Origin of the sequence: Streptomyces sp. NPDC048612 (assembly GCF_043199295.1) — a bacterium.
Taxonomy (GTDB): Bacteria; Actinomycetota; Actinomycetes; order Streptomycetales; family Streptomycetaceae; genus Streptomyces.
Map to the genome: position 1 here is coordinate 1 of NZ_JBICVV010000004.1, position 56887 is coordinate 56887.

49 protein-coding genes and 2 pseudogenes (1 of these 51 cut by a window edge) are annotated in these 56887 nt (G+C 70.7%); 10 read left to right on the top strand and 41 right to left on the bottom strand.

What is annotated here, in order from left to right; genetic code table 11:
- Positions 1-248 precede the first annotated feature (248 nt).
- Entirely contained in the window at positions 249-1880 is a 1632-nt protein-coding gene (locus tag ACGFN2_RS08685; RefSeq protein WP_393358602.1) for an amidohydrolase family protein, read from the top strand.
- Positions 1881-1882: 2 nt separating this feature from the next.
- Here the strand turns inward: ACGFN2_RS08685 and ACGFN2_RS08690 are convergent, their stop codons facing one another.
- Positions 1883-3850, bottom strand: coding sequence for a P-loop NTPase fold protein (locus ACGFN2_RS08690; RefSeq protein ID WP_393358604.1), 1968 nt, complete (start codon positions 3848-3850; stop codon positions 1883-1885).
- Positions 3851-4015: 165 nt separating this feature from the next.
- Between ACGFN2_RS08690 and ACGFN2_RS08695 the strand changes: the two genes are divergently transcribed.
- Positions 4016-5227: a pyridoxal phosphate-dependent aminotransferase gene (locus ACGFN2_RS08695; RefSeq protein ID WP_362609580.1), complete on the top strand. Its 1212-nt coding sequence runs from the start codon at positions 4016-4018 to the stop codon at positions 5225-5227.
- A gap of 85 nt (positions 5228-5312) precedes the next feature.
- Positions 5313-5762, top strand: a complete 450-nt coding sequence (locus ACGFN2_RS08700; RefSeq protein WP_362609583.1) for a hypothetical protein — start codon at positions 5313-5315, stop codon at positions 5760-5762.
- A 137-nt stretch (positions 5763-5899) separates the two neighbouring features.
- On the opposite strand, the gene ACGFN2_RS08705 is transcribed toward ACGFN2_RS08700, so the two are convergent.
- Positions 5900-7720 carry a phosphoenolpyruvate carboxykinase (GTP) gene (locus ACGFN2_RS08705; protein ID WP_362609585.1) on the bottom strand — a complete coding sequence of 607 codons (1821 nt, stop codon included), beginning with the start codon at positions 7718-7720 and terminating at the stop codon, positions 5900-5902.
- A 240-nt stretch (positions 7721-7960) separates the two neighbouring features.
- Here ACGFN2_RS08705 and ACGFN2_RS08710 point away from each other — a divergent pair, with 240 nt between their 5' ends.
- Positions 7961-8677, top strand: a complete 717-nt coding sequence (locus ACGFN2_RS08710) for a hemolysin III family protein (RefSeq protein ID WP_362609587.1) — start codon at positions 7961-7963, stop codon at positions 8675-8677.
- 421 nt (positions 8678-9098) lie between these two features.
- Positions 9099-9734 (top strand): TetR/AcrR family transcriptional regulator, encoded by a 636-nt coding sequence (locus ACGFN2_RS08715; RefSeq protein WP_393358607.1) that lies wholly within the window; start codon positions 9099-9101, stop codon positions 9732-9734.
- Between the two features lie 137 nt (positions 9735-9871).
- Here ACGFN2_RS08715 and ACGFN2_RS08720 read toward each other — a convergent pair.
- The 13 genes and pseudogenes from ACGFN2_RS08720 to ACGFN2_RS08780 all read right to left on the bottom strand — a co-directional run.
- A pseudogene (locus ACGFN2_RS08720) lies at positions 9872-10054 on the bottom strand (NADP-dependent oxidoreductase); the annotation flags it as partial.
- A 149-nt stretch (positions 10055-10203) separates the two neighbouring features.
- Positions 10204-12237 (bottom strand): thioredoxin domain-containing protein, encoded by a 2034-nt coding sequence (locus ACGFN2_RS08725; protein ID WP_393358609.1) that lies wholly within the window; start codon positions 12235-12237, stop codon positions 10204-10206.
- A 213-nt stretch (positions 12238-12450) separates the two neighbouring features.
- On the bottom strand, positions 12451-13701 hold the full coding sequence (locus ACGFN2_RS08730) for an activator-dependent family glycosyltransferase (protein WP_393358611.1): 1251 nt from the start codon (positions 13699-13701) through the stop codon (positions 12451-12453).
- Between the two features lie 117 nt (positions 13702-13818).
- On the bottom strand, positions 13819-14778 hold the full coding sequence (locus ACGFN2_RS08735; protein WP_393358614.1) for an NAD-dependent epimerase/dehydratase family protein: 960 nt from the start codon (positions 14776-14778) through the stop codon (positions 13819-13821).
- A gap of 548 nt (positions 14779-15326) precedes the next feature.
- The gene (locus ACGFN2_RS08740) at positions 15327-16088 is read right to left on the bottom strand and encodes an NAD-dependent epimerase/dehydratase family protein (RefSeq protein WP_393358616.1); all 762 of its coding nucleotides are present in this window, start codon (positions 16086-16088) and stop codon (positions 15327-15329) included.
- Positions 16089-16266: 178 nt separating this feature from the next.
- Positions 16267-17253 (bottom strand): dTDP-glucose 4,6-dehydratase, encoded by a 987-nt coding sequence (gene rfbB / locus ACGFN2_RS08745; protein WP_393358618.1) that lies wholly within the window; start codon positions 17251-17253, stop codon positions 16267-16269.
- Between the two features lie 71 nt (positions 17254-17324).
- On the bottom strand, positions 17325-18101 hold the full coding sequence (locus ACGFN2_RS08750) for a class I SAM-dependent methyltransferase (RefSeq protein ID WP_393358620.1): 777 nt from the start codon (positions 18099-18101) through the stop codon (positions 17325-17327).
- A 94-nt stretch (positions 18102-18195) separates the two neighbouring features.
- Complete coding sequence (locus ACGFN2_RS08755; RefSeq protein ID WP_393359020.1) at positions 18196-18819, bottom strand: dTDP-4-dehydrorhamnose 3,5-epimerase family protein; 624 nt, start codon at positions 18817-18819, stop codon at positions 18196-18198.
- A gap of 81 nt (positions 18820-18900) precedes the next feature.
- Positions 18901-19014 (bottom strand): annotated as a pseudogene (locus ACGFN2_RS08760) (transposase family protein); the annotation flags it as partial.
- 92 nt (positions 19015-19106) lie between these two features.
- A complete protein-coding gene (locus ACGFN2_RS08765) occupies positions 19107-20255 on the bottom strand; it encodes a nucleotide disphospho-sugar-binding domain-containing protein (RefSeq protein WP_393358622.1) in 1149 nt (382 codons plus the stop codon).
- A 12-nt stretch (positions 20256-20267) separates the two neighbouring features.
- A complete protein-coding gene (locus tag ACGFN2_RS08770) occupies positions 20268-21413 on the bottom strand; it encodes a nucleotide disphospho-sugar-binding domain-containing protein (RefSeq protein ID WP_393358624.1) in 1146 nt (381 codons plus the stop codon).
- A gap of 181 nt (positions 21414-21594) precedes the next feature.
- Positions 21595-22773 (bottom strand): nucleotide disphospho-sugar-binding domain-containing protein, encoded by a 1179-nt coding sequence (locus ACGFN2_RS08775; RefSeq protein ID WP_393358626.1) that lies wholly within the window; start codon positions 22771-22773, stop codon positions 21595-21597.
- Positions 22774-22787: 14 nt separating this feature from the next.
- Complete coding sequence (locus ACGFN2_RS08780; protein ID WP_393358628.1) at positions 22788-23861, bottom strand: glycosyltransferase; 1074 nt, start codon at positions 23859-23861, stop codon at positions 22788-22790.
- Between the two features lie 183 nt (positions 23862-24044).
- Between ACGFN2_RS08780 and ACGFN2_RS08785 the strand changes: the two genes are divergently transcribed.
- Positions 24045-24185, top strand: coding sequence for a hypothetical protein (locus tag ACGFN2_RS08785; RefSeq protein ID WP_393358630.1), 141 nt, complete (start codon positions 24045-24047; stop codon positions 24183-24185).
- A 353-nt stretch (positions 24186-24538) separates the two neighbouring features.
- On the opposite strand, the gene ACGFN2_RS08790 is transcribed toward ACGFN2_RS08785, so the two are convergent.
- The 4 genes from ACGFN2_RS08790 to ACGFN2_RS08805 form a co-directional block, all read right to left on the bottom strand.
- Positions 24539-25534, bottom strand: a complete 996-nt coding sequence (locus tag ACGFN2_RS08790; protein ID WP_393358632.1) for an NAD-dependent epimerase/dehydratase family protein — start codon at positions 25532-25534, stop codon at positions 24539-24541.
- 59 nt (positions 25535-25593) lie between these two features.
- Complete coding sequence (gene rfbA, locus ACGFN2_RS08795; RefSeq protein ID WP_393358634.1) at positions 25594-26505, bottom strand: glucose-1-phosphate thymidylyltransferase RfbA; 912 nt, start codon at positions 26503-26505, stop codon at positions 25594-25596.
- Between the two features lie 236 nt (positions 26506-26741).
- On the bottom strand, positions 26742-27890 hold the full coding sequence (locus tag ACGFN2_RS08800) for a glycosyltransferase (protein ID WP_393358636.1): 1149 nt from the start codon (positions 27888-27890) through the stop codon (positions 26742-26744).
- Between the two features lie 148 nt (positions 27891-28038).
- Positions 28039-29220 carry a cytochrome P450 gene (locus ACGFN2_RS08805; protein ID WP_393358638.1) on the bottom strand — a complete coding sequence of 394 codons (1182 nt, stop codon included), beginning with the start codon at positions 29218-29220 and terminating at the stop codon, positions 28039-28041.
- Positions 29221-29468: 248 nt separating this feature from the next.
- On the opposite strand from ACGFN2_RS08805, the gene ACGFN2_RS08810 reads away from it, so the two are divergent.
- A complete protein-coding gene (locus tag ACGFN2_RS08810) occupies positions 29469-30050 on the top strand; it encodes a TetR/AcrR family transcriptional regulator (RefSeq protein WP_393358640.1) in 582 nt (193 codons plus the stop codon).
- Between the two features lie 47 nt (positions 30051-30097).
- On the opposite strand, the gene ACGFN2_RS08815 is transcribed toward ACGFN2_RS08810, so the two are convergent.
- The 17 genes from ACGFN2_RS08815 to ACGFN2_RS08895 form a co-directional block, all read right to left on the bottom strand.
- On the bottom strand, positions 30098-30901 hold the full coding sequence (locus ACGFN2_RS08815) for an SAM-dependent methyltransferase (RefSeq protein ID WP_393358642.1): 804 nt from the start codon (positions 30899-30901) through the stop codon (positions 30098-30100).
- Entirely contained in the window at positions 30898-31929 is a 1032-nt protein-coding gene (locus ACGFN2_RS08820; RefSeq protein ID WP_393358645.1) for a Gfo/Idh/MocA family protein, read from the bottom strand. The genes ACGFN2_RS08815 and ACGFN2_RS08820 overlap by 4 nt, the downstream gene beginning before the upstream one ends.
- Positions 31899-33305 carry an NDP-hexose 2,3-dehydratase family protein gene (locus tag ACGFN2_RS08825; RefSeq protein ID WP_393358647.1) on the bottom strand — a complete coding sequence of 469 codons (1407 nt, stop codon included), beginning with the start codon at positions 33303-33305 and terminating at the stop codon, positions 31899-31901. The genes ACGFN2_RS08820 and ACGFN2_RS08825 overlap by 31 nt, the downstream gene beginning before the upstream one ends.
- A gap of 44 nt (positions 33306-33349) precedes the next feature.
- On the bottom strand, positions 33350-34324 hold the full coding sequence (rfbB, locus tag ACGFN2_RS08830; protein ID WP_393358649.1) for a dTDP-glucose 4,6-dehydratase: 975 nt from the start codon (positions 34322-34324) through the stop codon (positions 33350-33352).
- Positions 34325-34484: 160 nt separating this feature from the next.
- On the bottom strand, positions 34485-35537 hold the full coding sequence (locus ACGFN2_RS08835; RefSeq protein WP_393358651.1) for an aldo/keto reductase: 1053 nt from the start codon (positions 35535-35537) through the stop codon (positions 34485-34487).
- A gap of 52 nt (positions 35538-35589) precedes the next feature.
- Complete coding sequence (locus ACGFN2_RS08840) at positions 35590-36177, bottom strand: NADPH-dependent FMN reductase (RefSeq protein ID WP_393358653.1); 588 nt, start codon at positions 36175-36177, stop codon at positions 35590-35592.
- Positions 36178-36240: 63 nt separating this feature from the next.
- Complete coding sequence (locus tag ACGFN2_RS08845; protein ID WP_393358655.1) at positions 36241-37413, bottom strand: acyltransferase family protein; 1173 nt, start codon at positions 37411-37413, stop codon at positions 36241-36243.
- Positions 37414-37447: 34 nt separating this feature from the next.
- Positions 37448-38740 (bottom strand): MFS transporter, encoded by a 1293-nt coding sequence (locus ACGFN2_RS08850; RefSeq protein ID WP_393358657.1) that lies wholly within the window; start codon positions 38738-38740, stop codon positions 37448-37450.
- 82 nt (positions 38741-38822) lie between these two features.
- Entirely contained in the window at positions 38823-39584 is a 762-nt protein-coding gene (locus ACGFN2_RS08855) for an SDR family oxidoreductase (RefSeq protein ID WP_393358659.1), read from the bottom strand.
- 76 nt (positions 39585-39660) lie between these two features.
- Positions 39661-41190 (bottom strand): FAD-dependent monooxygenase, encoded by a 1530-nt coding sequence (locus ACGFN2_RS08860; RefSeq protein ID WP_393358661.1) that lies wholly within the window; start codon positions 41188-41190, stop codon positions 39661-39663.
- Positions 41187-42137, bottom strand: a complete 951-nt coding sequence (locus ACGFN2_RS08865) for an aromatase/cyclase (RefSeq protein WP_393358663.1) — start codon at positions 42135-42137, stop codon at positions 41187-41189. The genes ACGFN2_RS08860 and ACGFN2_RS08865 overlap by 4 nt, the downstream gene beginning before the upstream one ends.
- A gap of 71 nt (positions 42138-42208) precedes the next feature.
- Positions 42209-42994, bottom strand: coding sequence for a 3-oxoacyl-ACP reductase (locus tag ACGFN2_RS08870; RefSeq protein WP_221906379.1), 786 nt, complete (start codon positions 42992-42994; stop codon positions 42209-42211).
- 87 nt (positions 42995-43081) lie between these two features.
- Positions 43082-43345: an acyl carrier protein gene (locus tag ACGFN2_RS08875; protein WP_393358665.1), complete on the bottom strand. Its 264-nt coding sequence runs from the start codon at positions 43343-43345 to the stop codon at positions 43082-43084.
- A 33-nt stretch (positions 43346-43378) separates the two neighbouring features.
- Complete coding sequence (locus ACGFN2_RS08880; protein WP_393358667.1) at positions 43379-44602, bottom strand: ketosynthase chain-length factor; 1224 nt, start codon at positions 44600-44602, stop codon at positions 43379-43381.
- Positions 44599-45870: a beta-ketoacyl-[acyl-carrier-protein] synthase family protein gene (locus ACGFN2_RS08885; RefSeq protein WP_393358669.1), complete on the bottom strand. Its 1272-nt coding sequence runs from the start codon at positions 45868-45870 to the stop codon at positions 44599-44601. Before ACGFN2_RS08885 ends, ACGFN2_RS08880 begins: the two co-directional genes overlap by 4 nt.
- Positions 45867-46196 (bottom strand): TcmI family type II polyketide cyclase, encoded by a 330-nt coding sequence (locus tag ACGFN2_RS08890; protein ID WP_393358671.1) that lies wholly within the window; start codon positions 46194-46196, stop codon positions 45867-45869. Before ACGFN2_RS08890 ends, ACGFN2_RS08885 begins: the two co-directional genes overlap by 4 nt.
- Positions 46197-46198: 2 nt before the next feature.
- Positions 46199-47689, bottom strand: coding sequence for an FAD-dependent monooxygenase (locus ACGFN2_RS08895; RefSeq protein WP_393358673.1), 1491 nt, complete (start codon positions 47687-47689; stop codon positions 46199-46201).
- A gap of 549 nt (positions 47690-48238) precedes the next feature.
- On the opposite strand from ACGFN2_RS08895, the gene ACGFN2_RS08900 reads away from it, so the two are divergent.
- Entirely contained in the window at positions 48239-49144 is a 906-nt protein-coding gene (locus ACGFN2_RS08900; protein ID WP_393358675.1) for a hypothetical protein, read from the top strand.
- 137 nt (positions 49145-49281) lie between these two features.
- Here ACGFN2_RS08900 and ACGFN2_RS08905 read toward each other — a convergent pair whose 3' ends face one another.
- The 4 genes from ACGFN2_RS08905 to ACGFN2_RS08920 all read right to left on the bottom strand — a co-directional run bounded on the left by ACGFN2_RS08905 (position 49282) and on the right by ACGFN2_RS08920 (position 54403).
- Positions 49282-49968, bottom strand: a complete 687-nt coding sequence (locus tag ACGFN2_RS08905; protein ID WP_393359022.1) for a response regulator transcription factor — start codon at positions 49966-49968, stop codon at positions 49282-49284.
- 602 nt (positions 49969-50570) lie between these two features.
- Positions 50571-51299: a TetR family transcriptional regulator gene (locus ACGFN2_RS08910; protein ID WP_393358677.1), complete on the bottom strand. Its 729-nt coding sequence runs from the start codon at positions 51297-51299 to the stop codon at positions 50571-50573.
- Positions 51300-51504: 205 nt separating this feature from the next.
- A complete protein-coding gene (locus ACGFN2_RS08915; protein ID WP_393359024.1) occupies positions 51505-53061 on the bottom strand; it encodes an MDR family MFS transporter in 1557 nt (518 codons plus the stop codon).
- A gap of 478 nt (positions 53062-53539) precedes the next feature.
- On the bottom strand, positions 53540-54403 hold the full coding sequence (locus tag ACGFN2_RS08920) for an SDR family oxidoreductase (RefSeq protein ID WP_393358679.1): 864 nt from the start codon (positions 54401-54403) through the stop codon (positions 53540-53542).
- A gap of 430 nt (positions 54404-54833) precedes the next feature.
- Between ACGFN2_RS08920 and ACGFN2_RS08925 the strand changes: the two genes are divergently transcribed.
- On the top strand, positions 54834-55253 hold the full coding sequence (locus ACGFN2_RS08925) for an SgcJ/EcaC family oxidoreductase (RefSeq protein ID WP_393358681.1): 420 nt from the start codon (positions 54834-54836) through the stop codon (positions 55251-55253).
- Between the two features lie 14 nt (positions 55254-55267).
- On the opposite strand, the gene ACGFN2_RS08930 is transcribed toward ACGFN2_RS08925, so the two are convergent.
- Positions 55268-56446, bottom strand: coding sequence for an MFS transporter (locus ACGFN2_RS08930; protein ID WP_393358683.1), 1179 nt, complete (start codon positions 56444-56446; stop codon positions 55268-55270).
- A gap of 162 nt (positions 56447-56608) precedes the next feature.
- Here ACGFN2_RS08930 and ACGFN2_RS08935 point away from each other — a divergent pair, with 162 nt between their 5' ends.
- Positions 56609-56887: the 5' portion of a helix-turn-helix domain-containing protein gene (locus ACGFN2_RS08935; protein ID WP_393358685.1), read on the top strand. It continues 597 nt past the right edge of the window; the window shows 279 of its 876 coding nt (coding positions 1-279); the start codon lies at positions 56609-56611; the stop codon falls past the right edge of the window.

Here is a 56887-nt window from a genome sequence, read left to right on the forward strand (position 1 = left end):
CGACAACGCGGCGAGCGTGCGTGCCTGGGGGCACCTCCCAGCGGTAGCTGGGGGAGCGTCGCGGGGCAGGCGGGAGTTTGACGACAGGCCCTAGGACCTGCCTGCGGGGCCGTTCCCGGTCCCGTCGGCTTCCCGGGGACCGGAGTTCCGCTCCCGTCCCCGGACGCCGGCGGTGCGCGCCGACCCCCGCGGTGCGCGCCGCCGGCCCCCGTCCCCTGGGCACCGAGGCACGGAAAGAGGCAGGCCCCATGGACACCGTGTTCCGCGACGTGCGCGTCATCGACGGGTCCGGCGGGCCGTCCTACCGCGCCGATGTCGCCCTGTCCGGCGGCCGGATCGCCGAGATCCACCGTGCGTCGGACGGCGGCCGGCGGCCGGGCGCCGCCCACGTGGTGGAGGGCCAGGGCCTCGCCCTCTCCCCCGGCTTCATCGACATGCACGCGCACAGCGATCTGGCGCTGCTGCGGGACCCCGCGCACGAGGCGAAGGCCGCCCAGGGCGTCACCCTCGAAGTCCTCGGCCAGGACGGCCTGTCGTACGCACCGGTCGACGACCGCACCCTCGCCGAGGTCCGCGCCCAGATCACCGGCTGGAACGGCGGGTGCCCCGGCGACACCTCCGTCGACTTCACCTGGCGCACCGTCGGCGGCTACCTCGACCGCCTCGACCACGGCTTCGACGGCCACGGCATTGCCGTCAACGCCGCCTACCTCGTCCCGCAGGGCACCGTACGGATGCTCGCCATGGGCTGGGACGACCGCGCGGCCACCGACGGCGAGCTGGCGCGGATGCGGCAGCTGGTCGCCGAGGGCCTGGAGCAGGGCGCGGTCGGGCTGTCCTCCGGGCTGACCTACACCCCCGGCATGTACGCCTCCGACGCCGAGCTGACCGAACTCTGCCGGGTGGTGGCCCGCTACGACGGCTACTACTGCCCGCACCACCGCTCCTACGGCGCCGGCGCCCTCCAGGCGTACGAGGAGATGGTGGCCCTCACCCGCGAGGCGGGCTGTGCGCTGCATCTGGCGCACGCCACCATGAACTTCGGCGTCAACGAGGGCCGCGCCCCCGAGCTGCTCGCGCTCCTGGACCGCGCACTGGACGCCGGTGCGGACCTCACCCTGGACACCTATCCGTACACCCCCGGCTGTACGACCCTGGTCGCCATGCTGCCGAGCTGGGCGAGCGAGGGCGGCCCGGAGGCGATCCTGACCCGCCTGCGCGACGAGGCGACGGCCGCGCGCATCCGGCACGACATGGAGGTGGCGGGCGCCGACGGCTGTCACGGGGTGCCCATCGCGTGGGACACCATCGAGATCTCCGGCGTCGCGGACCCGGCGCTGGCGGACCAGGTCGGCAAGACCGTCGCCCGCAGTGCCGCGGAGCGCGGGGAGGAGCCGTGGCGGACCGCCCGCCGGCTGCTGATCGAGGACCGCCTAGGCTCGACGATCCTGCAGCACGTCGGCCACGAGGACAACGTCCGCCGGATCATGCGCCACCGGGTGCACACCGGTGGCAGCGACGGCATCCTCCAGGGCGCCAAGCCGCATCCGCGCGCGTACGGCACCTTCCCCCAGTACCTCGGCAGGTACGTCCGTGAGCTGGGGGTGCTGTCGCTGGAGGAGTGCGTCGCGCATCTGACGGGCCGTCCGGCCGCCCGGCTGCGGCTCCCCGACCGCGGCCTGGTGCGCGAGGGCCACCGCGCCGACCTGGTCCTCTTCGACCCGGAGACGGTCGCCGCCGGGTCCACCTTCGACGCCCCGCGCACCCTGCCCACCGGCATTCCGCACGTCCTGATCGACGGCCGGTTCGTGATGGCGGACGGCAGGCGCACGGACGTCCTGGCGGGGCGCGCGGTGCGGCGGACACCCGGCCGGGGCTGAGGTCAGGCGGGCGGCGGCAGCTCCCCCTCGGCCGCGCGCAGCACCAGCCGCTCGATCTCCGGCCCGCTGCTCGTCAGATGGGCCCCCAACTCCCGGGCCAGCGCGGTCCGTTCCGGGGTGACCCGGCCCGCGTAGAAGACGACCGGACCGGTGTAGCGGCCCTCGCTCCGCAGCCGCCCGATGTGCTCCAGACCCTCCCGCGGATTGGCGCCCCGGGCGATGTCGGAGACGAGCACGGTCGGCGACTCGACGGCAAGGGCGGCGTCCGCGGCCTCCGAGTCCTCGGCGATCCGCACCACGGCGCCCGCCGCCCGGAAGGCGCTGACCAGCGTCTCGTTGTTCCGCGGATGGTCGTCCACCCACAGGATGCGCACCCCGCGCAGCACCGCGTCGTCCGCCCGGGCGTTCACGGTCCGACCCGGCGGCGCCGCGCCGTACGGGGACGCCGTGCCGTACGCGGGCGCCGTCCCGTATGCGGGCGCCGTCCCGTATGCGGGCGCCGCAACGTACGCAGGCGCCGCACCGTACGCGACCGCCGCGCTGTACGCGGACTCGGGCTCCACGGGGGCCGGGAGTTCGGCTCCCTCGCGCAGCCGGCGCAGCAGCTCCTCGGAGCGGGGCAGCGCCACCAGGCCGTCGATCAGCGAGGTGAACTCCTGGTCGGTCACCATCTCCGGGAAGCCGCTGGGGAGTTGGCGCTCCAGCCGGCCCAGCGTCTCGGCTCCGGCGGCCCCGGCCTGTTCCGGCAGGTCGTGTTCGAGGAGGAAGCGGTTCACCCGCGCCAGCTCGGCCTCGGGGAGCGGCTCCGGCGACCGCAGCAGCCGGCGCACCTGCTGGTACGTACGGAACTCCGCGATCACATCGCCCGCGCCGGGCCCCGGAACCCCGGCCACCATCCGGTAGAAGTCGGGGTAGAAGTACTGCAGCAGCAGGGTCCTGACCACCGCCTCCGGCGGGAAGTCCTCCCACATCGGATTGAGCGTCGCCTCCAGCACGAAGCCGTTCACCAGGCGCTTGATGCGGCGCGGATTGCGGGCCGAGCGCTCCGCGAGCAGGGTGGTCAGCCGCTCGTCCAGGAGCTGGTCGATCCCGACGGCGCGGGCACACCGGTCGATGTACTCCCGGACGCCCTGCTGGTCGGCGACCGGAATGCGATAGCTGGTCTGGAAGATTTTTTCCATGAACGCCGAGGCGGCGGGCGACAGATCGCGCAACAGCCCGTTGGGCGCCAGCGCCGAACGGTCGCAGCCGATGACGAACGCCAGCCCCGGCACGTCCAGATAGACCTTCACCGCCTCGCAGACGGCGAGCACCGTCTCCTCGGAGCAGCGGTCGAGGTCGTCGATGAAGACGACCAGGAGGCGGCGCGGCCGGAACTCGGCGGTCTCGGACCACTCCTCCACCAGAGCGCCGATCGCCTCCCGCATCTCGTTGCGGGCCTGGGAGTTGACGGACAGGCCGCGCCACAGCTCGTCGACCAGGCCGGCCACCCCGAGCGGCCCGGCGGCGACCGTCGTCACGGCCCGTACGGCCCGCAGCAGCGCCCGCCGCTCGGAGATCCGCTGGAGCGCCCGCCGCAGCACCCGCCGGTCGAAGCGCATCAGGACGGACTTGATCAGACCTTCCAGCGCGTCGGCGCCGGTCGAGGTCCAGGCGTTGTACCAGACGGTGTGCACCTCGGGGGCGTCCGCCAGCTCCGCGTCGACCAGCCGCATCAGGCTGCTCTTTCCCATGCCCCAGCCCGCGTCGACGGCGAGCGTGAAGGGGGTGGCGCCGCGGGAGGCGACCAGGAGCCCGGCGAGCCGGCCGGCGGCCCGGCCGGCGCCGAGCAGATCCGCGCCGGGCTCGGCCACCGGCTCGTCGTTGAGCAGCGCGAAGGGTCCGTGCAGCGGGGTCGCGGCCGGCGCCGGCACGGACGAGGAGGGGGTCGACGGCGGGGCGGCCGGTGGTAACGGAACCGAGATGGGCATGCTCCGGAGCGTAGCGGCGCGGGCCCGCGGCCCGCGGGCCGTCGCGCAATCCGCACCCCGGCACCCCGCCCGGTCACCGGGCGTGAGGAGGTCCACACCCGTCTCCCGGTCAACGTGGGGAAAAACACCGGGCGGCCGTCGATACGCGCCCGTAAGGTGGCGGACATGCAGGTGATCCAGTCAACGAAGCTCGCCAACGTCTGCTACGAGATCCGTGGCCCGGTTCTTGAGGAGGCGATGCGGCTGGAGGCTGCCGGTCACCGCATCCTCAAGCTCAACACCGGCAATCCGGCGGCGTTCGGCTTCGAGTGCCCGCCCGAGATCCTGGAGGACATCCTCCGCACGGTCGGCACGGCACACGGCTACGGGGACGCCAAGGGCCTGCTCTCCGCCCGCCGCGCGGTGATGCAGCACTACCAGACGCAGGGCATCGACCTCTCCGTCGACGACATCTACCTGGGCAACGGCGTCTCCGAGCTGATCCAGATGTCGATGCAGGCGCTGCTGGACGACGGCGACGAGGTGCTGGTCCCGGCCCCGGACTATCCGCTGTGGACGGCGTCGGTCTCGCTCTCCGGCGGCACCGCCGTGCACTACCGCTGCGACGAGCAGGCGGACTGGATGCCGGACCTCGCCGACATCGAGCGCAAGGTCACCGACCGCACCAAGGCCATCGTCGTCATCAACCCCAACAACCCCACGGGTGCCGTCTACGACGACGAGCTGTTGCGCGGGATCGCGGAGATCGCCCGGCGGCACAACCTGATCGTCTGCGCCGACGAGATCTACGACAAGATCCTCTACGACGGCGTCACCCACACCCCGTTCGCCTCGCTCGCCCCTGACCTGCTGACCCTGACCTTCAACGGGCTGTCGAAGTCGTACCGGGTGGCGGGCTACCGCAGCGGCTGGATGGCGGTCTGCGGCCCGAAGGCGCACGCCTCCTCGTACATCGAGGGGCTGACGATCCTCGCCAACATGCGGCTGTGCGCCAACATGCCGGCCCAGCACGCGGTCGCCACCGCCCTCGGCGGCCGGCAGTCGATCAACGATCTGGTACTGCCCGGCGGCCGGCTGCTGGAGCAGCGCGACACCGCGTACGAGCTGCTCACCCAGATCCCCGGCGTCAGCTGCGTCAAGCCGAAGGGCGCGCTGTACGCCTTCCCGCGGCTGGACCCCAAGGTCTACAAGGTCAAGGATGACCGGCAGATGGTGCTCGACCTGCTGCGCGAGGAGAAGATCATGATCGTGCACGGCACCGGCTTCAACTGGCCGGAGCCCGACCACTTCCGCCTGGTCACGCTGCCCAGCAAGGACGACCTGGCGGACGCCGTCACCCGGATCGGCTCCTTCCTGGACGGCTACGGGCAGTACTGACCCGGAGCGCACCTCTGTAAGAGCCACAACTTTAGACCGTGTCTAAGCTAGGATGGTCTCCTGAACGTTTTCAGGAGGCCGTCCCATGTACGAACCGATCCGCACCAAGTCGGTCCACACCATGGCCGCCGCCCCGGAGGTCCCGCACCGCTCGCGCGAGCAGGAGCTGGACATCCGGCTCGCCAGTCAGCTGACGGCGCTGCTCACCGTCACCGATGAGCTGCATGCGCTGGCGACGCGGACGGACGGCGGCGCACCGCAGGACACCGGGCTGGACGGCGCCGCGCTGGCCGCCGCGGCCGAGCGCATCGCCGAGCAGGTCACGCGGCTGAGCGGCGGCCACCATCCGCTGCGCGCCGAGCCCACCGGCGGCGGCACCCCGCCCCGGGCCGAGGCCCTCCGGCAGCGCGCCCACACCCTCGCCGGGAACGCCCTGGCGGTCGCCACCACCCGCGGCGACACGGCGGCGATGGAGCTGGCCACCGAGCGGATGGCGGCGCACGCCGACCCGCTCCGGGATCTCGCCACGGCCTGAGCCCGGGCGCCGGGACCGGCCAGGCCCGCCTCACCCGACCGGCCCAGCCGGTCCGCACCACATCAGCTCACCCACAGCTACGAGCCGGGGCCCCGCACGTCCTGTGCGGGGCCCCGGCTCGTGTGCGATGCGGGTGATCAGCCGAGCCGCTGCACCAGTGCGCGGTACTCGTCCCACAGCTCCTTCGGCGTGTGGTCACCGAAGGTGTTGAGGTGCTCGGGGATCAGCGCCGCCTCCTCGCGCCACACGTCCTTGTCGACGGTGAGCAGGAAGTCGAGGTCGGCGTCGTCGAGGCCGAGGCCCTCGGTGTCCAGCGCCTCCTTCGTGGGCAGCACACCGATCGGGGTCTCGACACCGTCGGCCTTGCCGTCCAGCCGCTCGACGATCCACTTGAGCACCCGGCCGTTCTCGCCGAAGCCCGGCCACACGAAGCGGCCCTTGTCGTCCTTGCGGAACCAGTTGACGTAGTAGATCTTCGGCAGCTTGGCCTGGTCCTTGTCCGCGCCGACCTTGACCCAATGCCCCATGTAGTCGCCCATGTTGTAGCCGCAGAACGGCAGCATGGCGAACGGGTCCCGGCGCAGCTCGCCGACCTTGCCCTCGGCCGCGGCGGTCTTCTCGCTGGCGACGTTGGCGCCGAGGAAGACACCGTGCTGCCAGGTCAGCGACTCGGTCACCAGCGGCACGGCGCTGGCGCGACGGCCACCGAAGAGGATCGCCGAGATCGGGACGCCCTTGGGGTCCTCCCACTCGGGCGCGATGATCGGGCACTGGCCGGCCGGGACGGTGAAGCGGGCATTGGGGTGGGCGGCCGGGGTCCCGGACTCCGGGGTCCAGTCGTTGCCCTTCCAGTCGGTCAGATGGGCGGGCTTCTCCTCGGTCATGCCCTCCCACCAGACGTCGCCGTCGTCGGTGAGCGCGACGTTGGTGAAGACGGAGTTGCCCCACATCGTCTTCATGGCGTTGGCGTTGGTGTGCTCGCCGGTGCCGGGCGCGACACCGAAGAAACCGGCCTCGGGGTTGATGGCGTAGAGGCGGCCGTCCTCACCGAAGCGCATCCAGGCGATGTCGTCGCCGATGGTCTCGACGGTCCAGCCGGAGATCGTCGGCTCCAGCATCGCGAGGTTGGTCTTGCCACAGGCGCTCGGGAAGGCGGCGGCGACGTACTTGGACTCGCCCTGCGGCGGGGTGAGTTTGAGGATCAGCATGTGCTCGGCGAGCCAGCCCTCGTCGCGCGCCATGACGGAGGCGATCCGCAGCGCGTAACACTTCTTGCCGAGCAGGGCGTTGCCGCCGTAGCCGGAGCCGAAGGACCAGATCTCCCGGTCCTCGGGGAAGTGCGAGATGTACTTGGTGGAGCTGCACGGCCACGGCACATCGGCCTCGCCCTCGGCCAGCGGTGCGCCGAGGGTGTGCACCGCCTTGACGAAGAAGCCGTCGTCGCCGAGCTCGTCGAGCACCGGCTGCCCCATGCGCGTCATCGTGCGCATCGAGACCGCGACATAGGCGGAGTCGGTGATCTCCACGCCGATCGCGGACAGCGGCGAGCCGAGCGGGCCCATGCAGAACGGGACGACGTACATCGTCCGGCCGCGCATCGAACCGCGGAAGATTCCCTGGTCACCGGCGAAGATCTCCCGCATCTCGGCGGGGTCCTTCCAGTGGTTCGTGGGGCCGGCGTCCTCCTCCTTCTGGGAGCAGATGAAGGTGCGGTCCTCGACCCGCGCCACGTCCGAGGGGTCGGAGGCCGCGTAGTACGAGTTGGGGCGCTTGATCGGGTCGAGCTTCTTGAACGTGCCCTTGTCGACGAGCTCCTCACACAGACGCTCGTACTCCGCCTCCGAGCCGTCACACCAGACGACCCGGTCGGGCTGGGTGATCGCTGCGATCTCGTCGACCCAGGAAATGAGGCCCTGGTGACGGGTGAGGACGGGGGGAGCCGCGTTGTCGCGCGCCACGATCGCTCCTAGATGAGGGTGTGGACAGATTTATGCCCGGTTTTGCCGGGAAAATCCGCTTCTTTAGATGTCTGCCCCTTGGGGGCTGCGACCCGGATGCTTCGTGACCGCTCATCCGGTGCCGACCGCACTCATTTGATCATCCGACCGTTCCGGGGTTCTGTCCAGAGGGCGCCTTCGTGACCGTCACCACTTCGCCACGAATCCGTAACTTACGGTCGCGTAGGTAGCATTACCGCCATGACTTCCGCGCCCGACGCCGCCGAGAGCCCGCACTCCTCCGCGCCGCCCGCGATCGCGGCGGTCGCCGCCGCGGCCGCACCCCTGAAGCCCAGACTCCGCGGCTGGCTGCACGCCGGGATGTTCCCCGCCGCCCTGCTCTCCGGCGTCCTGCTCACCGCCCTCGCCGACAGCCCCCGCGGCCGCCTGGCCTGCGCCATCTACACCCTGACCGCCTGCCTGCTCTTCGGCGTCAGCGCCCTTTACCACCGCGGCAATTGGGGCCCGCGCGCGGACGGCATCCTGCGCCGGCTCGACCACGCCAACATCTTCCTGATCATCGCCGGCACCTATACGCCGCTGACGATGCTGCTGATGCCCGGCTCCCGCGGCGAGGCCCTGCTCTGGGCGGTCTGGGCGGCCGCACTGGCCGGAATTCTCTTCCGGGTCTTCTGGGTCGGCGCCCCCCGCTGGCTCTACACCCCCTGCTACATCGCCATGGGCTGGGCCGCCGTCTTCTTCCTGCCCGACTTCCTGCGCACCGGCGGCGTCGCCGTCCTCGTCCTGGTCATCGTCGGCGGCCTGCTCTACAGCGCCGGCGGCGTGATCTACGGGCTCAAGCGCCCCAACCCCTCACCCCGCTGGTTCGGCTTCCACGAGGTCTTCCACTCCTTCACCCTGGCCGCCTTCGTCGTCCACTACGTCGGCATCTCCCTGGTGGCGTACACCCACGCCTGAGCCCCGCCTTCGACGGACCGAGCCCCCCCCCCCCGTGGCTTCGTGGCCGCAGCCTTCCTGGCTGCGGCCACGAGGCTTTGCCGAACATTTCACTGAGGCCATCACCGGCACGCCTCCACCCCTCACTCGTAGCCCGCCGCTCGCCACTCGCCGCTTGCAGCCCGTCGCTCACGGTAACAATTCCCGTAACTCAGCGTAATAACCATGGGCGGGCTGCCGGATTCGCGGCGAGAGGATTTCGGCGATCGCCTTCCTTCGAGGGTGCTGCTTCTGTCGCTTCCTGTCGCGTCCTGTCACGTCCTGTCATGTGAGGCGAACCCGGCTTCGCCGGGAGGCCGGGCGTCGCCCTGTTCAGCCGCCGTACGGGGCGCGGTACGGCTCCCGCACAAGCCGTGGCCTCGGGGACTTCTGATGCCCGACAATGCTGCGCATGGTCTCCGCACGTACCTCCGCCAGCACGCCGCCCGGGACGCCGAAGATCGGGCTGCGGGAGCGGAAGAAGATCCAGACCCGCCAGGCGATCCGGCGGGCCGCCTACCGGCTCTTCGAGGAACAGGGGTACGACGCGACCCCCATCGATCAGATCGCCGAGGCCGCCGACGTCTCCCCGAGCACGGTCTTCCGCTACTTCCCGACCAAGGAGGACATCGTGCTCACGGACGAGTACGACACCGTCTTGGAGGCCGGACTGCGGGCCCGTCCCACGGACGAGCCGATGGTGGAGTCGATGCGGCGGGTGACGGTCGAGGCGCTGCGCGAGATCACCGGGGCGGACCGCAGGGAACTCGTCCAGCGCATCCGGCTGATCCGTGAAGTGCCCGCCATCCGGGGCCGTACGGCGGAGAACACCGCCCGGGACGCCACGCTGATCAGCGCGGTACTGGCGGAGCGCACCGGCCGTCCGGCCGGCGATCTGGAACTGAGGGTGATCAGCGCGGCGATCCTGGCCGCGCTCCAGGAGGCCATGCTGAGCTGGGTCGAAGGCGGCCAGACCGCCGAGCTGGAGGCGCTGATCCATCAGACGATGGACGTACTGGCGCGGGGGCTCAGGCTCTGAGGGGGGTCTTTCGGGTGGGCCCCCGTTACTTTCCCAGGTGGTTTTTTCCCCGCCGCCCACCCCCCTTCGGGGGGTGGGCGGGTGTAGAGAGCAGGTCCCGCGGCAAAGCGGCCCCTCCCGCCCGCCCCCCCCCCGCCTCACAACTCCACGAGTACGGCGCCCAGATGACGGCTCTCGGTCAGCTCGCGCAGCGCCCGGGGCGCCTGTTCGATGCATTGCAGCCGGGTGTGCGGGAAGGTGAGGGTGCCGTCGCGCAGCCCTTCGCCGAACCGCCGGTTCCACTCGGGGATCACGTCCAGGTGGTCGTACGCGGACTTCCCGGTGTGAGCAGTGTGTGCGGTGTGTCATGGCCCGCGGCTAAACACGTGCCGCGCACGCCAAGGCAGCCCTTTGGCCGGTTCATGAACGGGACGGGCAGCGGTGGCCCCTGGGGCGGTCGGCGCGCCGGACGTCCCAGGGGCCCGCTGTCTCATCCCCGGAGTCGCTCCGCCAGCTCCTCCGGGTCGGTCGTCGGACGCTCGCAGGTGAAGCGGCGGCAGACGTAGGCAGCCGGCCGGCCGTCGACCAGGGGGCGGTCCTGGAGGAGCGGTACCTCGTCGGCCCCGGGGGCGCCCAGTGCGACAACCGCCCCGGGGGCGGTGCCGAGCAGCGCGGCGCGGTGCAGGGCGACGGTGGCCGGATCGCCCTGCGGGCCGACGACCGCGACCTCGCGCGGCCCGTCCAGCGCGGCCTCGGCGACGGCCAGGCCCCACCCGATGAAGCGCGGGGCCCGGCCGGCGAGCGCCGTGACGATGGCCAGGGCCCGCTCCGCCGCGTCCCGGTGGAGGGCGCTGCCGGTGAGTGCCGCATACGAGAGCAGGGCGCCGGCCGCCGCGGTCCACCCGGAGGGCGTCGCATTGTCGGTGGGGTCCTGGGGGCGGCGGATCAGCGCCTCGGCGTCGGCCGCGGTGTCGTAGAGCGCGCCGTCCTCGGAGGTGAACTGGAGCAGGACGGTGTCCAGGAAGAACCCCGCGAACTCCACCCAGACCCCCTCCCCGGTGGCCGAGGCCAGGCTGAGGAAGCCCTCCGCGACGTCGGCGTAGTCCTCCAGGACGCCGGAGTTGGCGCCGGGGGTGCCGTCGCGGGAGGTGCGGTGCAGCCGGGCCTGCCAGTCCATGTGGACGCGGACCAGCAGGTCGGCGGCGTCGGTGGCGGCCTGGATCAGATCCGGCCGGTCGAAGTAGGCACCGGTTTCGGCGAGCGCGGCGATGGCCAGCCCGTTCCAGGAGGCGACGACCTTGTCGTCACGGCCGGGGCGCGGCCGCCGGTCCCGCGCCGCGAGCAGCCGCCGCTTGACGGAGGCCATCCGTTCGGCGTCAACCGGGCCTTCGGTGTCCGGGAGTTGGAGGACCGAGGCGCCCTCCTCGAAGGTGCCCTCCTCGGTGACGCCGAAGGAGGCGGCGGCGAATTCGGCGTCCTCGTCGCCCAGTACGGCGCGCAGCTGCCCGGGCGTCCAGACGTAGTAGGCGCCCTCGACGTGCTTCCCGGTGCCGTCGTCGCTGTCCGCGTCCAGCGCGGAGGCGAAGCCGCCCTGGTCGGTACGGAGTTCGCGGACCATGAAGTCGGCGGTCTCCACGGCGATCCGGCGGGCCTGCTCCGAGCCGGTGGACCGCCACAGATGGGCGTAGGTCCGGCACAGCAGGGCGTTGTCGTAGAGCATCTTCTCGAAGTGCGGCACGGTCCAGGTGGCGTCCACCGCATAGCGCGCGAAACCACCGCCGAGCTGGTCGTAGATGCCACCGCGCGCCATCGCCGCGCAGGTCGCCTCCGCCATTTCCAGGGCTCCGGCGGAGCCGGTGCGCGCGTGGTGGCGGAGCAGGAACTCCACCACCATGGACGGCGGAAACTTGGGCGCGCCACCGAATCCACCATGCACCGCGTCGAATTCGCGGGTGAGGCCCATCAGAGCACCGTGCAGCTCCTCGGGACGCGGCGGCTGCCGGTCCGCGGGCAGCGACCCGGCCAGAGACCGTCCGGCGAGGTCGGCGACGATCCGTCCGGCGACCTCCCCGACCTCGTCCCGGCGGTCGGCCCAGGCGGTACGCACCCCTTCGAGGATCTGCCCGAAGGACGGCATACCGTGACGGGGCTCGGGCGGGAAGTACGTACCGAAGTAGAACGGCTCGGCGTCCGGGGTGAGAAAGACGGTCATCGGCCAGCCACCCTGCCCGGTGGCGGCCTGCACGGCCTCCATGTAGACGGCGTCGACGTCCGGACGCTCCTCCCGGTCGACCTTGACGGCCACGAAGTGCTCGTTGAGCAGCGCGGCGGTGTCGGGGTCCTCGAAACTCTCGTGGGCCATCACGTGACACCAGTGACACGAGCTGTAGCCGACACTGAGCAGTACCGGCACGCCTCGCCGGCGGGCCTCCTCGAACGCGTCGGTGGACCACGGCCACCAATCGACCGGGTTGTCGGCGTGCTGGAGCAGGTAGGGCGACTGCTCGTTGGCCAGTCGGTTCATATCGGCATCGTCGCACAAATCAAGCGCGCTGATCAGCAGGGAGACGCCCGACCGATGCGGTTGGCCCGAGGCCCCGGTACCGTGCCGGCCGGCGCGGTGGCCGCAGCACCGCCCCCTCTCGGCGGGCGCCTGCCCCCTGCGCGATCAGGCCCGGAAACGGAAAAAGACCCCCTGCTCATCGAGCAGGGGGTCCGTTTGACCGGCTCGCCGCCCTCAGCGGCGGTGGCGGGCGGTCAGTTCCTCCAGTACCGGGACGAGGTCGGCAGGAGAGGGCGTCTCCTCCCACTCCCTGTGCAGCACGGCGGCACCGTCCTGGAAGGACTGATCCTCGAGCAGCCGGGTGAGCCCCTTCTGCAGGGCGTCCGCAGTGAACCGGTTGCTGTCGATCACCAGTCCGGCGCCGCTGTCGGCGACGTGCTGGGCGATGGTGGTCTCGCCCCAGAACAGCATCGGCGTGATCAACTGCGGCACCCGGTGCGCCACCGAGGCCGCGAAAGTGCCGCCGCCACCGTGGTAGATGACCGCCGAGCAGGTCGGCAGCAGGTAGCTGAGCGGTATGTACTCCACCAGGCGAACGTTGTCCGGCACCGCGGCGATGGAGTTCCGCTGCGCGGCGCCCACCGTGGCCACCAGCTCCACGTCCAGCTCGGCCACTGCCTCGACGACCTCGGCGAACGACACACCGCTCTGCCGGAAGAGCTGGCGGCCGCGCCCGCCGACACCGAGGGTGAGGCAGACTCGCGGGCGCTCGGGCCGCTCGTTGACCCAACTGGGCACGGAGGCTGTCCCGTTGAAGGGAATCCGGCGCATCGAGATGAACGGCAGGTCGACCGGCAGCTGCATCCCTCTCGGCATGGGGTCGATGGTCCACTGCCCGAGCAGCAACTCCTCCTCGTACTCAAGACCGTAGGGCGTCAGCATGCCCTCCATCAGGGCGTGTACCGGGTCCTCCGGCGGCTGCGCCCCCCGCGCCGCCAGGTGCTCCCGAGACCGCGCGCGCAGCCAGCCGATGTTGTCGCGCCCCCACAGCATGCGGGCCTGGGCCGCGCCGCTGACCCGCGCGGCCACCGCGGCCGGAACGCAGAACTGGTCCCACACCACCAGGTCTGGCTTCCAACTGCGGGTGAAGTCAACCAAGTCGGGCAGGACCTGGCGGTAGAGCGACAGGACCTTGCACATCCCCTCCCACTGCTCCTCCCAGCCGGAGGTATCCGCGGTGTCCAGGAACAGGGCGTCGTCAAGGCTGTCGGTCAGGTCGGGATTCGTGTTGAACTCGACCACTGAGGCGAGCTTGTCGCGGGAGCCGAGAGGCACGGCCGCGAGGCCCGCGCTGGTGACGAGGTCCACGGCGTCGGGATGAATGGCCACCCGTACCTCGTGGCCGGCGTTCTGCAGGGCCCAGGCCAGCGGAACGATCGGGTGCACATGTGCGGTGGCGGGAAAGACGGCGAACAGAACACGCATGGGTGCTTCTCCGTTGGGAGTGTCGTGCAGGGAAGGCCGCAGGCCGCCTCACCCGGCAACGGGGCGGACGAACCGGCGGTGGAGGGGCGGAACGCAGTGGCTCGAGGCCGGACGGACTCACGCGGCCCCGAGGAGCGCGGTGAGTGAGGCGTCCAGGTCACGGCGCGGTTCCCAGCCCAACAGCCGCCGCGCCAGGGAGATGTCCAGCATCTGGCAGTCCACGTCACTGCGGGAGGTGTCCGTCCGGGCCCGCTCGACCAGCCGGACCGGCAGTTCGCTGAGTTGGATCAGCCGCTCTGCCACCAGGCGCGCGCTGACCGCCGCGCCGCTGCCGATGTTGATAACGCGCCCCGACACGTCGGCCCGTGGCGCGCGCGCCACGGCAAGGATGGCGTCGGCCACGTCGCGTACGTCGACGAAGTCACGCTCCGCGTCCAGTGGGCCGAGGACCAGCTCGCTGTCGGCGGCGTCGCCGTCCCGGGCAAACCGCTTCAGGTGCGCCGCGATGTCGCCGAGGAGACTGCCGGCCGGCAAACCCGGGCCGATGATGTTGGCGATCCGCAGCACGACGACGTTCAGCTCGGAGGTGCCGGCCGCATCCAGTACGCGGCGTGCCGCCTCCAGTTTCGAGCGGCCGTAGGCGTTGACCGGAGCTGGTGTCCGCTCCTCGGTGATACCGGCGTCCCTGCTTCCGGAGCCGTACTCGTGGACGCTGCCGAGCTGGATCAGCAGGGGCCGGTGCGGCAGCTTCCGCACCGCCGCCACCAGGGCGGTCACCAGCTCCGTATTGGCTCCCCACATCTGTTGCCCTGTCATCTTCCAATAGCCGCCGGCGGCATTGACGATCACATCCGCCCCGGTGTCGGCGAGCATCGCGACAAGGTCCGCGGGTCCGTCCGCGAGCAGGTCGAAGGCGATGGAGCGCTCGCCCTCCGGATCGTCGCCGCCGGCGCTGCCGGGCAGGGTCCGGGAGACGCTGACGACCCGGGCGCCCGACGACCGGAAGGCTGCGCGCAGGTTCCGGCCCACGAAACCGCTGCCTCCCAGTACCCCCACGCAAAGCTGCTCATGTGTCATGTCGAGATCTCCACACGCAGGTGATCGCCCCCGATGACGCGGTGCTCCGGCGTGTGCCGGCCGCTGGGGCAGGCACACGCCGGCTGTCCCGCTTCCCGAACGCGGCGACAGGGAGGGCATACGGGCAGGACGCTTCTGCTCCGACCACCTGCGCGGTGAACGCGTCGGCCACGGCGACTGGATCGACTGGATCGCCCCTTGTCCGTGCCGCCCGGCGTCACACTGCTGACGGTGCCCCGCAGGGCGCCCAGGCACCGGGAGAAGTCCGGCACGAGCTGCTCCAGGACGACCTTGACCACCACGCCCGCAGGGTTGACCAGGACGTCCGGGGCGGTGGCCCGCCCGGTTCCCCGGCTCGGCCCCGTGCCCCATGCTGCCTTTGAGAGCTTGCCCATGATGTCTCCCCTGTCGGTGGTGAACGGTGTCGCCGGCCGGCTCGCGGCCCTGGCGGCGTCGCAGTTGGCGATCGCGGCGCAACTCCACTCCGGCCTGCTCCGTCATCGCGCGGGCAGCAGGCGGCGCCGTCCGAGGGATCGGTGGGAGCGCGATCAGGCCGCCGTGGAGGGATCAGCCGTGGCGATGAAGGCGTCGAGCACCCGCCGGTAGTAGCCGGGGCCGAAGCCCATGGCCGCCGTCTCCGGGACGAGGGCGCGTAACTTCTCGGTGGAGATGACGTGATGGGCGCCCGCCTCCTCGTATCGGCGGCGGACCGACAGACCCAGTCGGGTCTCAAGGTGGTCGACGATCCGCTCCACCGGTACGGCCGTACCGGAGGCCACGTTGACGGTCTCGCCGCAGAGCCCCTGAGCGAGCAGCCGGTCGATGACGGTGACCACGTCGCGGACGTCGATCAGGTCACGGGCGGCGGCGCGCTGGATGCGCACCGTCCCCTTGCGCATCTGCTGGATGAGGGCGGGGATCAGCTGGTGCGGGGGCTGTCCGGTGCCGACGAGATGCCCCAGACGCAGGATCAGATGGTCGGCACCGGAATCCTGCAACTGGCGTTCCAGCGCGAGCTTGTGTGCACCGTACGGAGTGCAGGGGGTGATCGGGCTGTCCTCCCGGCCGGGCCCGTCCACCGCGCCGTACATGCCGGTGGCCGCGGTGGAGAAGAAGAGCAGCCGTCGCCCGGTGGCACGGCACCGGTCTGCGGCCTGTGTCAGCAGTGCGGCCTCCCGGGCGAAGTCGGCGTCCGAAGTACCGCTGGCCCAGGAGACGCCCGCCGCCATGGCGACCGTGCCCTGGTGGCGATGCGCGAGAGGGCTCAGGTTCCGGGCGAGGAATCCGTTGCCCAAGATCTCCATGGTCATCCGCGGGCCTCCACGCATTCCTTCATCGACGAAGATGACGTAGTCGAGCATTCGATCGACCCGGGCCTGGGTGCACGCTGCCCCGGGAGCTGCACTCGGTGACGGTGCCGCTGTCGGCGAGGGTGCCCACGCCCGGTGCGGCCCGGCGCCGCCGGCCGGAGCCGGGGAAGGAGGGGCCTCACGGCTGCGAACCGCCCGCCCGCGTGGTGCCCTTCCACCAGGCGGGGTTGTCCCGGTACCAGGCCACGGTGTCGGCGAGCCCCTGCTCGAAGGTGATCTGCGGGGCGTAGCCGAGCTCCTCGCAGATCTTCGTCTCGTCGAGGGAGTAGCGCAGGTCGTGCCCCTTGCGGTCGGCGACCCGGCGGACCCTGGACCGGTCCGAGCCGGTCAGTGCGAGCAGGCGTTCGGTGATGGCCCGGTTGGTCTGCTCGTTGCCGCCGCCGATGTTGTAGATCTCACCGGCCCGGCCCTTGTTCAGCACGAGGTCGATCGCACGGCAGTGGTCGTCCACATGGAGCCACTCGCGGATGTTGCCGCCGTCGCCGTAGAGCGGCACCTGCTTGCCTTCGAGCAGACGGGTGACGAACAGCGGGATGAGTTTCTCGGGGTGCTGGTACGGACCGTAGTTGTTGGAACAGCGGGTGATCGAGACATTCAGCCCGTGGGTGCGCCAGTACGACCGCGCCAGCAGGTCCGATGCCGCCTTGGAGGCGGAGTACGGGGAGTTGGGCTCGAGCCGCCAGTCCTCCGTCCAGGACCCCTCGTCTATGGACCCGTAGACCTCGTCGGTGGAGACGTGGACGACGCGCCGCACACCACTGGCGAGGACCGCGTCGAGCAGCCGCTGAGTGCCGGTCACGTTGGTGTGGACAAACTCCTCCGCCGCTTCCAGGGAGCGGTCCACGTGCGACTCCGCGGCGAAGTGGACCACCGCGTCGTGACCGGGCAGCAGTCGGCGCAGCAGATCGCTGTCGCAGATGTCGCCGCGGACGAAGGTCAGGCGCGGGTGCGTCTCGGGGAGGTTCGCGCGGTTCCCGGCGTAGGTGAGCTTGTCCAGGACAGTGACATGCGCACCCTCCCACTCCGGGTAGCCTCCGCCGAGCAGCGTGCGCACATAGTGCGAGCCGATGAAACCGGCGCCGCCGGTGACCAGGATTTCCTTCATGCCGCTACCTCGATTCGCAGGTGGTCACCGGCGACAGGCCGGTGGTGGGGGTGTGGGTGAGCGGCGGCGGATCAGTTCTCCCCCCACTCCAGATAGATGATCGGGGATTCACGGTGGGGCAGCTGGCGCAGTTTCGCGTTGCCGAGCTCCATGAATTCGGCCAGCGCCTTGGTCTCGCCGGGCCATTTGGGGTGGGCAAGTTCATCGAATGCCAGAATGCTTCCCTTGACCATGTGCGGCCGGATGGCGTGCAGGATCTCCAGCGTGGGCTCATACAGATCAACATCGATGTAAGCCAGGGCGATGACAGTCTCCGGATTCTCTTCCAGATACTGGGGAAGCGTGCTGCGGACATCTCCCTGCACCACGAAGCTGCGCTGGGTGTGGCCATAGGGTTCGCCCAGTTCGTGCGCGGCGAGCACTGCACGAAGGTGATCCACTTCGCCCTCGGGAACAGCGAACCGGCCGGTCACCGCGCTGGGCGTCGCACGGTCGATGTCAGCGATATCGGGAAATCCCGTAAAGGTGTCGAAGCCGACCACGCGACGGAGCGAGTTATAGGGCTCGTAGATGCTGCGAAGGGCGGTGAAGGAAGCGAGATGACGCCCGTGGAGAACGCCGAACTCCATGATCACCCCTGGCACATCGGTGACCATCCGGTACAGCGCGTCCATGGCCAGCAGGTCGGCGAGTTGATGGCGACGCAGGTACACCGGAAGGTTGTCGATCAGGTACTCGGGCGGGATCGGCGTCTCGGCCAGGAGCTTGGTGAGGCGCAGGCGTGATTCCCGTTCCTGCTCCGACTCGTGCGGCACGACCTTGGGGTCCTTGTAATCACTGTTCATCATGCTCTTCCTCTCTCGTTCTTCGCTCGGTTTCTGATGGCCGGGGAGCCGCGAATCTGTGCGGGCTTGCGGGCCACGACATGGTGGTGAGAGGGCGTCAGCCTGTTGTCAGGCCGTTCGCGGTGCCCAGTTGGGCCTCCAGTTCCAGGCAGAGCTCGTAGTCGGGGAGCAGCCCCCGCTCCGCGGCCTGGGCGAGGGTGGGAGCGGCGGTGTCCCGCTCGGAGAGGATCGGGTCGATGTCTTCGGGGATCGGCAGGCCGAGCGCCGGATCGAGCGGCGAGAGGGCCAGCTCCCGCTCCGCGACGTACGGGGCCGAGGTCAGGTACGACATGACGGTGTGGTCGGTGAGCGCCACGAAGGCGTGGCCGACGCCGATCGGCAGGTACACGGCACGGAAGCCGGACTGGTCCAGGAGGACGGCTTCCCACTTGCCGAACGTGGGCGAGCCGCGCCGGATGTCCACGGTGAAGTCCAGGCTCCGCCCGCTCGCGCAGTAGACGTACTTGGCGGCGCCCGGAGGTGCGACGGTGTAGTGAATACCCCGGACGACGCCTCGTCGGGACAGGCTGTGGTTGCCCTGGGCGACCGCGAACAGCGGTCCCCCTCTGGCGGTTTCGAAGACCGACTGCTGAAAAGGAGCGACGAACACGCCGCGTTCGTCGGAGAACGTCCGCGAGGTGAATTCCAGCGCGCCCTGCACAGCGAGCTTTCGCGCTTCCATGTATCCCTCCGAACAGGAGCTAAATGGGCAAGGAACATCTTTCGTGCAGCACACGGCGGAGCCGGGGCATCGGTGGAAAAAGAAGCGGTAGGCCGTCGTGGTTCCGACGCCGAACCCTGCCGCGAGTCGGGCATACGTGTGGCCCACCCGCAGGTGGGCGAGCGTGCGCAGGGCCTGGCGGCCGGCGCTTGGCCGAAACCCATCTACCAGGAGCTTCACCACGTTGGCAGCCCAACAGCCGTACGGGAAGTACAGGTTGGAAAGGGCTCAATGTGTCGAAGGAACGTTCAGCGGTGCGCCAGATCCACCAGCGCGCCCACCATCCGGTTCGGCGACGGCATGGCCGTGATCTCGTCGCGGAGCGCCTGGGCGCGGGTGACATAGGAGGTGTCCGAGACGGCCTCGTGGCATGCCGCACCGACGGCGTCGGGCGCGTCCTCTCCGGTCTTCAGCGTCACGGCCGCGCCGTAGCCGGCCAGGCGCTCGGAGGCGTCTGCGAGCATCTCCGCGCCTGGGACGATGACTTGGGGCGTCCCGGAGTACATGCCCGTCAGGCTGGTCACACCGCCCCCGTGGTGCACGAGCAGATCACACGTCGGGGCCACAACGTCCAGGGGGAACCACCCCGCGCGCACCTCGCCGCAGGCCTCGCGCAGTTCGGCGGCAAGGCCGTCGGGAGCGGCGATCAGGACTTCGGCGTCGAGCGGGGCCAGCTCCGCCACCGTACGCGTCAGGAACTCGAAGAGCTTGTGGTGGCCGTCGCGGGTCACCTGGCTGCCGGCGGTGAGGCAGATGCGGCGGCGGTCACCACGGGTATACATCCACGGTTCGAGCTGCCGTTGACGATTCGCGGGGACATACCGCATCGGCGATGCCGGGCGGGCGGCGGCGGGCCGCAGACTGGGCGGGCACACGTCGATGAACAGGTCGGGCTCGGGGAGGTGCGCCAGTCCCAGCTCGCTCAGCTCGGGTTGGAGTTCCTCGTCGGCGCCGGGGTGCACATGCGTCGCGTCGATCGCGTCCCACGCCAGCCGCACCCACGGGACCCCGAGATGCCGCGCCAGCAGCGGTGCCGCGTACGTCATGGTCCCGCCGACGACGACATCGGGGCGCCACGCCGCCGTGAACTCCTTGAGGACGCCCAGGCTCGCGGCGGCCATCCGGCCGAACCAGCGGCCGGTGAACACGCCCTGCTCGGCCACCCCGGCGTCGAGTGGCGGAGGCACCGGCCGCCCCTGCCGGTCCTGGGAGATGAAGTGCCGGATCGGCAGGTCGGTCGTCGAGACCGCCGGGATCGCCGCCGCCTCGGTGGCGGACATCAGGTCACTGTTGGCCGCCATGAAGATCTCGTGGCCCGCGCCGCGCAGGGCCGTGGCGAGCGGGGCCAGCGAGAACACGGTCGCCTGGCCGCCGCCGGTGACGAAGAGAACCCTCATCGACATGTCTCCCTAACGTGAGCGGGTTGCCAGGTCCTCCAGTACGCCGACCACTTCGCTCGGGGACGGCATGGCGTCGATCTCCCGGCCGAGCGCCTGGGACCTGTCCTTGTAAGCCGAGTCCTCCATGAGCGTCTGGAGGGCCTTCGCGACGCTGTCGGGGGTGACCTCGTCGGGCAGCAGGTTGATCGCGGCACCGTAGTCGGCGACGAGTTGCGCGGCGCGGCGGACCTTCTTCTCCTGAGGCAGGAGCAGTTGCGGCACTCCCGAGATCATCGCGGTCTGTCCGGTGAGGCCGCCGGCGTGGTGCACGATGAGGTCGCAGGTCGGCATCAGCACGTCCAACGGAATCCAACCCGCCCGGATGCCGTCGCACTGGTTGCGCAGTTCGGCGGCGACCTCCTCCGGCGCGGGGATGACGATCTCGGCGTCCAGGACGGCGAGGCTGTCCACCACGCTCCGGATGAGCTCGAAGTTGTTGTCCCGGGCGGCCATGCTTCCGCCCGTCACACACACCCTGCGCCGCTCGCCGTGGGTGTACATCCACGGTTCGAGGGGATTCTGGGAGTTGATGGGGACCCACCGGACCTGTTGGGCGGGGGCGGCACCGGCCCACCGGACTCCGGGCGGGCAGTTGTCGATCAGCAGATCGGGCTGCGGGACGCCATCCAGGCCCAACTGCCGAAGTTCCGGCCGAAGTTCCCCCTCACTGCCCACGTGGATGCCCACGGTGTCCAGCGCGGCCCAGGTGTGCCGCACCCACGGCACCGACAGTTCGTGGGCCAGGAGCGCCGCCGCGTAGGCGTGCGGGCCTCCGATCACGATGTCCGGGCGCCAGCCGGCCGCCACCTCCCGCAGCTGCACCAGGCTTTCCGCCGCCACACGCCCGAACCAGCGGCCCGTGTACTGGATGAACTCGGGGTGGTCCACGTCGTCCGGGACGATCTCCCGCTCGCCGGAGCGCCGCGTGGCCTTGATGTCGGCAATCGGAGTGGTGGTGGCGGCGATGGCGGGCAGGCCGAGCCCGGTCACCACCGATGTCCGCTCCTTCAGTGTCGACATGAAAACCTGGTGCCCCTCATCGCGTGCCGCGGTCGCGAGCGGGGCGAGAGCGAACGCGTTGGACGGGGTGGGGCCCGCGACGAACAGCATCTTCATGGGCGAACCGTTCTCTTCTCGTCTTGTCGGGGGGGCTGCTTCCCGAAGGGGAAGTGGTGGTCAGGCGAGTAGGTGCCCAGCCAAGTGCGCGAGGGCCAGGGGCTTGCGCCTGCCGGCGAGTTCGCACCGCCGGCAAGGCGAGATTCCTTCGTGAACCACGAGCGGCGTGCTGACGATCAATTCAGCTGTGGGCGCGGGAAAGAGCGAGCTGCTCCAGATCGGAGGCGTTCTGCGCGGGGGACGGCATGCCCTCCATTTCCGTACGCAGGGAGCCGGCCGCCTCGGCGTACCGGGGGTCTGTGAGCAGCTGTGTCAGCGCCTCGCGGAGAAGCCCCGCATCGTCTTGGGCGGTCACGGTGTCGAAGCTGATTCCCGCGCCGGTGGCCGCCAAGCGGTCGCCGTGCGCGAAACAATCGGCCATCTGCGGAAGTACGAGCTGCGGCAGCCCGAAGAGGGTGGCGGTCATGGTGGTGGCCGCACCGCCATGGGTGATGATGGCATCGCAGGAGCCGAGGAGCAGATGGAGCGGGACAGGGTCGACCATCCGCACATTGGCCGGCACCGGACCGATGCGCTCCCGGTACTCCGCGCCGACGGTGGCGATCAGTTCGACGTCCTGCATCTCCGCGAACGAGCCCAGCAGCGCCCGCACGAAGGGCACCCCGTTGTAGACCAGGGTTCTTCTGCCGAGAGAGACGGCGACCCGCTTGGAGCGCGTGTCTCGCCGGTCCCACTCCGCACGCAGCCAAGAAGGCAGCATCTCGCTGCCGTTGAACGGCACATATCGCACCGGGGTCTCGGGCTTCAGTTCCGGGAGCTGCAGTGCGCCGGGGCAGGAATCAAGGACTACCGTGGGCTCAGGGAGAGTTTCGAGGCCCAGCGACTGGCAGGTCCCGCGCAGTTCTTCCCTGGCCGCGGGGAGCCGGGGCGTGCCGATCGGATCGACACCCCAACGATGGTGAACGACCGGGACCCTCAGCAAGGCTCCCAGAATGAGTGCGCTGTACTCCAGCGGATCGGAAATGATCAGTTCCGGACGGAAGGAGCGGGCAAAACCCAGGTAGTCCTCCACCATGGATTTCGCATGCTCGATCCACACACCTCCGAAGCCGCCCTTCATACCGCGCGGCCGGGATTCCAGTGGGCGTCTCCCTGGTGCCAGGTCACTGAGCACCATCTGTTCGGTGTCGAACGGTTCGCCGAGACTCACGAAGTTCAGCCCTGCCGTACGGGCGGGTTCCGCGCTGTCGGGTCTCCCCAGGACGAGCACCTCGTGGCCCGCGGTACGGAGAGCCCAGGCGACCGGCACCAAAGTCGCCAGGTGGCTTGGGTCGGGAGTCGTCATCACCAGGACGCGCATTCAGGTCTCCTATCTCACTGAGCGAGGGCGGACAGCGAAGACACCAGCGCCGCCGGAGTGGGCTGGGACTCCATCTCGTCCCGCAGTTTCCGGGCGGCGATCGCATGGGCGGGATCTGTGAGGAGTGAAGTGACGGCCGCGCGAATCGCCCCCTCATCCGCCTGAACATTGGACAGAAACCGGGCCGCACCGGCTCCGGCGATTCGGCCGGCGATCACTTCCTGATCCAGGCCTGTGTGGATGGCCAGCTGCGGCACTCCAGCCGTCAGAGCGGTCATGGCGCAGCCGGCGCCCCCGTGGTGGATGACCACATCGCAGCTGGGCATCAGCACATGCAACGGCGTGCGCTCCATCAGCCGCACACCGGGTGGAAGCGCTCCCGCGCGCTCCATCCGCTCGCGGTCGGCACCCGCGAGCAGAACGAGGACCTCGGCGCCCAGCCCTGCGAGAGCGTTCACCACGCGAGGCACCGCGAACGAAGCCGGCCCGTAAATGCCGCTGACGGAGGTCCCCCAAACCACGCACACCCGCGGTCCGGCAGAGCCGCTCTCGCCGTGCGGCAGCCGCGCGCCAGGTCCGTTGTACGGCACATGACGGATGGACAGCCGCTCGGCCTTCAGGGGTGGTCGCACGCTGATGGGAGAGGGGTCGATCACGTGCTCATAGACGTGCGGCCCCATCTGCCCCACGCCGTGCCGGGGGAACGCCCCACTGGGGTCCATGGGCACGAAGCTCGCCCCCGGCGGTGCTCCCGGTACGCCGTCGTCCGGACCGACGGGCCCCCACAGCTGCAACACGGCGGGAATATCCAGGACTTTCCCGACGAGCGGCCCTTCGAAGCTCATGATGTCGTGGACCACGAGATCGGGACGCCACCAGCGCGCGAAATCCACCGCGGCGTCACTGCTCCGAGTCGTGACACCGATGGCCCAGTCATGGTTCTCCTGGGCCCACGCGCTCATATCGAATTCATCGAGCGAGTCAAGTGGTTGCCCGGTAAGCGGGTGCAGCGGGAGTTCCGAAAATGGCCATGAGCCGAATTCGGCCATGCGGAAATTGTGCAGCCGGCCCCGCACCGTCATGTCCATGGCCTCGAGAATCGGAACCGGCATGAGCCCTGCGCCGCTTACCGGTTGCGTCTGGCATGGCGTACACATGACGTTCACCTCGTGCCCGGCCGCCTGCAACGCCCACCCCAGGGGCACCATAGAGGCCCAGTGCCCAGGCCAGTTGGACACGGTAAACAGAACCCGCACGCGAACTCCTTTCGAATGAGCGAATCGATCAGCCTTTCCGGCATTCGCCCGCCGCACGTGCGCCGCGTCGATATCCACATCCGCCTCATGAAGAAGAAGTCCCGACGGGAGCGGGGCAGACACCAGCGTCAGCCTGATCACGGCGCCGAGCTGTAGGGCGGTCCGGTACAGGGCACTGCTGCCGCTCGTCGGCCAGCGGACGGGAGCGCGCTGCCTGCCTTCACGTTCAGCACCGCGACGGCAAGGACGAATCCCGCCCCCGCCACGGCCTGATGCCGGAATGGCAGTACCGAAAGACTGTGATGGCCGACCGAGACACTGCAGCGGAAGGTAATGACGAGTTTCTTCGCTCCGGCAACAGAAAGCAACCACGTCAGTGCGTGAATTTCATAAAGACAACCAGGAGCAGGTCAGCAATCACAGAGGAATCCAAGGGGAATGCCAAGGAACCATAAATAGTGACACCGGTCACAGCCCTGCAGCGGCCGAACTCGCGGTGCCGGGGCGGATCAGCGGCTGGTGGCGCCCGCATCCCACATGTCCTGCAGTGACTGCCTGAGTCCGAAGCGCGGGGCAAAGCCCAGCAGGTCGCGGGCCAGTCGGATGTCGGCCTGAATCCAGTCGGCGCCCAGGCCGCGCACGCCGCCGCGCCCCGGGCGGTCCTCCTCCGTGACGCCGGAATCCGGCAGGCCGGCGGCGGAGAGGCAGTGGGCGACCAGTTCCCGCATCGGCACCGCGATCCCGCTGCCGATGTTGAACACCCTTCCGCTGACCGGACGTTCGGCGGCCAGCACGCACGCTTCGGCGACGTCGCGCACATCGATCCAGTCGCGCCGTGCGTCGACGACGCGCACGGAGAGTTCGGCGTCCTGCCGCGCGGCGCGCAGCCTGGGGAGGAGCTTGCCCGGGAAACCCGCCGGGGTCGGGTAGGGGCCGCAGGTGTTGACGAGCCGGAGCGCGACGCCGTCGACGCGGCCCGCGCGGGCCGCGTCGAGGATGGTCCTGGACGCGGCCAGCTTGGCGTCCGCATAGGCGTTCGCGGGCCGCGGCTCGATCTCCTCGTGGAACGGGACCCCTGCCTGGCCGGGCCCGTATTCGTGGATGGTGCCGATGTGGACCAGCCGGGGCCGCCCCGGGTTGCCCTCCAGGGCCGCGACCAGCGTACGGGCCAGTCCCTCGTTGGCGGCCAGCAGTTCGGCCGCGCGACCAGCGCCGCCGTCCGCGGCGCTGGTCAGGTCGGTGGCACCCGCCATGTCGGTGGCGTTGACCACGACGCTCGCGCGTACGTCCGCGTCCCGGAACAGCGCGTCCAGCTCGGCGGCGGACGCCGTGAGCAGGTTCAGGGGACGGAACATGTGCTCCGCCACGTGCGGGGCGGGCCGGCGGGCCACGACGACGACGCGGTAGCCGTGCCGGGCGAAGGCGGTACAGACGTGCCGTCCGACGCAGCCGGTGCCTCCCAGCACGACCGCGGTCGGGTGCCCGGACGGTGCGGGGTCCTGCATGGGTCCTCCGGAGGTGGGTGGGCGAGGAGAAGAAGGGGTACCGGGGCCGGGGCCCGGGCTCAGCCGGCCGGCGCGGCCCGGCGGGCCCGCGCCTCGTACACCCCGTCCCCCTCGACGAGGCCGACCAGGTAGGACCCGTATTCGGTGCTGGACTGCTCGGTACCGAGCCGGCGGCACTGCTCCGCGCTGATGTAGCCCATCCGGTAGGCGGTCTCCTCGACGCAGCCGATGCGTATGCCCTGGCGTTGTTCGAGGATCTGGACATAGTGGCCGGCCTCCAGCAGGGAGTCGTGGGTGCCCATGTCGAGCCAGACGAACCCGCGGCCCAGCTCGGCCAGATGGGCCCGGCCCTGTGCCAGGTACGCCTTGTTCAGATCGGTGATCTCCATTTCGCCGCGGTCGGAGGGGACCAGTTCCTGGGCCATCCGGACCACATCGTTGCTGTACATGTACAGGCCGGTCACCGCGATGTTGGAGACCGGGTCGGTGGGCTTCTCCGTCAGGGCCGTCAGCCGTCGGCCGGCGTCCAGTTCGGCGACGCCGTACCGCCAGGGGTCGTTGACCGGGTAGCCGAAGAGCGCGCAGCCGTCGAGGCGGGCGGCGGCGGTGCGCAGCAGCTCGGAGAAGGCGTGACCGTGGAAGACGTTGTCACCGAGGATCAGCGCCACGTCGTCGTCGCCGATGTGGTCGGCGCCGATGATGAACGCCTCGGCGATGCCGTTGGGTTCCTTCTGCTCGGCGTACTCCAGCCGGATGCCGAGCCGGGAGCCGTCGCCGAGCAGGTCGCGGAACATATCGATATGAGCCGGCGAGGAGATCACCAGGATGTCCCGGATGCCGGCGAGCATGAGGACGGACAGGGGGTAGTAGATCATCGGCTTGTTGTAGACCGGGAGGATCTGCTTCGAGACCACTCCGGTCAGCGGCCTGAGCCGGGTGCCGCTACCACCAGCGAGAATGATGCCCTTCATATGCCTGTCTCCGTCGGTGTCTGTGCAGTGCCTGTGTCGGTGTCGGTTTCTGTGGCTGTACCTGTGCCTGTGCCTGTGCCTGCGGCTGCGGCTGCGGCTGCGGCTGCGGCTGCGGCTGTGCCTGCGGCTTCCGATGAGGTGACGTCAACTTCCTGTCTGCAGTTACCGGTTCGATCGCCGACTCTTCCTCGCACGTGAGCGAGCCACGGCGGGTCAGCGGATGGCGTCCGCGCGGTTCAGCGCCGTGCCAGGTGCTCGACGGTGCCCAGGGCCTCGGCGGGTGACGGCATCCGGGCGATCTCCTGGGCCAGTGCCTGGGCCCGGTCGGCGTAGGACGGGGCGGAGAGCAGCTCGCGGATGCCCTTGCCGACGCTGTCGGTGCTCACCTCGTCCGGAAGCAGGGTGACCGCGGCGCCGTACTCGGCGACGAGCCGGGCGGCCGTGTGCACCTTCTTCTCCTGCGGCATCAGCAGCTGCGGGACGCCCGAGAGCGCGGCCGTCAGTCCGGTCAGGCCGGGCACACCACCGGCGTCGTGCACGATCAGGTCGCAGGTCGGCATCAGTACGTCCAGCGGAATCCAGCCCGCGCGGATGTCGCCGAACTCGGCGCGCAGCGCGTGAGCGACCTTCCGCGGCGCCGGAATGACGACCTCGGCGTCCCACTCGGCCAGCTGCCGCACCACGCCGCGGATCAGCTCGAAGCCGTCATCGAGGGCGGCCATGCACCCGCCGGTGACGCACACCCGTCGGCGCTCGCCGCGGGTGTACATCCACGGCTCGGCCGGGCGCCGGGCATTGACGGGAACATAGCGGATCTGCTGCGCGGGGGAAGCGTCCGCCGGGCGGATGCCGGGCGGACAGTTGTCGATCAGCAGGTCCGGTCCGGGAATCCGGTCGAGGCCCAGTTCGGCCAGCTCCGGCGCCAGTTCACCCTCGCTGCCGACGTGGATGCCCACGGTGTCCAGCACGGTCCAGGTGTGCCGAATCCACGGTACGGACAGCTCGTGGGCGAGGAGCGCCCCCGCGTACGCGTGCGGGCCGGTGACCACCACGTACGGCCGCCAGGCCGCCGCCACCTCGCGCAGCCGGACGAGGGTTTCGGCGGCCAGCCGCCCGAACCAGCGGCCGGTGTACTGGATGAACTCGGGGTGGTCCACGTCATCAGGGACCACCTCACGCTCGCCGGAGCGGCGGGTGGCCCTGATGTCGGGGATCGGAGTGGTGGTCGTGGCGACGGTCGGCAGGCCGACGCCGGTGACCACCGGGGTCAGTTCCTTCGGCGTGGACATCAGCACCTGGTGCCCGGCGGCGCGCGCGGCGGTGGCGAGGGGGGCGACGGCGTAGATGTCGGACGGGGCCGGGCCCGCGACGAACAGCAGCCTCATGGGTGTTCCGGTCTCCTCCGTCGCCCGGACGGGCGACGCGCGGACTTCGGGTGGTCAGGGCATGGCGCCGTGCCGGTGGGGACGGCGCGGGGGGCCGCCCGGGGCGGCGCGCGGCGCCCGCTCGCGAACGCTCGGGAGAGCCGGACGCTCAGGTGAGCAGGTGCAGCCTCTCCACGCCCGTCACATCGGCCCCCGGCATGAACTCCGGGTCCCGCGCCGGGTCGCGGCGCAGCGCCGGGAAGCGGTCGAAGAGGATGTTCAGGGCGAGCATGCCTTCAAGGCGGGCCAGCGGCGCACCCATGCAGAAGTGCGCGCCTCTGCCGAACGAGAGGTGCTGGATGTTCTCCCGGTCGAGGTCGAAGGTGTGCGGGTCGCGGAACTGGCGCTCGTCGCGGGCCGCGGCGGCCGTCCATGTCATGACCACCGACCGCGGCGGGATCTCGGCGTCGCCGATCTGCGCCGCCGTAGTGGTCACCCGGCGCAGCGTGGACAGCGGGCTGAACAGCCGCAGCGACTCCTCGATCGCGGTGGGGATGCGGGCGCGGTCCCGGCGTACGGCCGCCATGGCCGAAGGGTGGGCGTCCAGGCACAGGATCGTGTTGCCGAGCAGCATCGTCGTGGTGATGTGCCCCGCCACCAGCAGGACCAGGGAGAAGTTGCCCACCTCGGCCGAGGACAGCCGCTCGCCGTCCACCTCGGCCTGGACGAGCCTGGTCAGCAGGTCGTCGCGCGGGGCGGCGCGGCGCTGTTCGACATGGCCGAGCAGGTAGTCGGAGAAGTTCCTGATCTGGGCGAGGGTCTCCTCGCGCTGCCGCTGCAGCTCCGGGGTGTCCTCGCCGGTGGAGAACGCCTGGTTGCTCTCCAGCAGCTTGCCGGTCCACTCCTTGAACAGCGGGCGGTCGCTGCTGGGAACCCCGAGCAGTTCGGCGATGACGATGACGGGCAACGGGTACGCCAGCACCTCCACGAGGTCGAACGAGTCGCCCGGCTCGACCGCGTCGAGCAGTTCGTGGGTGATCTCCTTGATACGGGGTTCGAGGCCGGCGACCACACCGCGGGTGAACACCCCACTGACGATCTTGCGCATCTTGGTGTGCTCGGGCGCGTCCATCGTCGTGAGGTTGCCGGGGAAGATCTGCCGTTGCCCTTCCGGCGCCAGCATGCTGAGGTCGGAGGAGAAGGTCTCCGGGTCGTTGAGCACCTGGAGCGCCTCCGCGTAGCCGTAGACGTTCCACAGCTGCTTGGCCTCGTCGTACGCGACGGGGGCCGGGGGGCGTTCACCGCGCATCCAGAACTGATCCGGATGGAAGTTCCACGGCTGGGAGGACATAGGCACGTTGGTCCTTTCGGTTCGGAGGTGTGCGTGACGGGTGCGCCGGCCCGGTGTCGTCCTGTTCGGCGGCGGTGCCGAAGCCGATGCCCGCGCCGGGGCGCTTGCGGGCGGCGTGCCCCGGGGTCGGAGGGACGCGCGGGCGATGCGCGACGCGCACACGTACACTGGGCGGCGGATACTTGCCTGTCGACCGGTAAGTGGGCGTTCCGGCCCCAGCCGGGTGAGGACGGACCGAGGGAGAGAGCGTGGCCGGAAAGGGTACGAAGAAGGAGCGGGGGGACACCCGCAGGCGCATCCAGGACGTGGCCCTGGAGCTTTTTGTCCGAAACGGCTACGAGAAGACCTCACTGCGTGAGATCGCCGAAATCCTGGAGGTCAGCAAACCCGCGATCTATTACCACTTCAAGTCGAAGGAGGACATTCTCCTCAGCATCTTCCAGGACCTGAGCCGCCCCGTCGACGACATCATCTCCTGGGGGCGCCAGCAGCCACGGAGCCTCGAGACCAAGCAGGAGATCCTGCGCCGCTACAGCGCCGCACTCGAAGCCTCCGTCCCGCTCGTCCGCTTCCTGCGGGAGAACGAGGCGACCCTGCGCGACCTCAAGGTCGGCAAGGAGTTCGGGCAGCAGATGACCACCATCGGCGAGATGCTCACCGACTCGGACACCTCGCTCACCGGCCAACTGCGCTGTATGAGTGCCCTGCTGACCCTGCACTTCGGGACCTTCGCCCTGCCCAGCATCCCCGGGGACGCCCAGGAGAAGCGGTCGGCGCTGCTGGAGATCACCATGGAGATGATGGCGGCGGCGTACCCCGAAGAGGCCTGACGCGCCGGAAGGGCGGCGCGCCGGCCCGGTGGGCGCCGCCGCCCCGCTCAGGGCTTACGCGCGACGGCCGCGTACAGGTTGGAGCGCTCCTCGGCGGCGCCGGAGGCACCGTCCGGGCACCACTGGGGCGTGAACACCAGCCCGGGGTCGAGCAGTTCGAAGTCGCCGAGCAGCCTGCGGACCTCCTCGCCGGTGCGCGGCACGATCGGCGTGCGGCCGCTCCGCCGGAACATCTCGACCGTGTTCCGCATCGTCTCGCGGTCGTTGTCCCAGGTGAAGCAGGACAGCGCGAGATAGCTGCCGGAGGGCAGCGCCCGGCGGTAGGCCGCGGTGATGGCCCACGGGTCGTCCTCGTCGTGCAGGAACTGGGTCACGCCCAGCATCAGGAAGCCGACCGGCCGCGAGAAGTCGATCAGGCGGCGGGTGGCCTCGGCGTTCAGGACGGCATCCGGGTCACGCAGGTCCTCGCCCACCATGGCGGTGCGCTCGTCGCCGCGTAGCATCAGCTCGCTGTGCTCGATGGTGGCCCGCTCGTTGTCGACGTAGACCACCCGGCACTCGGGGGCGGCCTGCTGGGCGGTCTCGTGGACGTTGCCCCTCACCGGCAGCCCGGAACCCAGGTCGATGAACTGCCGGATGCCCCGGCCGGCCATGAAGCGCACCACACGCTGGAGGTACTGCCGGTTGTGGCGGGACATGTCCCTGGCCGGCAGTACCGAGAGCACCTGGTCCCCCAGCTTCCGGTCGGCCTCGAAGTGGTGGGTGCCGCCCGCTATGTAGTCGTAGGCACGGGCTGCGCTGGGAACCTCACGGTCCATGCCCTCGGGAATCCAGTTCACGGTCGCGCTCATCGCACACTCCTCGATGCGGTTTCTGCTCGGTCTGTGTCTTCCTCGGCGGCGCGCCGCCGGATGCCGTCCAGCAGCCGCGCCTGCCACAGCGGCGCGTCGTCGGCCGGCGCCCCGGCGCGCACCGCGGCGGCGAACGCCGCGACGGCGCTCGCCACCTGGTCCTCGGCGGGCAGCCGGAACCGCTCCGTCCCCGAGGCGCGTGTCAGGCGCACCACCGGTTCGTGGTCCGCGGGCGGGGTGAAGGCACGGTCGATGCGAATCCGGCCCTCACTGCCGCACAGTTCGTACGTGGACCGGTAGGCGTGCTCCATGCCGAAGCTCAGCTGGGCGGTCACGCCCCCGTCCGCGGTCAGCAGCGCCGCACCGGAGGTCTCCACGCGACGGCCGGGCCCCGCGGTCAGCACGGCACCGCGCACCGCGAGATCCGGCCCCAGGAAGTGCTGGGCGGCCCGCACGGGGTAGACCCCCACGTCCGCCAGTGCTCCCCCGCCCAGGTCCGGGTCGTAGCGGATGTCGCCGTCGGGTAGCGGTGGGATGGTGAACGTCGCCTGGAAGGAGCGCAGTTGGCCGATCGCACCGTCCTCGACCAGTCCGCGGACGGCCGCATGCTGCCCGTGGTGCACGAACATCACGTTCTCGCGCAGCACCAGGCCCGCCGACCGGGCCGACGCCAGCAGCGCGGCGGCGCGCTGGGCGTCGTCGGCGAGCGGCTTCTCGACGAGGACGTGTTTGCCCGCCCGCAACGCGGCCTCGGTCCACCGCGCGTGCAGTGACGAGGGCAGTGGAACGTAGACGGCCTCCACGTCCGCGCGGTCGAGCAGCCGGTCGTAGCCGTGCACCGCCCGGCACCCGTAGGCGCGGGCCGCCTCCCGCGCACGGTCCGCGTCGCGGCTCGCCACCGCGACGATCTCGGCGTCGGGGCAGGCCGCCATGGCGGGCAGCAGGCGTCGCAGGGCGATCGAGGCCAGGCCCATGACGGCGATCCGTACCGGCTCCATCAGCCCTGCTCCCCCATCGCGTTGAGACATGCGAGCAGGGTGCGGGCCTGGACGTTGAGGTAGTGCCCGTGCCGTACCAGGGAGGTCAGCTGGCCGGGGGTGACCCACTGGTAGCCGGGCGGCGGGTCCAGGGGGGCCTGGGACTCGTCCGCCTCGATGACCAGGTAGCGGCTCTCGGCGTTCAGGAAGCGGCCGCCCTCCTCGGAGTGCACGGCCTCGTACCGGATCTGCGACGGGTCGGCGTTGAGCACCGCGTCGAGGTACGGCGGGCGGTCCTCGGCCGGCAGGTGCCGGTAGTTCTCCGGGGTGTACTGAACGGTCGGCCCCAGTTCGACGGTGTCGAGGAAGCCGCCCTCGACCCGGGCGTGCGCCAGGACGTGCGGCACCCCGCCGATGGTGCGCCACAGGAAGGCCGCCACGCCCCGGCCGACCGGCTCGAACAGTGGTTGGGTCCAGCCGGTCACCTCACGGTTGCCGGCCCGGACGGCCACTGCGACCACACGGAAGTAGCGGCCCTCCTCGTGCTCGATGGCGTCCGGGCCACGCTTCCAGCGCGTGATGCCGTTCAGCGACACCCGCTCGGCGGTGACGGTGTGCCGCGAGCGCTCGCCGCAGAACCAGGACAGCAGTGCGGTGTCGGACAGACGGGCCTCGGTGCCGCCGGCGAGCGGGACACAGGACAGCACGGTGCGCGAGTCCATGTTCACCACGTTGTCCTGGTGCAACAGTTGGTTGATCTGCCCCAGGGTCAGCCAGCAGAAGTCGTCCAGCAGCGGCACCTCGCCGACCGCTTCGACGATCATGTTGCGGTTGCTCTTGCGGTGGAACCACGAGCCGTGCTCGGACTGCAGGACGTCGGCGAGGACCCGGCCGCGGCCGGCCCGGGTGAAGTACTCGATGTACTTCACGGCGGCGCCGCGGTGGACTCCGGTGTAGTTGCTCCGCGTGGCCTGCACGGTCGGGGACAGCTGGAGCAGGTTGGGGTTCCCCGGCTCCATCTTGGCCTGCATCAGGAAGTGCGGTACGCCGTCGAACTCCTTGACCAGCAGCCCGAGGATGCCCACTTCGGCCTGCTTGATGATGGGCTGCTGCCACTGCTGGCGCCGGTCGCCGTCCACGGCGGTGACGGACAGGCCCTCGACGGTGAAGAACTTCCCGCTGCGGTGGACCAGGTTGCCGGTACCGCCCTGGAAGGACCAGCCGTCCAGCGCGTCGAAGGGCACCCGGTCGACCTGGAAGACGTTGGCCCGGGCCCGCTCGTCGAGCCAGGCCCGGACCTCGCCGGTGCGCAGCATGGCGCCCTCGGCCGCCGCGGCCGATCGGGCCATGCGCCGTGCGGTGTCGGCGTCCGTACGGGGCGTCAGGGCCCTGGAGTCGTTGGGGGTGGCACTGGTGTGTGGCAGCATGAGCCACCTTTCCGTGTGGCACGGGCGATTGACGGTCGGACGGGTTACGCGTTCGTGGCCGGCAGCTCTCGCCACCAGCCTGGGTTGTCCCGGTACCAGGCGACCGTGTCGGCCAGGCCCTGGTCGAAGGGAATCCGGGGTGTGTACCCCAGCTCCTCGCCGATCTTGGTCTCGTCGAGGGCGTAGCGCAGGTCGTGCTCCTTGCGGTCGGCGACCCGGCGCACCATCGACGTGTCGGCGCCGCACAGTTCGAGGAGCCGTTCGGTGACGGCGAGGTTGGTGCGCTCGCTGCCGCCGCCGACGTTGTAGACCTCGCCGGCCCGGCCCTTGTTGAGGACGAGGTGGAGGGCCCGGCAGTGGTCGTCGACGTGCATCCACTCGCGGACGTTGCAGCCGTCCCCGTACAGCGGGACCGGCCTGCCCTCGAGCAGGTTGGTGATGAACAGCGGGATGAGCTTCTCCGGGTGCTGGTACGGCCCGTAGTTGTTGGAACACCGGGTGACGGAGACGTCCACGCCGTGGGTGCGCCAGTACGAGCGGGCGACCAGGTCGGAGCCCGCCTTGGAAGCGGCGTACGGGGTGTTGGGCAGCAGCGGCCGTTCCTCGGTCCAGGCGCCCTCCTCGATGGAGCCGTAGACCTCGTCCGTGGAGACGTGCACCACCCGCTCGACGCCGGTCGCCGGCACCGCGTCCAGCAGGGCTTGAGTGCCCAGCACATTGGTGCGGAAGAACTCGGCGGCTCCGGTGATGGAGCGGTCGACGTGCGACTCGGCGGCGAAGTGCATCACCGCGTCGTGCCCGGGCAGCACCTCGCGCAGCAGGGCGCTGTCGCACACGTCGCCCTGGACGAACGTCAGCCGCGGGTGCGAGGCGGGGAGGCTGGCCCGGTTGCCCGCGTAGGTGAGCTTGTCCAGGACCGTGACCCTGGCCCCCTCCCAGCCGGCGTACCGGTCGTCGAGGAGGGAGCGGACGAAGTGCGAGCCTATGAAGCCGGCCCCGCCGGTGATCAGGATTCTCATGCGGCCACCTTGGAAAGGGAGTTGCTCGCCGGCCTCGCGAGGGGCGCGCGGCCGGCCGACGGTAGGCGCCGGTGCGGGGGCCTGGGAGCCCGCACGGCGGAGCGCGCCCCGCGCCCGGCGCCACGTGCCGGGCGGGGGTCGGCACCCGTGGCGCGCCCGGTCATCCGAGGAAGTCGGCGACGGTACGGGCGGCGGGGCGGCGGTGCTCCAGGTCCTGCCAGCGGTCCGAGAAGGCGTTGCGGGTGAACTTGGGCACCCGCATCAGTTCGTGCGGGAAGCCCATCGGCACCTGGCTCAGCTCGTCCAGCCGCCTGGTCTGCGCCTCGTCGAGACGGACGTCGAGGCAGGCCAGGGTGTCCGTGAGCTGGGACTCCCGGGTGGCGCCGAGGATGGGCAGCGGCTGTGCGGGGCGGCCGCGCAGCCAGGCCAGGGCGACCTGCGCCGGGGTCCAGCCGCTCTCGTCGGCGATCCTGACGACCTCGCGGACGACCGCGGTGTCCCGTTCACTGTCGCCGGCCCAGTTCTCCACGTTCAGGCGCCCGCTCTCGCTGCGGAGGTACTTGCCGGTCAACCGGCCCTCCGCCAGCGGGCCCCAGGCGAACACGCTGACGTCGCACGCCCCGGCCATGGGAAGCAGGTCGCGTTCCGGGGTGCGCTCCAGGAGGTTGTAGCGCACCTGGATACCGGCGAAGGCCGACCAGCCGCGCAGCTCGGCGAGCATGTTGGCCCGTGAGACCTCCCAGGCCGGCCAGTTGGAGGCACCGACGTAGAGGATCTTGCCGGCCCGGATCTGGTCGTCGAGCGCCCGCATGACCTCCTCGACCGGGGTGAAGGGGTCGCGGGCGTGCAGCCAGAGCAGGTCGATCCGGTCGGTGCGCAGCCGGCGCAGGCTGGTCTCCAGCGAGCTGACCAGGCTCTTCCGGTGGTTTCCCGCGGAGTTGACGTCCCCCGGCCGGGTCATCGCGTTGTACTTCGTCGCCAGGACGAAGCGGTCGCGCCGCCCTGACAGCACCTCGCCGACGCAGCGCTCCGACAGCCCGCCGCCGTAGACGTTGGCGGTGTCGACGAAGTTGCCGCCGGCCTCGGCGTACTGGTCGACCAGCCGGGACGCCACCGGGGCGGCGGCCCCCCACTCGCTCTCGCCGAACGTCCCGGCGCCCAGGCACAGTTCCGACACCCGTAGCCCGGTCTTTCCCAACATCGTGTACTTCATCGTCGTGCGGTCCTCTCCCTCGGCGCTCCGGCTACCGTTCCGTCGGCTGTGCTCAGGCCCCGTACGGGCGCTTGTCGCGGGCCTCGCGCAGGGCCAGCGCCCACCAGGTGAGCTGGTCCAGCAGGGTCTTGGCGGCCGCGGCGGCGCCCTCGGCGTCCCGGGGCGTGCCGTTCTCGTCGAAGGCGGCGGCACCGCCGTGGAAGCTGACGGTGTCCCGGATACCGACGGCATGCAGCTCCGCGAAGACCAGCCGGAGCTGCTCGACGGCGCGCAGCCCGCCGGAGAAGCCCCCGTAGCAGACGAATCCGACGGGCTTGGCTCGCCACTCCACCAGGTGCCAGTCGATGGCGTTCTTCAGGACGGCCGGGAAGCTGTGGTTGTACTCCGGCGTCACCACGACGAAGGCGTCAGCCGCGGCGATGCGCGGGCGGATCGTGTCCAGGACCGCGGTCATCTCGGGCGAGGGCTCACGGGTGGGGCCCGCCGTTCCCAGCGGGACGTCCGCGAGGTCGATGACGTCCACGTCGAGGTCGGTGCGGTGTGCCGTCTGGGCGGTGACCCAGTCGGTCACGGTGGGGCCGAACCGGCCGTCGCGGACACTGCCGGTGATGACGACGAGGCGGAGGGGCTGTTCGGACATGGCGTTGAACTCCTTCTGGGGTGAGGCGAACCGGGAAGAGAACCGAGGGTGGGAAGGGGCGCGTCAGGCGTCCGCTGCCACGCCGGCGCGGGGGCCCGAGGCGGCCCGGGCCGGCCGCGACCAGCGGCGCATCGCGGGCCGCTCCAGGAGCGCGTACAGCCCCCACGCCAGGAGCAGCGACACCGCGAAGCAGCCGGCGAGGAAGGCGAGGCCGGCCGGGGTGCCCCAGGCCGGGCCGGCGGGCTGCCCGAAGATGTTGGGCTGCGAGCCGAAGATCCGGTGTCCGTACGTCAGCACCAGGGAGTGGACGAGGTAGAGGGCGAAGGAGATCTCACCGAGCCAGACGAACGTCCGGGTGCTCAGCCAGGTCCGGCGCCCCCTGACGTCCGCCGCGGCGGCGGCCGGGATGAGCAGCGCGAGCGGGACGACCGTGACGGCCGCGTAGTTGTAGAGCTGGTTGAGCGTCACGAAGACCGGCAGCAGGTAGGCGGCCACGGCCAGCAGGCCGGCCGGCAGCAGGCCGAGCCCGGGCCACCGGCCGGTCAGCAGGATGCGGGCCATGAACATCCCGAGCAGGAACTCCAGCAGGCGGCTGAGCGGGAAGACGTAGACGAACCAGATCTGCGGCCACGACACCGGCAGGAAGGAGTAGTGCGGGGTGCTGGGCAGCAGGTGCCGGGCGAGGACCGGCAGGACGAGGACCAGCGCCGCGGCGCCCGCCGCCGCGTACCACAGCCGGTTCGGCCGGACCTTTTTCACCAGCCGGATCAGCAGCGGGAACGCCAGGTAGAAGAGCATCTCCACGGACAGGGACCAGCTGACCGTGTTGGCGGTCTCCATATAGGAGACGTCCGGCAGCCAGGCCTGCAGCAGGAACAGGTTGGCCGGCGTCTGCGGGAACGCGATCTGCGCGCCGACCAGGGACATCAGCACGAGGGCGGCGGCGAAGGTCACCACGTGGTTGGGGACGATCTTGAAGAAGCGGCGCCGCCAGAACCGCCGGGCGGTGTCCCCGGTCCGCGCGGACCAGGTGAGCACGAACCCGCTGAGGAGGAAGAAGAACGACACGCCGACGGCCCCCGCGTTCCCGAAGAACGTGAAGTAGTCCGCTGCCACGGCCTGGTCCTTGAAGACCCCGGTGCTCGCCCCGTGGACGGCGAACACCATGGCAGCGGCGATGAACCGCAGTCCGGTGAGTGAGGGGAGCCTGGACGTGGTGATCAGTTGCGCGGTCAACAGGGGCGCCTTCCATGGTCGGGAACGGTGCGGGTCAGCGTGGTGGGCGGCGGGAGCCGGCCGCGACGAGGCCGCCCAGTGCGATCAGCAGGCCCGCGGCGGCGACCGCGGCGACCAGCAGCAGGGGCGGGCGGTACGCGGCGTCAAGCGCGTCGGCCCCGACCGCCCGCCCGGGGTGGCCGGCGGCCAGCAGTGCCGACACCGAACCCAGCATCAGCACCGCGCCGAACTGCACGGCGGTCTGGTACAGGACGATGGCGGTACCCCGCTGCTCCGCCGGAACGCTCCCGCTCGCCTGCGTGTTCAGGGCCACGAACGCGAAGACGAAGCCCGCCCCGACCAGCGCCGTGACGGGCAGCAGACCGGTCGGGTACGGCGCGTCCAGGGCGGCCGTGCGCAGCGCCAGCGCGTCGCCGGCGCACGCGGCTGCGGCGCCCAGCGCGATCAGCCGGGGTGTGCCGAAGCGCCGCACCAGCGGCCCCGAGCGCAGCGCGGAGACCGCGAGCGGAACGCAGGCCGGCAGGAAGGCCAGCGCGGTCTGCCACGGTGTCCAGCCCCGCACCGTCTGAAGCCGGAACGTGACGATGAACAGCAGCCCCAGGAACGTGCCGTTGAGCACCGCCGCGCCGAACGCCGACCGCATCAGCCGCCCGTTGCGCAGCAGCCGGCGCAGCGGCACGGCGGGCGGCGGGACGCGCCTGCCGTCGCGGGGGATGTACCGCACGCCGAGCAGGAGCAGGAGCAGCGCCACGGGGGCCGGGAAGAGGAAGACCCAGCGCCAGCCGGCCGGTGTCAGCAGGCCGGAGAGCAGGAGTCCGGCCGTGAAGCCGAAGGCTCCGAAGAACGAGTAGACCGAGATCGCCCGGCTGCGCTCGGGGCCTTCGCGGAAGGTGGTGGTGATGATGGCCATCCCGGTGGGGGCGGTGAGCGCGGCGCACACGCCCTTGACGACCCGGGTGGCTGTCAGCACGACCGGGTCGGTGGCCAGGCCGCCCGCCAGGGAGGCGGCGGTGAGCACGAGCAGCGCGGCGAGGTAGACCGGTCGCCGTCCCAGCGCGGTGGTCAGCCGGGCGCCGGGGATCAGCGCCGCGCCGAAGCCGAGCGGGAAACCGCCCATCACCCACTGTGTGGACCACGTTGAGAGGTGGAAGGCGTGGCCGATCGTCGGCAGGGTGACGAGGACGATCGAGACTTCGAGCGAGTCGATGAGCATGTTGCCCGCGAGGACGCTCAGCAGCAGCCACTGGCCCGGCCGCCAGCGGACGGGGCCCTGCCCCGCGTGGGTCGCCGGAGCCGAGGGTGAGGAGGAGGCCGAAGCCTGCGCCATGGAGATGCACCGCCAGGGGTTCGGTCGGGACAGGGCCGGTCGGGGGCGCGGCGCACGGGGCGGGCGCCGTGGGGGGCGGACGTCAGCCCAGCAACGTGCCACCGCTGGCGTCGATGAAGGCACCGGTGATCCAGCGGGCGTCGTCCGAGGCGAGGAAGGCCACCACGTCGCCGACGTCCCTGGGCTCGGCCACCCGGCCGAAGGTGGACATCTGGGCCATCTGCTCCACGGCCTCCGGGATGTCGAACACCGGGCTTCCGTTGTTGGTGATGCCCGGGGCGACGCTGTTGACGGTGATGCCGCGCGGGCCGAGGTGCTTGGCGAAGTGCAGCGCGAGCTGTTCGACGGCCCCCTTGGTCATCGAGTACGCCACTTCCTGCGGGTTGGCGAAGCGGGTGAGCCCGGAGGACACGTTGATGACGCGGCCGCCGTCGGGCATGAGGGTGAGGGCACGCTGCAGGATGAAGAACGGCGCCTTGGCGTTGATGGCGACCAGCCGGTCGAAGAGTTCGGGGGTGACCTCTTCGGGGGCGACCCCGCCCATGATCGCGGCGTTGTTGACCAGGATGTCCAGGGCGGTGCCGCCGGTACGTTCCTTCAGGCCGCTCTCCAGGGCCCCGAACAGCGTGTCGACATCGCCCGCAACGCCCAGTTCGGCCTGGACGGCGAACGCCTTGCCACCGGCCGCCTCGATGGCGGCGACGGTCTCCTGGGCGGCCTCGGCCCGGGAGGCGTAGTGCACGGCGACGAGCGCGCCCTCACGCGCCAGACGCTCGGCGGTCGCCCGCCCGATGCCCCGGCTCGAACCGGTCACGAGTGCCGTCTTGCCCGCAAGCTTGGTCACGGTGTCCTCCTGTAGGGGTGTGGTGTGGTGGGGGCCCGGGGGAAGTCCCGTCCGGCCGCCCGAGGGGCGGACCGGCTCAGGCCCGATGTCGTGGTGCCGGCGTGCCGGTGCCCGGGTCCGGCGCGCCGAACCAGCGGCGCAGGGCCGCGTCCAGGTCGGCCGGTGTGCCGTCGATCCAGGCGAGGTGGCCGTCCGGGCGGACCAGTGCCGCGCCGAACTCCGGCCCCTGGAAGCCGGGTTCGGTCTCGGCCCGGACGTGGGTCACGCGGCCGTCCGCCCACCGCCGCGCGGCCGCGGCGAGCGCGGGGTCTCCGCCGAGATCCAGCAGGACGCCCCGGCCGGACCGCAGCAACCCGAGGGTGCCGGCCGGTCCGGCCGGCGTGCGCAGCCGGTACGCGGGCAACCGGGCGCCCAGCAGCGGGTGTTCGCCTTCGCCGCCACCCGCCATGTCGTAGCGGACGTCCAGTCCGCTGATCATGCCCGCCAGGTGGGCGCGCGCTTCCGGCAGCCCGACCAGCCGGCGGAAGACCGACCGCAGCTCCTCGACGTCCTGGCCGCCCAGGAGCAGCAGCGCCTGGGCGGCGATGTTGCCCAGTACCCGCCGCCCCACCGGGTGGCGCTCGGCGTGGTAGCTGTCGAGCGGTCCGGTGCCGCGCAGGTGCGCGGCGAGCTTCCAGCCGAGGTTGACGGCGTCCTGGAGGCCCAGGTTGAGCGCCTGGCCGCCCACGGGCATCTGCCGGTGGGCAGCGTCCCCGGCCAGCAGGACGCGGCCCAAGCGGTACCGGGAGACCTGCCGGCGCGCGTTGCCGAAGGCGTTCAGCCACACCGGTGTGCCGCCGGAGATGTCCTCGCCGGTGATGTCCGCCCACAGGCGGGCCACCTCCTCGAAGGAGGGAGCCTCGGTGCGGGGCCGGGCGGGGGTGCCGTAGCCGTGGGCCATGACCCGGGTGATGCCCGTGGGGCCGCGGGAGGCGATGGCCAGGCCGCGGGGGTGCCGTTCGAAACGGCGGTCGGGAACGTCGATTCCGGCGATGTCGGCCCGCAGCAGCTCCTTGGTCGCGTCCTCCCCGGGGAACGGGAAGCCGGCCAGCCGCCGGACGGTGCTCTCCTCGCCGTCGCACCCGACGACGTACTGCGCGCGGAGGCGGCGCGACGTCGGGCCACCGCCCGCCGGTGGCGGCGTCGCCGCCTCCACCTCCACCTCGACGTGGTCACCACGGTCGGCGATGCCCACGACCCGGTGTCCGCGGCGTAGCTCGGCGCCCAGCCCGGTGGCCCATCCGGCGAGGAGGTCCTCGGTCCGGGCCTGGGGCACCTTCCACTGCCCCGGGTAGGGGCCGGGCAGCGTGAGGTCCAGCGGGATGCCCCCGAAGTGGCCGGGACCGCCGTTCGGCGCATCACCCAACTCGTGGGCCAGGCCCCGCTGTTCGAGTATCTCCATGGTGCGGGCGTGGAGGGTGGACGCCCGGGACTCCGTGGTCGGCGCGGCCAGCTGTTCCAGCACGGTGACACCGGCCCCGCCGAGCCGCAGCTCGCCGGCGAGCATCAGCCCGACGGGGCCCGCGCCCACCACGACGACCTGGGTGTCGATGCCCGGTGCCGTCATAGCCCGCGACGCCGTTCGGCGTGGTCCTTGGCGTGGCCGAGGGTGGCCCGGCTGTTGGCGCCCAGCGCCCCGCGCAGGTACTCCCGGGCCTCCGCGACTCCGGCGTCCGGCCCGAGGACGGCGGAGATGTTGTCGGTGTTGACGGTCACCGTGTGCTGCGAGGTGGCGATGACGGTGCCCGCCTCCTCGTGGAACGTCCAGCGGCCGGTGTGCAGCGTCATCAGCGCGGGCAGCGTGGTCTGCTTGTAGGCGATCTTGTGGTGCGGGAGGCAGACCCGGTACGACCTGGTCGTGTGCGTGGAGCCGTCCTTGGCGCGGGTGTCCATCTCCAGGGTCTGCAGCCCGGGGGTGTCCTCCTCCAGGCGTACGGACGCCACGTGCGGCAGCCGCTCGGACCAGAGCTGGGCCTCGTCGATGAACGCGTAGACGTCCTCGGCGGAACCGTCGACGCGCACACTGTCCTCGAACGAGAAGGTCAGCTCCCGGCGGGCGTGCACCTGCTCGATGTTGACGCGCAGCGCCGCCAGTTCCGAGTGCGAGTTGCGGTCGACCGCGCGGTCGATCCACGCCAGGCCCTCGGGGTCGTCGTCCACGGCCCGGTAGTCGTGCAGGAGCCGCACCCGGGACTTCTCGGGAGCGAGCTCCTCGATGATCCACGCCCCGCCCATGGATGCCACCGGAGGGGCGGACACCTCCTGGCGGAAGTCGATGCGCCGGGCCACGGGGTCGAGCGTGCGGCGCGAGGTCCAGCTCTTGGCCTCGTCGCCGGCGGTGGCCCAGATCCGGATGCGCTCCTGGTTCCCGGTGCTTTCCAGCTGTTCGACGTGGATGGTGGGCGGGAAGATCTGCGGCCAGTTTCCGACCTCGGCAAGCAGCCGGTAGACGTCGGCGGCCGGGGCCGAGATCGTGATGTCGTGCTCCACTTCGCGCAGAGCGGTCTGCGGCATGTGCTGTCTCCTTCTTGGCTGCTCCGTGCGGCGGCGGTGTTCCGGGGGCCGGGGCGGTGGGCCCGGCGAGGTCAGAAGTTGCCGAGGCCGCCGCAGACGTTGAGGGCCTGGGCGGTGATCGAGGCGGCCGTGTCGGTGACCAGGTAGCCCACGAGGCCGGCGACCTCTTCGGGGGTGGAGTAACGGCCGAGCGGGATCTTGGCCTGGAACTTCTGGAGGATCTGCGCCTCGTCGGTGTCGTAGGCGGCGGCGTAGCCCTGTCGCACGCGCTGCGCCATCGGCGTCTCGACGTAGCCCGGGCAGACCGCGTTGACGGTGATGCCGGTGGGCGCCAGCTCGTTTCCCAGCGCCTTGGTGAAGCCGACCACCCCGTGCTTGGACGCGGAGTAGGGGGCGCCGAGGACAACCCCCTGCTTGCCCGCGGTGGAGGCGATGTTGATGATCCGCCCGCTGCTCTTGTCGCGCATACCGCCGCTGGTCAGCACCTCGCGGGTCATCCGGAAGACGCTGTGGAGGTTGGTGTCGATGACGTCGAGCCACAGCTCGTCCGTGATGTCCGCCGTGGGGCCTCCGCCGCTGCGGCCCGCGTTGTTGACCAGGATGTCGACGGTGCCGTAGCGGTCCACGGCGGCCTGTACGAACCGCCGCACGTCGTCGGGGGAACGGACGTCGCAGTCGGTGCCGTCCACCTCCAGGCCCTCGGCGCGCAGCTCCTTGACGGTGGCGGCCACGTTCTCGGCGCTGCGGGCGCAGAAGTAGACGCGGTGGTGCTGGGCGGCCAGCAGCCGGATGACGGCCAGGCCGATGCCGCTGGTGCCGCCCGTGACGAGGGCGACCCGGCGCTCGTGGTTCGACATGTCTCTCCTATCCAGGTGTACGAGGGGGCGGCGCCGTGCGGGGGCCGAAGGCGCGCGTCGGCCCCGCGTCGGCACGGCGCCGGCGGATCAGGCGGCGGACGCCCACAGGCGGGCGTTGACGGCCTCCAGCAGGTCCCGCGGGGTCCTGGCGTCGGCCAGGGCGCTGTCGTCGAGCGCGATGTCGTATTCGCGCTCGATGCGGCTGGCGGTCTCCAGCAGGGCCAGGGAGTCGTACCCCAGCTCCTCGAAGCCGGCGTCGAGGATGTCGCCGTCGAGGTCGGCCCCCTCGGCGGTGCCCGCTCCCTCGCGCAAGATCCGGCGCAGGTCGTCCAGGGTGAAGTTCTCGTTCACGGTGTCGCTCCTGTCAGGGTTCGGTCAGCTGTGTCAGACGCCGCACGCCTGGGGCGCGCGCACGATCAGGGCGGAGTTGAACCCGCCGTGGCCACGTGCCACCACCAGGGCGGCCCGCACGCTCGCGGGCCGCGCCCGGGTCACCAGGTCGATCTGGTAAGCGGGATCGGGTGTGACGTTGGGCGTCGGGGGGATCAGGCCGTCGCGGATGGCCAGCAGGGCCGCGGCCAGGTCGAGCGGGGCCCCGCCGGAGTACAGCCGGCCCGTCATCGTCTTGGGTGCGGTGACCGGTACACCCCGGCGGCCGAAGACGCCCGAGACCGCCTGGGCTTCGATGCGGTCCAGCTCCGGTACGGCGGCGGCGTCCGCGAAGACCACGTCCACCTCGCCGGGCGCCATCCCGGCGTCGTCCAGGGCGAGTTGGATGGCCCTGCGCAGGCCGGGCGGGCGCCCGCTGCCGGGGCCGGGGTCGAAGGTGGAGCCGTAGCCCGCTATCTCGCCGTAGATCCGCGCCCCGCGCTCCCGTGCGGACTCGCCGTCCTCCAGGATGTGCAGGGCACCGCCCTCACCGGGCACATGGCCGCGCGCCTCGCGGTCGAAGGGAAGATAGGCACGGTCGGGGTCCTCGCTGGTGCTGATCCGTTCGCTGGTCAGCTGGGCGATCCAGCCCCAGGAGCAGATCGAGGCGTCCACACCGCCCGAGACGATCAGGCGGGTTCCCCGGCGAATCTGCCGGCGTGCCTGGGCGATGGCGTCCAGGCCGCCCGCCTGGTCGCTGACCAGCACGCCGCTGGGGCCCTTCATCCCGTTACGGATCGAGATCTGCCCGGAGTTGACGGCGTAGAACCAGGCGAAGGACTGGTAGGCGCTCACGTACTGCCCGCCCTTGCTCCACAGGGCCCGCAGTTCGTTCTGCCCGAACTCGAAGCCGCCGGACGCGCTGGCGGTGACCACTCCCATGTCGAACTCGGGCAGTTCGGCGGGCTTGATGCCGGCGTCGGCCAGCGCCCAGTCCGCGGCCACGAGCGCCAGGCGCGTCATGCGGTCGGTCTGCGGCAGCAGCCGGTTCGGCAGGTGCTCCTCGGCGTTGAACCCCGGAACCTCGCCGGCGAGCCGGGACGGGTAGGGGCTCGGGTCGAACCGGCTGATGCGGCCGATGCCGCTGCGGCCGATCCGGGTGGCCTCCCAGTACGGGCCTGTGCCCAGTCCGTTGGGTGCCGTAACGCCGATGCCGGTCACCACGACGGGCGCCGTCATGCCGTCCTCCTCTCGGGCCCGGTGAGCACCATGGCGCTCTGGAATCCCCCGAATCCGCTGCCCACGGTGAGCACCGTGTCGGTCTGCCAGTCGCGGGCGACCAGCGGTACGTAGTCCAGGTCGCACTGCGGATCGGGGGTGTGCAGGTTGGCTGTGGGCGGTACGACGTCGTGCTTCATCGCCAGCACGGAGGCGGCGATCTCGATCGAGCCGATGGCCCCCAGGGAGTGGCCGATCATCGACTTGATGGAGCTGACCGGGGTCCGGTACGCGTGCTCGCCCAGGCTCCGCTTGACGGCGGCGGTCTCGTGCAGGTCGTTCTGCTTGGTGCCCGACCCGTGCGCGTTGACGTAGTCGATGTCCTCGGCGGTCATCCGCGCCTCGTCGAGCGCGACCCGGATCGCCTCGGCCATCTCCGCGCCGTCCGACCGCAGTCCGGTCATGTGGAAGGCGTTGCAGCGGGTGCCGTAGCCGGCGATCTCGGCGTGGATCTCGGCCCCGCGCTTCTGCGCGCTCTCCAGTTCCTCCAGGACGAACACCGCCGCCCCCTCGCCCAGGACGAAGCCGTTGCGCGTGGCGTCGAACGGGCGGGAGGCCTGGGCGGCCTCGTCGTTGCGCGGGGTGGTGGCCTTGATCGCGTCGAAGCAGGCCACCGTGATCGGCGAGATCGGGGCTTCCGTCGCACCGGCGATCATGACGTCAGCCGCTCCCTCCCGGATCAGCTCGCAGGCGTACCCGACGGAATCCAGGCCGGAGGTGCAGCCGGTCGACACCACCGAGGCCGGCCCCTCGGCGCCGACCGCCCAGGCCACCTCGGCGGCGAACGAACTGGGCACGAAGGCGCCGTACAGGTGCCGGGGCGCGTAGGTGTGGTCCACCAGCTCGAGCCGTCCGCTGTCGCTGGCGACGCGGTACTCCTCGTCCAGGCTCATCGTCGCGCCGACGGCGCTGCCGATGGTCACTCCCGTGCGGTAGGGGTCCAGCGCCCCGTCGTGCAGTCCGCTGTCCTTCAGGGCCTCGCGGGCCGCGACCACGGCGAACTGGGCGGCGCGGTCCATGCGCCGGACGTCCTGGGGGCCGAGCCCATGCGCGGCGGGATCGAAGTCGATCTCGGCTGCGAGGCGCGAGCGGAAGGGGGCCGGGTCGAAGAGCGTGATGCCCCGGGTGGCGGTGCGGCCCTCGCTCAGCAGGCTCCAGAAGTTCTTGACACCGAGGGCCCCTGGGGCCAGCACTCCGATGCCGGTGACGGCGACCCGTCGCCCGGTCACTGGCCCGCCTGCCAGTGGTAGAAGCGGGTCGCCATCGCGTCGGCCGGTGAGCGCCAGGTAGCCGGGTCGTACGCCTCGATGAACGGCTTGAGTTCCTCGCTGATCCGGACGAACCGCGGGTCGCTCTTCGCCTCCTCGATGCGCTCGCCCCCGTTGTCGGACTCGAAGTCCTGGAGGTGGAAGTACAGGCCGCGGTACGAGAACAGCTGCCGGCGGCGGGTCCCCATCAGGTGCGGCATCTCGGTGCCGTCGAAGGACGCGAAGAGACCGCTGACGTCCTGGCTCGCACCAGGCTCCATCCGCGCCACGATCAGCGTGCTGTGCATGATTAGCCTTTCTGCTTCGGGAGTTCACGCGCGGGACCGAACCAGCGCTCCAGGGAGGCGGTGAGCGAGTCCGTGCTCCCCGGCGCCAGCCAGGCGACGTATCCGTCGGGCCGGACGAGCACCGCCGTGGCGCCCGCCAACCGGCCCTGGCCGGGGGCCTCGTGCGTGGTGGCCGCCACGATGCTCAGCCGGTCCGCCCAGCCCTCGGCGCTCGCGCGCAGCGCGGCGTCACCGGCCAGGTCCAGCAGCACGCCGCGGGCGGGGTGCAGCAGTTCGGTGCTGCTCGTCCTGGTGTCGTCGACGACCAGTTCCAGGTGCGGCATGCGCATACCGAGGAGCGGGTGGTCGCCCTCGCCCACGTCGTAGCGGATCTCCAGCCCCGAGACCATCCCGGCCAGGTGACGGCCGACGACGTCGTAGCGGATCAGCTCGGCGAGCACGTCCCGCACCGGCTGCATCTCGTCGCCGCTCAGGAAGAGCTTGCCCTGCGCACTGGTGTTCATGAGGAGCCTGCGGCCGACCGGGTGCCGCTCGGAGTGGTAGGTGTCGAGCAGGCTCGACGGGGCCCGCCCTGCGACCACGGCCGCGAGCTTCCACCCCAGGTTCACCGAGTCCTGAATGCTGGCGTTCATGCCCTGGCCGCCGGCCGGGAGGTGCACGTGCGCCGAGTCGCCGGCCAGCAGCACCCGGCCCCGGCGGTACTCGGTGACCTGACGGGCCGGGTCGCCGAACGCGCTGACCCACACCGGCTCACCGTGCGAGATGTCCTGCCCGGTCAGCCGTTGCCAGGCCGCCGCCACCTCTTCGTAGGCGGGCGGTTCGGTGCGCCGGCGCGGCGGGGCCCCCTGCTCGCACACGATGATGCGGTCCACCCCGTCGCCGAGCGGCGCGGACATCACCATGCCGCGTGCCACCGTCTCCCCGATCGGCCGGGGCACGATCTCGCAACCGCGCACGTCCGCCAGGAACATCTCGCGGGTCGCCGAGGTACCCGGGAAGTCGAAACCGCCGGACTTGCGGATGGTGCTGCGCCCGCCGTCGCAGCCGACCAGGAACCGGGTCCGCAGGGTGTACGTGCCCTCCGGGCCGGCCACCTCGACGTCCACACCCTCACCGTCTTCGGTGAACGACACGACCTCGTGACCTCGTCGGAGGTCCGTGCCGAGCCCGGCCGCCCACTCCTCCAGGATCGCCTCGGTCCGCGACTGCGGCACGGCCTTCACGCCGTTGTGCGCGCCGTCGAGAATCGAGAAGTCCACGGGCTGGCCGCCGAAGTGGCCCTGGGCACTGGTCTCGATCTCGCCGAACCTGGGCAGCAGACCACGCTGGTCGAAGACCTCCATCGTGCGGGCGGTGAATCCCAGTCCCCGCGATTCACCGGTGGGCGCGGGCAGCCGCTCCAGGACGATGACGTCGGTACCCGCGAGACGGAGTTCCCCGGCGAGCATCAGCCCGGCCGGACCAGCGCCCACGACAATGACAGATGCATCCATATATCTCTCCCTGAACGTGTCCGAACTGATTCCACCGAGAACGCGGTTCACCTGACAGACTCAGCCACGCACGCCAAGGAAAGAAGGCGTTGGGAAGTGCCGCGCAAGAAGGTGGCGTCGCCCTCTCGGGAAACGCACTCAGATGGAGTCCGACGTGCATGTGACGGCAGCGCGAAGGCAAAGGAAATCGCTGCGGAAACCGGACCAGGCCGGCGGAGACAGTGCATCGGAAGTTAGTGAATAGCTTCTTCGCTACCACCTACAGAGATCAACACCAGTCCTTCAAAAGACGCACAACAAGTAGCCAGGAGACCTGCAGGATCGACAGTGGAGCGCCAGCGAAACGTCAACTGACTGACAACTTGTGATGGGGGCCACAGCCTGGCGTGAAGGCGCGGACGGGACTTCACACACCACAGGACGTCAGCTTGCAGAAACTTGGAATGCGCGAGGAGATCGCAGGGTGACCGCAAAGATTCCACGGACTTCTTGCCTTCGGCTCCGGGGCTCGCATTAGCTGAAGGAGTAGTCGACGAGGGGAATCGGTGGATGACCACGGAAACATCCTGTGCGGCCGCGACGACCACCGTGTGCGTGGGAACCGCGTGCAGGGAGACGCACACCGCCGAACGTGCCGTGTGCCGGGTGGCGAGCGGATACCTGCTGTGCCCGGGCTGTCAGGCCGGGCTGCGCTCCGCCCTGCGGAACCTCCCGGCGCTGTACGAAGAGTGCGGCCTTCTGCTGACCGGTTCCCGCGCTCCGCAGGAGAAGACCTCCGGCGGCGGCCCGCTCCCCGGAATGCGGCTCAACGGCCGCGCGGTCGAGGCGCGGTCCGCGGTACTGAGGGGGCTGGCGAGCTGGGCGGGCCTGGTCGCCGGGGAGCGGACGCTGACCGCCCCGCGGCGGACCGTGCCGGCGCTGGCGATGTTCCTGGAGCAGCACCTGGACTGGCTCTGCCGCCACCCGGCCGCCGCCGACTTCTCGTACGAGCTCGGCCGTCTGGAGCGGGCCGCGCGCCGGATCGCCTCCCCCGCCCAGCCGCGCCGGGTGCCGGTCGGCAGATGCGTCGAGCCGGGCTGTCCCGGCACGCTCAGCACGACGGTGGACACCGGCCGCTCCGAGGGGCACGGTATCCGCTGCGACGCGGTCCCCGAACACCGCTGGGAGGAGCACCAGTGGCTCCACCTGCGCGAACGCATGAGGCAGCCCGGACACCCCGGGCACCCCGGGCACCCCGGGCACCCCGGGCAGTCGGCGCACGGGGGGAATCACCCACCGCGCTGGCTCAGCCCGCAGGCCGTCTCGCGGCTCTGGGGCATTCCGTCGGGCAGCGTCTACCGACTGGCCAGTCAGCACAAGTGGGAACGCCACCGGAAGGACGGCCGGACGTACTACGCCGAGGCGGATGTCCGGCGCACTCTGAGCCACCGGAAGGACTCCCGCACGGAACGCTGAGCGACGGCCGCCAGGGCGAGCCGTCACCAATGAGGGAAACGGAAGCGGCGCCGACAAGGGAAAGGGCAGCGGTGAACGTTGCGTCACCGCTGCCCCAGCCCGGTCGGCGCGGTATCGTCGTCAACTCCGTATGCCCGTCAACTCTGTTGTACGCCGCCGAACCGGAATCCGACTCCGCGCACGGTGATGATCCATTCACTTGAACCGAGCTTGTTGCGCAGGGTTCCGACGTGCGTGTCGATGGTGCGGGCGATATTGGAACCCAGGGCTCCGCCGGGGAGTGACGCTCCCCAGACCTCGGTCATCAACTGCTCCCGTGAGAACACGGTCGTCGGCCGCGAGGCCAGGAACTGAAGAAGGTCGAACTCCTTGCGCGTCACCTTGACGTGGGTGTCGTGCAGATAGACCTCGCGACGGTCCCGGTCGATGTGCAGGGGACCGTGGGAGAGGCGCCGGCTGCGCATGGCTCTCGGCCGGATACGGCGCATGATCGCCTCGATCCGGGCGACGAGTTCGCGGAATCCGAACGGCTTGACGAGGCAGTCGTCGCAGCCCGCCTGAAGGCACAGCACCCGGTCGAGTTCGGTGCTGTGGGAGGTGAAGGCGATAATGGGCATGTCGCTCGTGGTGCGTATGCTGCGGCAGACCTCCAGGCCATCGACATCGGGAAGCTCAAGATCAAGAATCAGGAGATCGTATTCCTGATAGGAACCCAGGGCGCCGGCACCCGTATCGGCTATCTCCGTCTCATATCCGTGGCGTCGCATGTGCTGACGGAGTGAGCTCGCGGATTCACAATCAGGTTCCGCTACTAATACCCGCATCTGGCCCCCGGTTTCTTGGTGCTCTGTTCGCGCGTCAACAGTAAGAAGAGCGTTGGAGCGCACGGAGATAGCGGATAGGACCCCGCGAGAGAGCAGCAGGGAAGACGGACCGACACAATTCCGACATTGATTCCGCCCCCGTTCACCCCAGATCCCCGTGTGCCGCATTCACCTGCGCAGCCATCAGGCCGCGCGACCCGCGCCCCATGAGCTCGCGTATCCCTCAACCCGCTGATCAACATAACAAGCAGGCTTGTCTATTTGTCAAGGAAGATTCCGGATACACGGAGGTGACGAGCCGGAGTTTCTGATGCCCCGTTAGCGGAGTGCGCGCACAAAGTGGCTTGATGGCATCTCACTGGCACGATCACGTCAAATTTATGACGCACGACGTTGGGATTCGTCTCATGTGGCGAGTCCGGTGTCGCTCGCGACAGGCCGGGGCGGCCGCGAGTTCATCGCTCCCTCAGGACCGCGCCGAGCGGCCGACGGAGCCGTCGGTCGACAAGCGACTCGGCATGTCTCTACCGCGGGTAACACGCGACAGGTGGCGAGAGGCGCGACAGATAGCGATACGCCGAATTCAGGCCACTGATGTTTCGTCAGCCCATGAGCGTCGCGGGCCGCGCCCAACCGGGGCGGGCTTCCTGCGGATCGTCGGCCGGCGGGTCGGTGGCCTCTTCGCCCCGCCCCCCGGCGGGCATCCCCGCGAGCCGTTCCCGCAGCCGGCGTTCGGCCTGGTTCAGGACGAGCTGCAGGGACATCAGCAGCCCGGGAACCGCCACGGCGGGCAGCAGGTACCTCCAGAGCGTGGCCACGCGACGGGTCAGCCCGGGCTCCTGGCCCACCCGGAACAGGCTCACGGAAGCGGACGACCCCACCAGCACATCCGCGATCTCACCGGGGTCGGCGCTGGGCACGATCTCGCCGGCCTTCTCCGCCTCGCGCAGCAGCCCCAGGATCACCTCACGCACATCGCCCCCCTCGGGCAGCGCCGCGCCCTGGTACTCGAGCTCCGTTCGCAGGCGTACGGAGGCGCGCGTCACCACGTCCGTCTGCAGCCGGTACGCGTACTCCAGGCTGAAGTCGATCAGGCTCTGCAGCACCGGCCGGCGCCGCAACGGCAGCAGGACATCGCTCCCCTCCGTGAGCACCGCGAGGGCGAGGTCCTGCTTCGAGGCGAAGTGGAAGTACAACGCACCCCTGGTCACATGACACCGGGACAGGATTTCGGTGGTGCTCGTCCCTTCGTACCCCCGCTCGCAGAAGACCTGCGCCGCCGTCTCGACGATCAGGCGACTGGTCTTCAGCCCTCTGACTTGTTGTGCCATACAACCCTCACTTTCCGGTGCTCAACGACCCACCCCAGACGGCGCCCGCGCACCGGCGGGGCACACGACCCGTGGGGGACGGAGCCACCGCCGGTGCGCGGGGCGATTCCCGGCACAGAGCGACGTCGCCCATTTCGCACGGTCGACACCACCGATGTAAACGGGCCACCGCCGGTCACAGCCGGCAACAGGCATACGCGATCGATCAGTCGAGAGCGGACGCGTCCGTCCGCGTCCCGCGCCGGTCCGGCCGCGGGGAGCCCTCCGCGCCGCGGCGTTCCACGGCCCCACTGTCGGCCAGGTCGCTCGAAGTGGCGTCCGGCCCCACGGTGCCCGGGCTGTCGGCGGGTTCGGACTGCGGACCGTTCGACGCGCGCAGCGGGACCTCGCGCACCAGAAGCGCGGCCACCACCGCGACGAGGGAGAGCACGCCGGCGAGGAGGAACACCCGCCCCGTCCCGTCGACGACCCCGTGTTCATACGCCGTACGGGCCGCGTGCGGAAGCTTCTGCAGAACAGCCGGGTCCGGCCGAGCGGCCGAGTCGCCGCCGGGCACTCGCGCCACACCGCTCGCGAACATCGTGCCGCTGACGGCGACGCCGACGGAACTGCCGAGGGTTCGGGCGAGGGTTGCCGTGGAAGAGGCCACACCGATGTTGCGGGCGTCGGCGCTCTGCAGCGAGACGAGGATCGTCGTCTGCATCAACAGGCCGATGCCCGCGCCTAGTACGGCCATGAAGACCGCGGAGAGCGCGGGGGCGGTCCCGATGGTCATGCGGCTGAGCAGCAGGGTGGAAACGGCGAGCAACACGCCGCCCGAGACGATGAAGGCCTTGTACCTGCCCGTGTTGGTGATCACCCGTCCCATGAACGCGCTCACGATCATCATGGAGCCGAACATGGGCAACAGCAACAGCCCGGAGTTGGTGGCCGAGGCACCCTGGACGACCTGCTGGAAGATCGGCAGGAACGTGACGCCGCTGGTCATCACGCACCCCAGGAGGAAACCGATCACGGTGACCAGGGAGAAGTTCCGGCTGGCGAACAACCCCAGTGGAAGTATCGGTTCGGCCACCTTCCGCTCCACGCACAGGAGGGCCGCCACGGCGAGTACCGCCACGCCGATCAGCGTGAGCACCATGGGCGAGCCCCAGCTGTAGTCCTGTCCGCCCCACGTGGTCACCAGCACAGCGGCCATGATCGCGACGGTCAGCAGCAGCACCCCGCCGTAGTCGATCCGGGCACGGGAGCGCTGCCGGGGCAGGCGCAGGACCGACATCATCAGTATCCCGGCGACGCCCAGCGGGACGTTCACGTAGAAGCACCAGCGCCAGCCGAGGTGGTCGGTGATGATGCCGCCGAAGAGCGGTCCACTGATCATGGCCAGGCCCATCACAGCGGAGATCACGCCCTGGTACCGGCCCTGCTGACGCAGTGGGATGACGGTTCCGATGACCGCCATGGCGCCGACCATCAGGCCGCCGCCGCCCAGCCCCTGCAGCACCCGGAAGGCGACCAGCTCCATCACGCTCTGGGAAAGTCCGCACAGTATCGAACCAAGCAGGAAAATAACGACAGAGGCCATGAAAGCGCCCTTGCGCCCCCACATGTCGCTGACCTTTCCCCAGACCGGGGTCGAGATGGCGATGGCGAGCATGTAGGCCGTGACCACCCACGAAAGGCGGTCGGCGTCGCCCAGTTCGCCGACGATCCTGGGCATCGCCGTACCGAGGATCGTGCCGTCCAGGGAGCCCAGCAGCATGGCGATCACGGCCGCGCTCAGGACCAGGTATAACCGGGCGCCCCGCAGTTGCGGAGGCGACTCCTCCGACGGAAGTCCTTCCTCTGACCGCACTTGGTCCACAGCCTTCGCCTCCTTGCCGCAGGACGAGAGCACCCACCGGGCTTACTTGCCAACAGGTAGGTTTGATCGTTTGAACGATAGAACCCCACTCATGGGGCGTCAAGAACAAACTTGCCAACAGGTAAGTTGGCGCCGCGGTCATTCCGGTGTGCAGGCGCGGTTCTTCCCGCCGGGCCAGTGGCCCCGTTACACAGCCGAGGCAGGAGTGACGGCCCGTTGCGGCAAAGACCGCACAAACAGGGCTCGTCGCGGCGAGTGCGTCGGCTCCCCTCCTGCAGAACCACCTCTGACTTTGCAGGAGTTGACATGCCTGCCCGTGCCGGAAGCCGCGTGGAGCCGGCCCCGGCACGGGCGCTCCGCCGCCGTCACCGTGCGCTCAGCGGAAGTCGGCGACGTGGTCACGAGCCCACTGGGCGAAGGTCCGCGGCGCGGCGCCGGTGGCTTCCCGCACGGTGGGCTGCGGGTCCGGCGCGGGGGTGTCGAACACGGCCGTCGCGTGCGGGTCAGCGGGGTTTCCCGCGGGATCCACGAAACCGAGCAGGAAGTCCGCGGCCGCCGCGGCGAACCCTCCCTGGCGCACATACCGCTCCCGGGCCTCCTCCGGAGTGACCCGCTCGCAGCGGATCTCCTCCCCGATGGCCTCGGCGATGGCCCGCACCTGGTCGCGCAGGCTGACCGGCGGTCCGTTGACCGTGTAGGCCGCGCCGTGGTGGCCGTCCCCGAGCAGCGCGAGGAGGGCCACATCGGCGATGTCCCGCTCGTGCACGGGGAACCAGACCACGTCGAGGTTCGGGTGGCGCACCACCCGTTCCTCGCGGATGGACGGCCCCCAGAGAGCCACCTTGTTCGTCGCGAACTCGCCCGGGCGCACATGGGTCCACTCCATGCCGGACGCCTCGACGGCCTGTTCCACCGGCAGGTGGTGGATGGTGTCGAACCCGAGGGTCACGGCGCCCGAGGACAGTGTGACGACACGCTGCACCCCGGCCCGTTCGGCGGCGCCGACCACCTCGCGGGCGGTCTGGGGGACGGGAAACAGATACATCCGTTCAACGCCGTCCAACGCCTTCCGGAGCGTGCCGGGTTCGGAGAGGTCGCCGGAGACGGCCTCCGCCCCGGCGGGCAGGCCGGCCGTGGCCGGATTCCGGGTCAGGGCCCGGACGTCCGCACCCGCGTCGAGGAGTCCTTCGGTCACGAGACGGCCGACGTTACCCGTCGCACCGGTCACCAGAATCTTCACTGACGTTCCTTCGTTCCTTGTTCACCAGGTTCCCCGGACCGGGAACCGTCCAACAGTCGTAGGCCGTAAGGAATCTCCTCACGGTACGACTCTGACATCGCGGCCCGCCTGAGCGGATGATCCGGCGCAGTGTGACGGTGCGCATTGCACAGTTCTCGCCATCAACGCCGGCGTCCGACGGCGGACGTTACGGGCGAAACCCGTGATCTTCCTGGCGGGGCCGGGCGGCGGAGCGCTGTCCCGAGCGTGCCGGCGGCGGGCGTTGGACCCGTTCCGCACATGGTCCGGCGCCCGTGCGCGCCCGCGCAACCATCGGCAACACGCCGGTCGTGGCCGACAGTTGACGTTCACCCTCGAAGAGCCACGTGCACGTGCACACACCTGTCGTCTTTGCGTGATAGGCAGGAGATCCCCATCGAAGGAGAGCAACATGACCGTCCAGCCAGGCACTTCGGTCCTCCAGTCCGACGACGCAGGCCGCATCACGGCGCTCTTCCAGGAACTGGAGTCGGCCTTCACCGAGCAGAACGCCGTGCGGTTCGACGGGTGCTTCACCGAGGACGTCGTGTTCACGGCGGTGGACGGCACACGGTTCGTGGGCTGGGAGGCGCTGCACGCGTATCACCGGGAGCGCTTCGGCGGGCACGCGGACGGCATCGAGACCTGGTACGAGATCGAGTCCCTCACCTTTCCCAGCCCCGACGTCGCGGTGGTCTTCTTCCGGCAGCCCATCGTCATGGGGCAGCACCGGCGGGAGAACGTGGGCACCTGGGTGCTGGTCAGAAGGGACGGGCAGTGGTACGTGTCGGCGGCCCAGAACACGGGTGTCGTCGGCACCTCCGCCGCCTGAGGCCGATGCCGCGCTCAGCGGTAGCGGGCGCGGCCCACGACGGCCGCGAGGGTCAGTGGAACGGTCAGCAGCGCGGCGATCAGGAAGAGCCGGCCGTACTGGTGGCCGGCGGCCGCGGCGGCCGTCATGCCGCTGGCGAGCGCGCTGCCGCCGTAGAGGCTGACGCCGAACATCGCGACGCTGGTGGCCCTGGCCGCCGGGACGAGCACGGTCGCCCACGACTGCAGCGTGGTGTGCATGAACGACCAACTGGCGCCCAGCAGCAGCGCGGTGACCGCCAGCGCCGGCAGGGACCGGCTCGCCGCAGCGACGGCGTAGGCAGCAGCCGCCTGCGCCCCGCCCACCAGGATCAGCACGGCCGGACTCCACCGCCCCACGAGCCTCTTGACCACCTGCGCGAACCCCATGGCCCCGGCACCGTACAGTGCGGAGGTAGCCCCGGCCAGGGCGGTCGGCACGCCCCGGGCCTCCAGTGCGGGGGCCAGGTACGTCAGGAAGCCCAGCAGTACAGCTCCTTCGACCACGGCGACGGCCATGAGGTACCACATCCAGCGTGAGCCCAGCACGACGCGGAAGGGTGCCAGGAGGGAACCGGCGGGCTCCCGTTCCGGCTCGGCCAGGCGCCGCAGCGCCCAGGCGAGGTAGGCGGCGATCAGGCCCGGCAGCAGGAACACCGTGCGCCAGCCGGCGTAGTTCGCCAGCACCCCGGCCACCACGGTGCCCAGCGCCGTCCCCAGGGAGATGGCGGTCATCAGGTCGCTGAGCGGGCGTTGGCGGACCTCGGCGGGCACCACGTCACCGACATAGCTCAGCGACGCCGGTACGCAGGCGGCGTAGCAGGCCCCGGCGAGGGCGCGGGCCGCGATCAGGGCCGTGATGCCGGGGGCGAGGGTGGACAGCAGCGAGGCGAGCGCACCCGCCATGAGCGAGAGCCGCATCACTCGCACCCGGCCCAACCGGTCGCTGGCCAGCCCCCACAGCGGCTGCGTCAGGCCGTAGCACAGGAAGTAGACGCTGGCCGTGAGCACTGCCGTGGCCATGCTGACGCCGAGCCGGACGGCGATGAGCACCAGCATGGGCGTGATGCAGAAGCGGTCGAAGTTGCTGACGAACCCGGCTGAGCGCAGCAGCCAGAGGGAACGGCCGGACAGGGCGCTGGTGTCGGGGGGTGCGGCGGTCGGGACGGTGGACACGGGCGGGGTCTCCTTTCCGGGCCCGGGCCGTCCCCGGGCTCCGTCAAGATCACCACCTCGGCTGTCCGGAGGGTCACCTCAGGCGATTACGATCGCTCACACTCTGCGGTGCGCGGTCGGGCGGACACCACGGCGCTACGAGGACGGGGAAGGGAAAGCGGAATGACCGGGGTGGAGCGGCTGTCCGGTGAGGGAAGCCAGGCACAGGCGCTGCGCAGGGAGCTCGGCGCGTTCCTGCGCTCGCGCCGGGAACGCCTCACCCCCGCCGAACTGGACCTGCCGGTGGCGCCGCGACGACGCACCCCGGGGCTGCGCCGCGGCGAGGTGGCCGAACTGGCCGGAATCAGCGCCTCCTGGTACGCCTGGCTGGAACAGGGGCGGGTGCGCACCTCCGCGCAGGTGCTGCGGTCGGTGGCGCGGGCCCTGCGGCTCAACGAGGCC

Coding starts and splice junctions, on each gene's coding strand:
- ACGFN2_RS08790 (WP_393358632.1), bottom strand. CDS start 25,534: ATGCAGGACCCCGCACCGTCCGGGCACCCGACCGCGGTCGTGCTGGGA.
- ACGFN2_RS08925 (WP_393358681.1), top strand. CDS start 54,834: ATGACCGTCCAGCCAGGCACTTCGGTCCTCCAGTCCGACGACGCAGGC.
- ACGFN2_RS08750 (WP_393358620.1), bottom strand. CDS start 18,101: ATGATGAACAGTGATTACAAGGACCCCAAGGTCGTGCCGCACGAGTCG.
- ACGFN2_RS08865 (WP_393358663.1), bottom strand. CDS start 42,137: ATGCCGCAGACCGCTCTGCGCGAAGTGGAGCACGACATCACGATCTCG.
- ACGFN2_RS08735 (WP_393358614.1), bottom strand. CDS start 14,778: ATGACACATGAGCAGCTTTGCGTGGGGGTACTGGGAGGCAGCGGTTTC.
- ACGFN2_RS08840 (WP_393358653.1), bottom strand. CDS start 36,177: ATGTCCGAACAGCCCCTCCGCCTCGTCGTCATCACCGGCAGTGTCCGC.
- ACGFN2_RS08785 (WP_393358630.1), top strand. CDS start 24,045: ATGAGCGAATCGATCAGCCTTTCCGGCATTCGCCCGCCGCACGTGCGC.
- ACGFN2_RS08730 (WP_393358611.1), bottom strand. CDS start 13,701: ATGCGTGTTCTGTTCGCCGTCTTTCCCGCCACCGCACATGTGCACCCG.
- rfbB (WP_393358618.1), bottom strand. CDS start 17,253: ATGAAGGAAATCCTGGTCACCGGCGGCGCCGGTTTCATCGGCTCGCAC.
- rfbA (WP_393358634.1), bottom strand. CDS start 26,505: ATGAAGGGCATCATTCTCGCTGGTGGTAGCGGCACCCGGCTCAGGCCG.
- ACGFN2_RS08780 (WP_393358628.1), bottom strand. CDS start 23,861: ATGGACATGACGGTGCGGGGCCGGCTGCACAATTTCCGCATGGCCGAA.
- ACGFN2_RS08860 (WP_393358661.1), bottom strand. CDS start 41,190: ATGACGGCACCGGGCATCGACACCCAGGTCGTCGTGGTGGGCGCGGGC.
- ACGFN2_RS08715 (WP_393358607.1), top strand. CDS start 9,099: ATGCTGCGCATGGTCTCCGCACGTACCTCCGCCAGCACGCCGCCCGGG.
- ACGFN2_RS08685 (WP_393358602.1), top strand. CDS start 249: ATGGACACCGTGTTCCGCGACGTGCGCGTCATCGACGGGTCCGGCGGG.
- ACGFN2_RS08835 (WP_393358651.1), bottom strand. CDS start 35,537: ATGAAGTACACGATGTTGGGAAAGACCGGGCTACGGGTGTCGGAACTG.
- ACGFN2_RS08700 (WP_362609583.1), top strand. CDS start 5,313: ATGTACGAACCGATCCGCACCAAGTCGGTCCACACCATGGCCGCCGCC.
- ACGFN2_RS08725 (WP_393358609.1), bottom strand. CDS start 12,237: ATGAACCGACTGGCCAACGAGCAGTCGCCCTACCTGCTCCAGCACGCC.
- ACGFN2_RS08690 (WP_393358604.1), bottom strand. CDS start 3,850: ATGCCCATCTCGGTTCCGTTACCACCGGCCGCCCCGCCGTCGACCCCC.
- ACGFN2_RS08800 (WP_393358636.1), bottom strand. CDS start 27,890: ATGAGGCTGCTGTTCGTCGCGGGCCCGGCCCCGTCCGACATCTACGCC.
- ACGFN2_RS08710 (WP_362609587.1), top strand. CDS start 7,961: ATGACTTCCGCGCCCGACGCCGCCGAGAGCCCGCACTCCTCCGCGCCG.
- ACGFN2_RS08870 (WP_221906379.1), bottom strand. CDS start 42,994: ATGTCGAACCACGAGCGCCGGGTCGCCCTCGTCACGGGCGGCACCAGC.
- ACGFN2_RS08915 (WP_393359024.1), bottom strand. CDS start 53,061: ATGCTGCTGGGCTCCCTGGACGGCACGATCCTCGGTACGGCGATGCCC.
- ACGFN2_RS08900 (WP_393358675.1), top strand. CDS start 48,239: ATGACCACGGAAACATCCTGTGCGGCCGCGACGACCACCGTGTGCGTG.
- ACGFN2_RS08695 (WP_362609580.1), top strand. CDS start 4,016: ATGCAGGTGATCCAGTCAACGAAGCTCGCCAACGTCTGCTACGAGATC.
- ACGFN2_RS08890 (WP_393358671.1), bottom strand. CDS start 46,196: ATGCACAGCACGCTGATCGTGGCGCGGATGGAGCCTGGTGCGAGCCAG.
- ACGFN2_RS08740 (WP_393358616.1), bottom strand. CDS start 16,088: ATGACCATGGAGATCTTGGGCAACGGATTCCTCGCCCGGAACCTGAGC.
- ACGFN2_RS08910 (WP_393358677.1), bottom strand. CDS start 51,299: ATGGCACAACAAGTCAGAGGGCTGAAGACCAGTCGCCTGATCGTCGAG.
- ACGFN2_RS08880 (WP_393358667.1), bottom strand. CDS start 44,602: ATGACGGCGCCCGTCGTGGTGACCGGCATCGGCGTTACGGCACCCAAC.
- ACGFN2_RS08815 (WP_393358642.1), bottom strand. CDS start 30,901: ATGAGCGCGACCGTGAACTGGATTCCCGAGGGCATGGACCGTGAGGTT.
- ACGFN2_RS08895 (WP_393358673.1), bottom strand. CDS start 47,689: ATGGATGCATCTGTCATTGTCGTGGGCGCTGGTCCGGCCGGGCTGATG.
- ACGFN2_RS08775 (WP_393358626.1), bottom strand. CDS start 22,773: ATGCGCGTCCTGGTGATGACGACTCCCGACCCAAGCCACCTGGCGACT.
- ACGFN2_RS08850 (WP_393358657.1), bottom strand. CDS start 38,740: ATGGCGCAGGCTTCGGCCTCCTCCTCACCCTCGGCTCCGGCGACCCAC.
- ACGFN2_RS08770 (WP_393358624.1), bottom strand. CDS start 21,413: ATGAAGATGCTGTTCGTCGCGGGCCCCACCCCGTCCAACGCGTTCGCT.
- ACGFN2_RS08805 (WP_393358638.1), bottom strand. CDS start 29,220: ATGTCCTCCCAGCCGTGGAACTTCCATCCGGATCAGTTCTGGATGCGC.
- ACGFN2_RS08820 (WP_393358645.1), bottom strand. CDS start 31,929: ATGTCTCAACGCGATGGGGGAGCAGGGCTGATGGAGCCGGTACGGATC.
- ACGFN2_RS08825 (WP_393358647.1), bottom strand. CDS start 33,305: ATGCTGCCACACACCAGTGCCACCCCCAACGACTCCAGGGCCCTGACG.
- ACGFN2_RS08905 (WP_393359022.1), bottom strand. CDS start 49,968: ATGCGGGTATTAGTAGCGGAACCTGATTGTGAATCCGCGAGCTCACTC.
- ACGFN2_RS08765 (WP_393358622.1), bottom strand. CDS start 20,255: ATGAGGGTTCTCTTCGTCACCGGCGGCGGCCAGGCGACCGTGTTCTCG.
- ACGFN2_RS08755 (WP_393359020.1), bottom strand. CDS start 18,819: ATGGAAGCGCGAAAGCTCGCTGTGCAGGGCGCGCTGGAATTCACCTCG.
- rfbB (WP_393358649.1), bottom strand. CDS start 34,324: ATGAGAATCCTGATCACCGGCGGGGCCGGCTTCATAGGCTCGCACTTC.